The sequence below is a fragment of the Microbispora oryzae genome, assembly GCF_017896165.1.
Taxonomy (GTDB): domain Bacteria; phylum Actinomycetota; class Actinomycetes; order Streptosporangiales; family Streptosporangiaceae; genus Microbispora; species Microbispora oryzae.
In genome coordinates, this window is the sequence record NZ_JAFCNB010000001.1 from 568444 (window position 1) to 626114 (window position 57671).

Here is a 57671-nt window from a genome sequence, read left to right on the forward strand (position 1 = left end):
CGGCGAGATGACCCCGATCTCCAGCAGCTCGTGCTGGGCGCCGGTGGACATCATGAGCACGCGCTCGCGCTTGGACAGGTGCCCGTCGACGACCCGGACGTACGTCACCACGCCCCGGTAGGTGTCGTACACGGAGTCGAAGATCAGGGCGCGGGCGGGCACGTCGGCGTTCCCGACCGGCGGCGGCACGTGTGCCACGACGTGGTCGAGCAACTCGCGGACACCCACGCCGGTCTTGCCCGAGACGCGCAGCACGTCGCCGGGGTCGCAGCCGATCAGGCCGGCGATCTCCTCGGCGTACTTGTCGGGCTGCGCCGCGGGCAGGTCGATCTTGTTGAGGACCGGGATGATGTGCAGGTCCGCGTTCATGGCCAGGTAGAGGTTGGCCAGCGTCTGCGCCTCGATCCCCTGGGCCGCGTCGACGAGCAGGATCGCGCCCTCGCACGCCTCCAGCGACCGGGACACCTCGTAGGTGAAGTCGACGTGTCCCGGGGTGTCGATCATGTTGAGGACGTGGCCGTCCCACGGGAGGCGGACCGCCTGGGACTTGATGGTGATGCCGCGTTCCCGCTCGATGTCCATGCGGTCGAGGTACTGCGCGCGCATGGACCTCTCGTCCACCACGCCCGTGAGCTGGAGCATCCGGTCGGCGAGGGTGGACTTGCCATGGTCGATGTGCGCGATGATGCAGAAGTTGCGGATCAACGCGGGGTCGGTCTGGCCAGGCTGGGTACGCACCGAGGTCCGTTTCGACAAAGAGTGGGAAAGCTGCCGGTCGGTCGGGCCGCCTCGCCGCCGCTCGGCGGGCCCTCCCGTCAAGGGCTGGCGGACCAGCCACCCTCCATGGTGGCATGCCCGGGTGCTTGCCATGACCACCCGCCGCCTTCTGCGGCGGACCTGCCTGATCGCTGCCGTGATCGCGGCCGTCCCGGTCCTGCTCCTGCTGGCCGCCGGCGTCGCCCTGCGGGCGCAGTACGCCGGCACTCCGGCGCCCTGGACGGGGACCACCGGCCACGACGCCCTCTGGATGGGCCACGCCTGGGTCGACGGCCGTCAAACGGCCGCCGACGTCGACGCGCTCGCCGCACGGATCCGGTCGGGCGGCATCCGGGACGTCTACGTGCACAGCGGGCCCTTCAAGTACGACGGGACACTGCCGCCCGATCGCTACCCCAACGCCGGAAATTTCCTGAAATGGTGGCGTGAGCGGCTGCCGGGCGTACGAGTGTCGGCCTGGCTGGGCCAGACGGTGAACGACAACGGGCGACATCACCTCGACCTGTCCGATCCGGCGGTCCGGGCGAGGATCGTGGCGGGCGCCAGGGCCCTGACCGGCCTGGGGTTCGACGGCATCCACTACGACTTCGAGCCCGTCCCCGACGGCGACCCGGCGCTGCCGTCCGTGCTCCGCGAGACGAGGCGGGCCATCGGCGGGCGGCTGCTGTCGGTGTCCACCCAGCAGATCGAGCCGATCTCCGGCGCCCGTTTCCCGCTGCGTCTGGCCATCGGCCACGACAAATACTGGACCCCGGCGTACTTCCGTCAGATCACCGACCTCACCGACCAGGTCGCGATCATGACGTACGACTCGCTGACCCCGCTCGGATCCCTGTACGGCGGCCATGTGGCCCGGCAGGCGGAACTCGGGCTGGGCCTCGTACCGGAGAACAAGACCCTGCTCGTCGGCGCCCCCGCCTATCACGATCACAGCGTGCCCTTCAGCGACCGCGCCGAGAGCGTCGCGGCCGCCGCCGAGGGCACCCGGCTCGCCCTCACCCGTCACGGCCCCAGGACCAACGTCGGTCTCGCCCTGTACGTCGACTTCGCCGCCACGGAGGAGGACTGGAAGGAGTATGAGACGAGCTGGGTGCGTCCGGAGAGGAATGCGGGCTCGCCCGACGGTTCCGGGGTAACATGAGCTGCACGGGCGACAGCCTGCCGGTTTGCGATTTGAGCGACGCCGCCGGCTGTTGGTATCCTGTTCAACTGCGTGTGGCGCGCCCTCTCACCAGCCCGCGCGCCCCATCCGACCAAGACGTAACTGAGGCTTCTTCGTGGCGAACATCAAGTCCCAGATCAAGCGGAACCGGCAGAACGAGAAGCGCCGGCTGCGTAACAAGGCCGTCAAGTCGTCCCTGAAGACCGCTGTCCGCAAGTTCCGCGAGGCGGCCGACCAGGGCAATGTCGACGAGACGCTCGCGGCGCTGAAGGCCGCGTCCCGGCAGCTCGACAAGGCTGTCAGCAAGGGCGTGATTCACAAGAACCAGGCCGCCAACCGGAAGTCGGCGATCGCCAAGCGCGCCGCCGCCCTCCAGACCGCAGGCAAGTAAGTCCCGCGGGGGCTTTCCACGCCGCATCTCCCCAACGGGAGGTGCGGCGTTTTTCACGCGTATGGACGCATCTTTACGCGTATGGACCCATCGGGGTCGCATCGGTCCGGGCTCGCGATAGTGCGGCCCGCCGCCGGGCCGACAGGCGCACGGAGTGAAGCCGGCTGGGGCGGGCCACCCGTTCGACGTCAGCGGCCGGTCCGGCTGGCCACGATGACCTGGACGGCCCGCTCCATGGCGTAGGCGGGATCGGCGCCGCCGCCCTTCACCTGTTCGTCGGCGGTGGCGACCGCCTGCACCGCAGCGGAGATCCCCTCCGGTCCCCATCCGGCGAGCTGGCGCCTGACCCGGTCGACCTTCCACGGCGGCAGGCCGACATGGGCGGCGAGCTGCCCCCCGCGCAGGCTTCGCGGAGCGCCGCCGACCTTGGCGAGCGAGCGCAGGCCACCGGCCAGGGCGCTCACGATCAGCACCGGCGCGACCCCGGTGGCCAGGGCCCAGCGGAGCTGTTCGAGCGCCTCCCCCAGCTTCCCCTCGATCGCGAGGTCGGCGATCGTGAAGCCGCTCACCTCGGCCCGCCCCCGGTAGTAGCGGGCCACGGCGGCCTCGTCGACCGTCTTGCCCGTCGTGTCGAAGGCGAGCTGGCCGCACGCGGCGGCCAGTTCACGCAGGTCGCTTCCCACGGCCTCGAGCAGCGCCTGGGCCGCGGCGGGTGAGATCGTGCGGCCCTCGCGCCTGAACTCGGCCCTGATGAAATCGAGCCGCTCCCCCGCCTTCGTCGGCTTGGTGATTGTGATCACCTCGGCCCCGGCCTTCTTCACCCCTTCGACCAGCGCCTTCCCCTTCACGCCGCCCGGGTGGGAGAGCACGAGGACGGCGTCGTCCGCCGGGTGGGCCGCATAGGCCAGCACCTCGGCGACGACGTCCTTCGGCAGGTCCTGCGCCGACCGGACCACGATGACGGAACGGTCGCCGAAGAGCGACGGCGACGTCAGCCGCGTCAGCTCGCCCGGCTCGACCTTGCCTCCCACCAGATCGTGGCGCTCGGCCTCGGGATCGACCTCCCGGACGGCCGACACGACGGACGAAACGGCCCGGTCCGCCAGGAACTCCTCGTCGCCGACGACCAGGGTCACGGGTGCTGGGTTCGCCATGTCACGCAGCATGCCACGCCGCCGCGCAGGTGGCATCCCGTGCCCGGCGGTCACGGCGGGCGGGCGGTCCGGGAGACCTCCCGGGGAGTGGCTCGCGGGGCACCGCTAGAGACACCGGCGGAGACACGGCCGGAAACATGGCCGGAGACGCGGCCGGAGACACGGCCGGAAACACCGGCGGAGACACCGCGGGGCACGACGGCGAGGTGGCCGCCGGCGGATACGACGGCGAGGTCTCCCGACTGGTCGGTGCGGTAGGCCCGCATGCCGAGCCAGGCCAGGCGCCGTAGCGTCAGTGGGGCCGGGTGACCGTAGTCGTTGACCGCGCCGACGCTGATCAGGGCGGCCCGGGCGTGGGTGGCGGCGAGGAAGGCCGGATCCTGCCGGGACGAGCCGTGGTGCGGCACCTTGAGCACGTCGACCTGCGGCACGCCGCGCCGGAGCAGGTCGGCCTGTGCTTCGTTCTCAAGGTCGCCGGCCAGGAGGACGGACCCCAGGAGCCGGCCGTCGCCGGAGAGCCACCGGGCGAGCAGCACGACGCTGCCGTTGTTGGCCATGGCCCCCTCGCTGCCTCCTTCAGGCCGGGCGTCCACGGGCGGGGCGAGCACCGTGAGCTCCAGCGGGCCGAAACGCCAGCTCGCGCCGGGCGGCGTCACCCACTCGGGGACGCCGCGGGCCCGGAGTTCGCGGGAGACCCGGGCCGCCTCGTCCAGGGGCACCCGTTCGGGGCTCACGACGACCGCGCCGGCGGTCCGTCCGCGCAGCACGCCCGTCAGTCCGCCGACGTGGTCGAGGTGCGGGTGGGTCAGCACCACCAGGGGCACCTGCCGCACGCCAAGGTCACGGAGGCAGCGGTCGGTGGGGCCGGGCTCGGGGCCGGCGTCGACTACGACCGCCCGGCCGGGCCCCGCCGCCATCGCGAGCGCGTCTCCCTGACCGACGTCGCAGGCCACCAGCACCCAGCCGGGTGGCGGCCAGGGTGCGGCGACCCGGCTGGTGACGAGGAACGCGACCAGCGCGCCGATCGCCAGCGCCCCCGCCACGCGACGCCCGCCCCGGGTCCGCAGCACCATCCAGGTCACTGCCGCCGTCCCGGCCAGGAGGGCGATCCCAGCCGCCCCACCGGGCCAGGCGACCGCCGCGAAGGGCAGGCCCGCGGCGCGTTCCGCGACGCCGATGATCCATCCGACCGCCAGCCCCGCCGGCCGTACGATCATCTGGGCCAGCGCCGAGCTCACCGGAGCGACAACGGCGGCTATGAAGCCGAGAACGGTCGCGGGGGCCACCGCCGGCTCCGCCAGCAGGTTGGCCGGGATGGCCACCAGGTCGAGACGTCCGGACATCGTCAGCAGCAGCGGGGTGACCGCGATCTGGGCGGCGGCGGGGACCGCCAGCGCCTCGGCGAGCAGCCGGGGCATCCGTCTCGCCAGCCGGTCGCGCCAGCGGGGGGCGAGCAGCAGGATCCCGCCCGTCGCGAACACCGACAGCGCGAAGCCGTACTGCCGGGCCAGTCCCGGATCGAAGAGCAGCAGCCCGAGAACGGCGGCCGCCAGGGCGGCGAGGCCGTCGCGGGACCGGCCGGTTCCGAGAGCGAGGGCGGCCACCGTCCCCATGACCAGCGCGCGAAGCACGCTCGGCGACGGCCTCGCGACGACGGCGAACGCGACCATGGCCGCTATCATCACGATGGCCCGCAGGCGCAGGGACAGCCCCGTGAGGCGGGCCAGCACGAGCGCCGCCGCGGCGACGACGCTGAGATTGGTCCCGGAGACCGCCGTCAAATGGCTCAGCCCGGCCGTGGTGAAGTCGCGGGCGAGGTCTCGGTCCATCCTCGACACGTCGCCGACGACCAGGCCGGGCAGCAGCCCTCGCTGGTCCGGCGGCAGGACGTCGCAGGCCGCGCGCAGCCCCGCCCGGAGGATGCCCGCCACCCGTTGCGCGGGTGACGGCCCGGACAGTCGTCCGGGAGGCCCGCGCACGAACATGACGGCCGCCAGCAGCTCCCCCGGATCGCCTTCGGCCAGCCGCCCGCTGACGCGTATTCGCTCGCTGGGCAGCAGATCGGCCCACCCGTCGCCTGAGCCGAGCAACAGGACCGGGACGTCCACGGTGAGGCGGGCCTGCCCTGTGGTGACCGCGACCATCCGGGCCGGCACGACGGCGGTGTCAGCGCGGGCGGCGCCGCCGCGGTGCGGGCGGATCTTGGGATCGTCCGTCACGACCGCCTCCGCCGTCACCACCGCCCCACGGGCGGCCAGTCCGGGCACGGGGCCGGCCGTCACGCCGTACACCTTCACCGCCGTGACCGCCGCTGTGCCGGCCACGGCGACCAGCGCGGCGGTCACCACTGTGGTGGCCGGGGCGGAACCGAGGCGGCGGCGAACCACCAGGGCGGCGAGCCCGGCGGCGACCGCGATTGCCGCCCCCGCCGTCGCTGGACACCCGAGCAGCACCAGTGCGGCCAGCCACGCCGCCACGGCCGGAGCCACCAGCGCCGGAGAGAATCCCCCGGATGCCACGTCATCAGCCGCCGCGGTATCGCCCCCCTGCTCCACCGAACGTGACGCGCCCGAACCCGACGCGGCCAAACGTGACGCGCCCGAACCCGACGCGGCCGTACCCGACGCGGCCGAACGTGAGCCGGCCGAACGTGAGCCGGCCGAACGTGAGCCGGCCGAACGTGAGCCGGCCGGACGTGAGCCGGCCGGACGTGGCGACGCCGTCATACGACGACCTTGTCGCGGAGCTCTTCCAGCCTTCTGGCCCCGATGCCGGAGACATCGCCGAGCTGGTCGACGCTGGCGAACCCGCCGTGCGCGTCCCGATACCCGACGATCCGCTGCGCGAGCACCTCACCCACCCCCGGAAGGGTGTCGAGCTGCTCGACCGTGGCCGTGTTGAGGTTCAGCGGCTCACCCGCGCCAGGCACGGCGGCGCCGCCCTGCGCCCCCACGGTAGCCTGCCCCCGCCCGCCCACGGCGATCTGCTCGCCGTCGACCAGGCGGCGCGCCAGGTTGACGCCGCCTGGATCGGCGCCCGCCCGCACGCCTCCCGCCGCCTGGATCGCGTCGACGACACGTGACCCGGCGGCCAGGGTGAGCACCCCCGGCCGTCTCACCTTGCCGGACACGTACACGACCACCCGGGAGACCGCGGACGGCGGCGACGAGGGCCCGGCCGGAGTGAGCGGGGAGGCCGGGGAGACCAGGGAAGGAGCCACCCCGGCCGGGATGGGAGGCGCGGCGACCGGTTCCGCCTCCGGCCGCGACCGCCAGGCGAGGAATCCCGCCGCCGATGCGGCGAGGAGCCCGGCGACGACCAGCACCCGCAGTCCTGGCCCACCCGGATCGAGCCGGGGCAGCGTCCGGTCCGCTGCCGCCCGCACGAGATCCACTCGCACCCCCGCGAGATCCGCGGCCTTCTCCGCCCACGCCCGCGGCGAGGCCGCGACGCCCGGCCGGTCAGGATCCGCCGCCGGTTCCGCCAGGGCGCCGAACGACGGCGGCGGACCCGGCGAAACCGGCGTGGAACGCAGCCGGGCCGCGGGCGGCAGTTCCGCCGGGCACAACAGGCGGCGCAGCCGCTCCTGCGTCGTCGCCTGCCAGGTTTGCCGTTCCTTGCTTCGCACCCCGCAGACGCTAGGCGCCGCCCGTGCGGCCGGTGCCAGCCGAATGGCGTTCTGTGGAAACAGCGCGAGAAGCAGAGGAAGGAGTCATGCATCCCTGGAATCCGATGGCCCGGCCTTGTACTGTGCGGCCGGTCGTCCAGGGTTCTACGCCGGGCCGAATCCTTGGCCAATCATTGCCCAGGACCCCGAACTGGTTGGAGCTCTAGTTGAGGGTTTCCCTGGCCTCTGCCGGTCACAGTCGGTAACGTATCGAACACATGATCGGACCGATGGCGGAGAGGAGGTGCCTCTGTGACGGCGGCTCACAACTCCGGCGTGGTCGGCTCGAGTGCTGATGTGGACGGCGGCGCGATGCCCGCGGCCCCCGAGGCCGGGTGTGATGCCGAATTCCTTGGCGCGCCTGACCCGGCTACTCGTGTACCGGATGCTCGCCTGCCGGATGCACGTGTCCCGGCGGACGGGGTGCCGTCCCTGATCGCGGGCACCTGCCTGGATCCTCGCCTCCCCTCCCAGAAACGGCCGGCCGGGGCGCCGGGCGCAGAGCGGGGCGGGGACGAGCCGGATGCGGACGACCCACATCAGGGTGACGCCGGGACCGGCGCAGGACCGGCTCCGGGCACCGGGACGCAGCCGACCGGAGATGCAGCAGCCACGGAACCCGGCCTTGTTACCCATCACGCTGAAGACGATGTCGCGGACATCTTGGTGGAACTGGCCGCACGGTTGGCGCGTGCCGGGCGACCGGACAGCGCGGCGGTGTGCTTGGAACGGGCCGAGAAGGTGATCCAAGCGATAGACCTGTTGGGTTCGGTATTCGCGGCGCTGTTGCATCAGGTGCATATCACCGGTGAGGCAAAGGCGTACGGGCACGCCTCCACCGCCTCATGGCTCCGCTCGGACAGACCGAGCACTCCCCCACCGAGAACCCCTGCACCGGGCGCGTCTGCGCTGGACACTCCCGCACCCGGCGCGTCTGCCCCGGACGCGACCGCACCGGGGGCAAACACGTCGGGGGCGGCGGAGAGCGGCGCGGAGGCGCCGGGAACGCCTGCCGTGCATGGGCCGCCGGTGGTGGTGCGGCGTGGTCCGGGGATGACGGGTGCGCAGGCGGCCCGGTGGTTGCGGATCTCCGGCGAGGTGGCCCGCCTCCCGCAGGTGAAGGCCCGCTACCGGGCCGGATCACTGTCCGGCGGAGCCGTGGACGCCATCACCACGGTGACGACCAAACTGACCGACACGCAGGCGACCGAAGCCGAACCGATCCTGGTGCAGTTGTCCGACAGCGCGTCGTGTGCGGAGGTGGCCAAGGCGGGCCGCTACATCCGGGAGATCCTCGACCCCGGCGCGCTGGTCGAGGAGTGCGAGGACGACTACGCGTCCCGGTTCCTGCTGGTCCGCCCCTCCAGCACCGGTGGCATGGAAGGCGAGTTCCGCCTGCCACGAGAGGCCGCGGCTCGGCTGCGGGCGTTCCTGACCTCTTACGCCCGCCCGAAGGACAAGGACGACGACCGGCCGCTACGGGTCCGGCAGGCAGACGCCTTCTCGGCCCTGCTGAGCGAGAAGGTCTCCACCGAACTCATCGTCATGGTCCGCGCCGAGTCCATCCCCGACGACATCCTCGCCCCCACCGGCGCACAGAATGCCCCGCAGACCGGCACACAGAACACAGCGTCGACTGGCACCGACCAGGACACCACGAGCGGTACCACCGATACGACGTCCAACCAGGGCGCGGGGTCTGACCACGGCGCGGGGCCTGGCGGTGGGGACGACGGCATGCCCGCTGCCGGTGCCGTCGCCGTAGACGCTGCCACCGCCGCCGCTGCAACCGGGGACGCTACTCCTACAGCAGGCGCAGGCGCGCAGGGATGGGCGCATGGGCGGATGGAGACGCGGGCGGAGACGCGGGCGGAGACGCGGGCGGAGACGCGGGCGGAGACGGCCGGAGCGCGGGCTGACGCGTGTCGCACGTGCGGGCATGCTCCCGACCGGTTGGCCCCCGGGCTGCTGGTCGCCACTGGGCACCTGCTGCCCGTCAGTGACGTCCACCGCCTGGCGCGGACCTCACGCCTGACCCGGATGGTGATGGACGCCAAGGGACAGGTTCTGGACATGGGGCGTTCGGTGCGGCTGGCCACCCCCGCCCAGCGCAAAGCCCTGCTCGCCCAATACGCCACCTGCTACTGCCAGGGCTGCCCCATCCCCGCCACCATGGCCGAAGTCGACCACGTCTACAGCTGGATCGACGACGGCGTCACCAACCTCGACCTGCTGGCCCCCGCCTGCACCTTCCACAACCGCGACAAATTCACCCCACCCCGACCGCTACACCACCCACCGCAACCCTGACGGCACCTGGATTCTGCTCTACCACCCCAAAAGAGGCCCGACCCGCCAACCCCGACCCGACCGGGTCACCCACCCACCGGGATAAGGCACCCGGTGTAGCGCCGTGGAGCAGAGCGACCCGGTTCATGAACCGGCTGAACCGGCCACTGACCTGGCTACTGACCTGGCTACTGACCTGGCTACTGACGATCCGTATCCGCGTCGGACGGCCGGATCGGGGAGATCGTGACGCCGAGCATGCCGGGGCCGGTGTGCGCGCCGAGCACCGGCCCCACCTCGCCCACCACCACGCGTTCGAGGCCCGGCAGCCGCGCGGCCAGTGCCTCAGCGACCTGGTGGGCTCGGGGGGCGGCGGCCAGGTGCTGCACCGCCGCCTCTACCGGGCCGTCGCCCGCCGCGCGCACCGCGAGTTCCTCCAGCCTGGCGATGGCGCGACCCGCGGTCCGTACCTTTTCCAGCAGGGTGATCGTCCCATCGCCCAGGTGCATCAGCGGTTTGATCGACAAAGCTGTGCCGACGAGGTTGGTCACCGTGCCGATCCGGCCGCCACGTCGGAGGTAGTCGAGAGTGTCGACGTAGAAGAACGTACGTGAGGCCCGCGCCCTGCGCTCGGCGGTGAGCGCGACGTCCCGGATGGACGCGCCCGTCGCGGCCACCCGGGCGGCGGCCAGGACGGCGAAGCCGAGGCCCATCGCGATCGACCTGCTGTCGATCACCTCGACGGGCACGGGAGCGTCCTGAGCGGCGAGGCGGGCGGAGTCGGCCGTCCCCGACATCTCGCCGGACAGATGGACGGAGACGACGCCCGTCGCACCCCTTCCGGCGGCGGTCCGGTATGCCTCCGCGAAGGCCGCGGGGGCGGGGCGCGACGTGGTTACCGGCGAACGTTCCCGGAGCGTGCGGGCCAGGTCGGCGCCGTCCGGGGGCACCACGTCGTCGAGTTCGTCGCCGCCCGCGCTCACCCGTAGGGGCACCACGATGACACCGTGCTTCGCGGCCTCCTCCGCGTTCAGGTAGGCGGTGGAGTCGGTGACGACGGCGACGGACGGCGGCATACGACGAGGCTCCCACCACGATCTCGGACGGCCCGGCCCCCGCCGCGGCGGCCTTGGACTTACTGGACGGGGACGCCGCCCCGCCACACCCGGCGGGGCTTGAGGCCGAACGACCAGGCGAAGGCGCCCTCGTGGTCGGCGTCCCACTGGACGATGTCGGCCAGCCGGCCCGGGGCGAGCATGCCGCGGTCGGGGGCGCCGAGCACCTGCGCCCCACCCAGCGTGGCCGCCCGCAGGGCGTCGCCCACGCTCATGCCGAACGCCGCGACGGCGAGGCTGATCACGAGGGACATCGAGGTGATGCCGCAGTGGCCGGGGTTGTGGTCGCTCCCCAGCGCCACGGGGACGCCCTGGGCGAGCATCCTGCGGACCGGCGGGAGGTGGCCCACCTGCAGGGCCGTGCCGGGGCAGACCACCGCGGGCACTCCGTACCGGGCCATCATCGCGATGTCCTCGTCGGAGGCGTGGTGCAGCAGGTCGGCGGAGGCGCAACCCATCTCGGCGGCGAGCTGGACGCCACCACGACGGTTGTACGCCCCGGCGTGCACGCGGGGCAGGAGCCCGACGTTGCGGCCGGCGGCGAGGACCCAGCGGCCCTCCTCGGCGGTGAAGTGACCGTCGTCGCAGTAGACGTCCACACTGTCGGCGCCCGCCGCGGCGGCGTCGGCGCACCAGGAGGCGACCGCCTCGACATAGTCGCGCTGGCGGCCGAAGTATTCGGGAGGCACCACGTGCGCCGCGAGGAAGGTGACGTGCACCCGCGGCATCATGGGCTCCTTCTCGAGCTCCCGGAGCAGCCGGACGTCGGCGAGCTCCCCGTCGCGGGTGAGGTGGTAGCCGGTCTTGGCCTCGACGGTGGTGGTGCCGGCGAGCAGCCATTCACGCAGGCGCTCGCGCACACCGTTGCACAGCGTCCAGGGGTCGGTGCCGCGGGTCACTGTGATGGTCGAGCCGATGCCGCCGCCCGCCGCGGCGATGGCCGACGAGCTGGACCCGCCGGACCGCATGGCCATCTCGGCATACCGGTTGCCCGCGTAGACGGGGTGGGTGTGCGCGTCGATCAGCCCGGGCGTGACGAGCGCGCCGCCCAGGTTTTCGACGTGGTCGACGTCGACGATGTCGTCGACGACCCCGGGAACGCTCTGTGGCAGGTCAGCGGCCCGCCCAACCCAGGCGATCCGGTCGTTGTGCACCAGGATCGCGGCGTTGCTGCAGACGTCGTGGCCGGTCCACAGGCGGCCGATGTTGGTGAGCAGCCGGACGCTCATCCCACCACCTGCCTGGCTTCCACGGACGTCGAGACGATTCGGCTCATGGACGTCACGCCCGCCGAATTCGCTTCGTGTCCGGACGTCATTGGGGGTCTCCTGCCTGATCGCAGTTGTGCGATGACCCTACCGCCAGGATCTCGAACCCGGGCGATTCAGTTCAGTTACGTTATTTCACAGGTGGGCTTGGTGTACAGGGCTATTGAGAAGAACACCGCGTCGCATCAGCGGAACCGCAGGTGACACCTACACCTACGACACCGGAAGCCCCAGATCGGACGGGCGGGCCGAGATCAGTCGAATTCATGACCGCGCTGACAGGTGTCATGTCGCCACCCACCTAGGGTCTCGACGAGTTTCGCCGATCGTAGCAAGTGCGATCCCCGCAGGCCACCGCCTGCGGGGATCGTGTTAAGACGATGTTCACCGGAGCTGAGCCGGGATGTGAGCCCCGATCGGCCCAGCGCGACTACAACCAGCACGAATCCGACACGAATCCGGCAGGAGCCCGGCCCGAATCCGGCCCAAATCCGGCCCGAATCCGGTCAGAATCCCGCGCGGATGCGGCACGAATCCCGACACCACCCTGGGACGAATCCGGCGCGACCCCGGAACGAATCCGGTACGCCCCGGCGCGAATCCGGCACGCTCCGGCGCGAGTCCAGTTCCAATTCGAGCCGGAATCGAGCGTGAATCCGCCGGTCAGACGGATCAATCAGGCCGAATCAGGCCGGCTCAGGCCGACTCAGACCGGCTCAGACCGATCAGGCTGTCCGACGCGATTCAGACCGTCAGGCCGTCAGGCCGTCAGGCCGTCAGACCGTCTCGACCGGCTTGGCCGCCCGATCCAGCTCGGCGTACAGGGCCGCGAGGACCCGCGCGTGCAGGATCGTCCCGTCGCCGGTGTGCTCCAGCGACAGCACCTCGCCCTCGTTGTGCGCCCGCGCCACCAGATCGGACCTGTCATACGGCACGAGCAGCCGCACCTCGTGGTCGAGGCGGGGCAGCCTCTCCTCGATGAGCGCCATCAGCTCGGGGATGCCGGAGCCCGTCCGGGCGGACACCACCACGCTGTCGCGCTCCGTCATCGTCAGCCGGGCCAGCACGACCGGGTCGGCGGCGTCGGCCTTGTTGACGACGATGATCTCCGGGATGTCGTGCGCCCCCTCGATCTCGGCCAGCACTTCGCGGACCGCCGCGATCTGCGACTCGGGGTCGGGGTGCGACCCGTCCACGACGTGCAGGATCAGGTCGGCGTCGCCGACCTCCTCCAGCGTCGAGCGGAACGCCTCGACGAGCTGGTGGGGCAGGTGACGCACGAACCCGACGGTGTCGGCCAGCGTGAACAGCCGCCCCTCGGCCGTACGCGCCTGCCGGACGGTGGGGTCGAGGGTCGCGAACAGCGCGTCCTCCACCAGCACGCCCGCGCCGGTCAGCCGGTTGAGCAGCGACGACTTCCCGGCGTTGGTGTAACCGGCGATGGCCACGGCCGGCACCTCGCGGGCCTGCCTGCGGTGCCGTTTGGTCCGCCGGGTCGTCGACATCTCCTTGATCTGCCGGCGGAGCTTGGCCATCCGCTCGCGGATCCGGCGACGGTCCAGCTCGATCTTGGTCTCACCGGGTCCACGGCCGCCGATGCCGACGCCGCCGGCGGCGCGGCCGCCGACCTGCCGGGACAGGTTGCCACCCCAGCCGCGCAGGCGCGGCAGCAGGTACTGGAGCTGGGCCAGCTCGACCTGGGCCTTGCCCTCGCGGCTCTTGGCGTGCTGGGCGAAGATGTCCAGGATCAGCGCGGTCCGGTCGATGACCTTGACCTTGACGATCTCCTCCAGCTGCCGCAGTTGGCCGGGGGTGAGCTCGCCGTCGCAGATCACGGTGTCCGCGCCACTCGAGGCCACGATGTCGCGCAGCTCCCCGGCCTTGCCCGATCCGATGTACGTCGCGGGGTCGGGCCGGTCACGGCGCTGGATGAGTCCGTCCAGGACCTGCGAACCGGCGGTTTCCGCCAGCAGCTTGAGCTCCTGGAGGGAGAGCTCGGCGTCGATGACGGTGCCGGAGGTCCATACGCCTACGAGGACCACCCGCTCCAGGCGAAGCTGACGGTATTCGACCTCGGTGATGTCTTCGAGCTCTGTCGACAGACCCGCTACGCGGCGGAGCGCCTGGCGCTCTTCAAGTTCGTAATCGCCCACTGCGTGGTCTTCGGGCTCGTATCGCATATATGCCATCTCTACTAGACGAACACTCCGACACCCTGGTGTCTTCCCCTCGATGGTGACACGACGCCCACGGAAGACGCACGTCCTTATCCATCCGCATCCATCCGTCCCCCGGCAGCCGGGCGGAGTCAGGACGCGAGCACCTTCGCGTCGCCGGAACCGGTCTTGACGACGACGGTCCGGGGGGCCGCCGAGTCCTGGGCGACGTTCACGGTGCGGGTTCCCGAGCCGGTCTCGGCCGTGACGTTGTAGGCGCCCTGCGGTAGCCGGACGACGCCGTCCCCCGAACCGCTCTTCACCTCCACCCGGTCGGGCGGGGCGGCGAAGCGCAGCTCGATCTGCCCGGAGCCGGTCGACGCCGTCACCGACCGCCCGCGCAGGCCGCCGCCGTCGATGTCACCCGATCCCGTGGAGGCGTTCACGGCGCCGGTCAGCGCGCGCAGCGTGATCGTCCCGGAGCCGCTGTCCACCTTCACGCCCAGCCCGCGCGGGATGTCGATGCGGTAGTCGACGGAGCAGGCGTCGCAGCGATACTCCATGCGGAGCCGGTCGCCCTCCACCGCGTGCCCGTCACGCGGCTGGTCACCCCGCCAGTGCAGCGTCTCGGTGACGTGGATCCCGGTCCGCTCGGACTCGTTCACCTCGATCTCCCCCGACCCCGTCCGGGTCTCGATCGACGTCACTCCGTCGGTGACGTCGTACGACCGGGTGGCCTGCTGCTGTCCGAAGCCCACCGTCACGCCGCAGCCGGCGACGGTCAGCCCCAGGGCCACGGCCGCCGCCACCGCGAACGTCGTCTGCTGTCTCATGACCCCGATTCTTCTGGCCCGGCCGCGCCCGGGCATCCGGGAAGCCCCCGAGCACTCCCCGGCCGCTCCCTGAGCGGGCCCCCACGTTGACCCTGCCGGAAGGCGTGGAGTAGCGTCGATTCCACGTCATAGAAGCTTTTTTCCGGATGGTGGAAGGAAGGACCCGAATGGATGGCGTTGAGATCAGGGGCCCCCTCCTCGACGGCTTCGGCGAGATCCTCACCCCCGAAGCCCTGGACCTCGTGGCCACCCTGCACCGGGAGTTCGACGGGACCCGCCGCCGGCTGCTGCGGGCGCGTCAGGACCGGCAGGAACGGCTCTCCGCGGGCGGCACACTCGACTTCCTGCCGGAGACGGCGGAGATCCGGAGCTCCGACTGGCGGGTCGCTCCCCCGGCCCCCGGCCTGGAGGACCGCCGGGTGGAGATCACCGGGCCGGTGGACCAGAAGATGACGATCAACGCGCTCAACTCCGGCGCCAAGGTCTGGCTCGCGGACTTCGAGGACGCTAACGCCCCGACCTGGGAAAACACCATCCGCGGCCAGCTTAACCTGCGCAACGCGCTGGACCGCGCCATCGACTTCTCCTCGGGCGGCAAGCAGTACGCACTGCGTCCCGACGAGGAGCTCGCCACGATCGTGGTCCGGCCGCGTGGCTGGCACCTGCCGGAGAAGCACATCCTCGTCGACGGGGAACAGGTCGCCGGGGCGCTGCTCGACTTCGGGCTCTACTTCTTCCACTGCGCACGCCGTCAGCTGGCCAAGGGGCGGGGACCGTACTTCTATCTGCCAAAGCTGGAGTCACACCTGGAGGCCCGGCTCTGGAACGACGTGTTCGTCCGGGCGCAGGAGCTGCTCGGCGTCCCCCGGGGCACGATCAGGGCGACCGTCCTGATCGAGACGATCCCGGCGGCGTTCGAGATGGAGGAGATCCTCTACGAGCTGCGCGAGCACTCGGCCGGGCTGAACGCGGGCCGCTGGGACTACCTGTTCAGCGTCATCAAGAAGTTCCGCACCCGGGGCCGGGAGTTCCTCCTGCCGGAGCGGAACGCGGTGACGATGACGGCGCCGTTCATGCGCGCCTACACCGAGCTCCTGGTCCGCAGCTGTCACAAGCGCGGCGCGCACGCGATCGGCGGCATGGCGGCGTTCATCCCGTCGCGCCGCGACCCCGAGGTCAACGAGCTCGCACTGGAGAAGGTACGGGCCGACAAGACACGGGAGTCGGGCGACGGGTTCGACGGCTCGTGGGTGGCCCACCCCGACCTCGTGCCGATCTGCCGTGAGGTCTTCGACGGCGTCCTCGGCGACCGGCCCAACCAGCTCGGCCGCCTGCGCGAGGACGTCAACGTGACGGCGGAAGACCTGCTGGCGGTGTCGAAGACCCCCGGGCGGATCACCGAGGCGGGCCTCCGTAACAACGTCGACGTGGCGCTGCGTTACCTCGCCGCCTGGATGGGCGGACTCGGCGCGGTCGCCATCCACAACCTCATGGAGGACGCGGCCACCGCGGAGATCTCCCGTTCGCAGATCTGGCAGTGGGTCCACAACGACATCGAGCTGGCCGACACCGGGGAGGTCGTGACCACCGAGCTGGTCGAACGGATCATCGGCGAGGAGATGGCGAAGATCGCCTCGGAGCCCGGCTACGACGAGCGGCTCTTCGGCCAGGCCAGGGCGCTGTTCACCGAGGTGGCGCTCGACGACGACTTCGCGGAGTTCCTCACGCTCCCCGCGTATGCCCGGATGCGGTAACCGGATGCGGTAACCGGATGCAGTGAGACATGCCGGAGAGGTGCAGTAATGAGGTGCCGGGAGGGACGGCGTGAGAGATGATTCGAGGGGAGATGTCGCTTCCTGGTGGGTTCGCCCGCCGGGAGCGGGGAGGAGCGATGAGCCCATGTCCGCCCTCGAATCGCTGACCGCGCGGCTGCGCGACGCGCTCCCGCCGGACGCGCTGATCACCGACCCGGTCCGGCTCCGCACGTACGAGTGCGACGGGCTGACCGTCCACCGCGCCACGCCGGGCGTGGTCGTCCTGCCCGACTCGGCGGAACAGGTCGCCGCGGTGGTCGGCCTGTGCGCGGAGCACGGCGTGCCGTTCGTGGCGAGAGGCTCGGGGACCGGCCTGTCCGGCGGCGCGCTGCCCAGGACCGACGGCGTCCTGATCGTCACCTCGCGGATGCGGCGGATCCTGGAGGTCGACGTCCCCGGCCGGCGGGCGGTGGTCGAGCCCGGCGTGACCAACCTCGCCATCACCGAGGCCGTCCGCGACCAGGGGCTTTACTACGCGCCCGACCCCTCCAGCCAGCAGATCTGCTCCATCGGCGGCAACGTGGCGGAGAACTCGGGCGGGGCCCACTGCCTGAAGTACGGCTTCACCGTCAACCACGTGCTCGCGGTGGAGATCGTCACACCGGACGGCGAGATCGTCGAGCTGTCCGAGCAGGACGCCGGCTACGACCTGCTGGGCGCGTTCATCGGCTCGGAGGGCACGCTCGGCATCGCCACGAAGATCACCGTACGGCTGTCGCGGGCGCCGGAGGCCGTCACGACGCTGCTGGCCGCCTTCACCGGCATCGAGGCCGGTGGGCGGGCCGTCTCCGCCGTCATCGCCGCGGGCGTCGTGCCGGCGGCGATCGAGATGATGGACGCCCTGGCGATCGAGGCCGCCGAGGCGGCCGTCCGCTGTGAATACCCCGAGGGCGCGGGAGCGGTGCTTGTGGTGGAGCTCGACGGGCCAAAGGCGGCGGTCGACCGCGAGTTCGCCGAGGTCGAGCGGCTCTGCCGGGAGAGCGGCGCCTTCGAGATCAGGATCGCGGCGTCCGCCGAGGAGCGTGCCGCGATCTGGAAGGGCCGCAAGTCCGCCTTCGCCGCGGTGGGCCGGATCAGCCCGGCGTACATCGTGCAGGACGGCGTGGTGCCGCGCACGGCCCTGCCCGGGGTGCTCGCCGGGATCGACCGGCTCCAGGAGGAGTACGGCATCAGGGTGGCCAACGTGTTCCACGCCGGCGACGGCAACCTGCACCCGCTCGTGCTGTTCGACGACGCCGTCCCCGGAGAGGAGGAGCGCGCCGAGGCGGTCAGCGGGCTGATCCTCGACCTGTGCATCGAGCACGGGGGCTCCATCACCGGGGAGCACGGCGTGGGGGTCGACAAGTCGCGCTACATGCCCCGCATGTTCAGCGCCGACGACCTCGACGCGATGCAGCTCGTCCGCTGCGCCTTCGATCCGCGCGGGCTGTCCAACCCGGGCAAGGTCTTCCCGACGCCCCGCCTGTGCGGGGAGGTCCCCGGCGTGCGCAGGGGGGTCCACCCGCTGGTCGAGGCCGGGCTGGCGGAGCAGTTCTGATGGGAAACGCGCTGATGGGAAACGCGCTGATGGGAACGCTCTGATGGGAACGCTCTGATGGGAACGCGGGCGGTCGAGGACGCCGGCCGGGACGAGCGGGCGGGCAAGGCGCTGGCCGCGACCGGGGTGACGGTGCGCCCCGCCGTACCCGGCGACGCGGTGGGACGCGTGCGGCCCCGGTGGGTCGTCCTCCCGGAGACGGCCGGGGAGATCGCGGCCGTCATGCGGGTGAGCGCCGAGCACGACCTCGCCGTCGTCCCGGCGGGAGGCGGGACGAAGCTGCACTGGGGCGCCCCGCCCTCGCGCTGCGACATCCTGCTCGACACGTGCTGCCTCAACGCGGTGATCGAGCACGTGGCGGGCGATCTGGTGGTCCGGGCGCAGGCCGGGCTGACGCTGGAGGCGCTGCGCGAGGCGCTGGCCGCGGCGGGCCAGGAGCTGGCCCTGGACGTCCCCGTCCCCGGCACCACCGTCGGCGGCCTGGTCGCGACGGCGCTCGCGGGGCCGCGCAGGTTCAGGTACGGCACGGCCCGCGATCTGCTGATCGGCATCACGGTCGTGCTGCCCGACGGGACCGTCGCCCGGTCGGGCGGCAAGGTGGTCAAGAACGTCGCCGGCTACGACGTCGGCAAGCTTTTCACCGGTTCGTACGGCACGCTCGGCGTCGTCGTGGACGCCACGTTCCGGCTTCATCCGCTGCCCGCCGACAGGGCCTGGGTCACCGCCGGGTTCGAGCCTCCCGGGCCTCTCGGAGACGCGGACCGGGCCGCCGGCCTGGGCGCGGCGCTGGCCGCCGTGTCGGGCTCGCAGGCGGAGCCGAGCGCGGTGGAGCTCGACTGGCCGGACCCGGACGGGCCGTGTGTCATGGCCGTCCTCCTGGAGGGGACCGCGGCGGACACGCGGGCGGCGGCCGTGCGCGGGCTGCTGGGCCCGGACTCCGATCTGCGGCCCACGCCGCCCCCGTGGTGGGGCCGCCTGCCGGAGCCGCCCGCCGCCCAGAAGGGCGAGGCGCCGGAGTCCCGTGGCCGGGAGGACGAGGTGTTGCTGGAGCTCAGGATCACTCCGCCGCGGGTGCCCGGCGTCCTCGCGGAGGTGCGGCGGGCCGCCGGAGACCTCGGCGTCCGCGCCGCCGTCCGGGGAGCCGCCGCGTCCGGGGTGCTACACATCGCGCTGCACGCCGGGACCGACGCGGGCACAGTCCCCGGAACCGACGCCGGAACCGACGCCGGAACGGACGCGGGCACAGACCGCGGGACGGACGGCGGCACGGACGCCGGCGCGGCGGCCCGGTTCGTCGCTCGCCTCCGCGCGGAGGCGGAGGACGGCGGCGGGCGGCTGCTGGTCGTCGCCGCGCCCGAGGAGGTCGCCCGCCGGGCCGGCCGGTGGGGCCGGGTCGGCGCGCTCACGCTGATGCGGCGGATCAAGGAGCGTTTCGACCCCGATGGCCGGATGTCCCCCGGCCGGTCCGTGGGAGGGACCTGATGGACCCCGAGCTGATCAAAGACTGCGTACACTGCGGCTTCTGCCTGACGACCTGTCCCACGTACGTGCTGTGGGGCGAGGAGATGGACTCCCCCCGCGGCCGGATCCACCTGATGGGCCAGCACGTCGGCGGCACGCCCATGACCGGCGAGATGGCGGGCCACTTCGACGCCTGCCTCGGCTGCATGGCCTGCGTCACCGCCTGCCCCTCCGGGGTGCGGTACGACCGGCTGATCGAGGAGACGCGGGCGGTCGTCGAGCGCGAGCACGAGCGGACGCCCGACGAGCGGGCGGTCCGCGCGATGGTCTTCGCGCTGTTCCCCTACCGTCGCCGGCTGCGTGCGATGCGGCTGCCCATGGCCATGAGCAAGCGGCTCCAGCCGTTCCTCGAACGGGTGAATCCCTCGCTCGGCGCCATGGCGGAGCTCGCGCCCCCGGCGGCCCGGCCCGTGCGGCTCCCTCCCCTGGTGCGGGCGCGCCGCCGGGCGAGGGCGCGGGTGGGCCTGCTCACCGGATGTGTGCAGGGCGAGTTCTTCCCGCAGGTCAACGCGGCGACCGCGCGGGTGCTCGCGCTGGAGGGCTGCGACGTCGTCATCCCGCCGCGCCAGGGGTGCTGCGGGGCGCTGTCGGTTCACTCCGGGCGGCCGGAGGAGGCGAGGCGGTTCGCCCGCCGCACGATCGCCGCGTTCGAGCGGGCCGGTGTGGACGCGGTCGTGGTCAACGCGGCCGGCTGCGGGTCGAGCATGAAGGAGTACGCCGACCTGCTGGCCGCCGACCCCGCGTGGCGTGAGCGGGCGGAACGCCTGCGTACGCTCGACCTGGCCGAGTTCCTCGTGCGTCTCGGCCCGGTGGCCGAGCGGCACCCGCTCCCCGTGTCCGTCGCCTATCACGACGCCTGCCACCTCGCCCACGCCCAGGGAATCCGCGCCGAGCCGCGCGAGCTGCTGCGCGGTGTGCCCGGCCTGGAGCTGCGGGAGATCGCCGAGTCGGCGATCTGCTGCGGGTCGGCGGGCACCTACAACCTGTTCCGGCCGGAACCGGCCAGGGAGCTGGGCGATCGCAAGGCCGAACGGGTGCTCGCCACCGGGGCCGACCTGCTGGTCTCGGCCAACCCCGGGTGCACCATGCAGATCGCCGCCGCCGTACGGAGGGCGGGCAAGGGCGAGATCCGGGTCGCGCACACCGCGGAGGTGCTCGACGCCTCCCTGCGCGGCCTCGATCCCGGGGCGCTCGGACGGGCCCCACGGACGGGGCGGGCGAAGGCGAGGGCCGTGTGAGCGTGCAGAGCGTCGACCGGGCCCTCGACGTGCTCGAGGCCCTGTCGGAGCGCGGCGGCCAGGCCGGTCTGTCGGAGATCGCGGCCAGGACGGGCCTGCCGTACGGGACCATCCACCGGCTGCTCCAGACCCTGCTGGCCCGCGGCTACGTGCGCCAGGAGTCCGACCGCAGGTACGCCCTCGGCGGCGCGCTGGTGCGGATCGGCGGCGTGGCCGAGCGCATGCTCGCCGTGTGGGCGGAGCCCTATCTGGCGCGGCTGGTCGAGCTGTCGGGCGAGACCGCCAACCTGGCCGTGCTGGAGGGCGACTTCGTGGTGTACGTCGCCCAGGTGCCCTCGCCGCGCCGGCTGCGGATGTTCGCCGAGGTGGGCCGCCGGGTGCTGCCGCACAGCACGGCCGTCGGCAAGGTGCTGCTGGCCGAGCGGGCCGACGCCGCCGCCGTGTTCGAGCGCACCGGGCTGCCCCGCCGTACCGACCGGACGATCACCGTGATCGACGACATGCTGGCCGAGCTCGACCGGGTGCGCGCCCGCGGGTACGCCCTCGACCTGGGCGAGGAGGAGAACGGCGTGCACTGCATGGCCGTCCCGGTGCACGACCGCGACCGGACCTTCGCCGCGATGTCGGTCTCCGGACCGGCCGAGCGCATCGGCGCGATCGACCGGGAGGAGCTGGCCGCGACCCTGCGCAAGATCGCCGACGACTTCGGGACCGCCGTCTTCCGCGTCTGACGAATCATGTCCGGATGAAGCATGTCCGGATGAAGCATGATGGAGCCATGTGCAGAAGCATCAAGACTCTGCGGCCGCCGTTCACCGACGAGGTGACGGGCGAGGACATCCACGCCGCGGCCCTGCAGTACGTCCGGAAGATCTCGGGCTTCCGCGCCCCCGCCGCGCACAACGCCGAGGCGTTCGAGCGCGCCGTGGCGGCGGTCACCGAGGCGAGCACCGCCCTGCTGGCGTCCCTGCAGGTCCGGGGCTCCCGTCCGCCCGCGGACGCCTGACCGCGGCCCGGCTCAGGCGCACTGGTCGAGCATCACCGTCTTGTCGGCCGTCGTCACGGGCAGGTCGTACTTGAGCGCCACCTGGGCGAACCGCACCGCGTAGGAGCAGCGGACCGCCCGGCGCGGCGGCAGCCACGTCGCCGGGCCGGAGTCGCCCTTCGCGGAGTTCTGCGGCCCGTCGACCGGGATCAGGTTGAGCGGGTCGTTGGCGATCTGCTTGCGCTTGGCGTCGCTCCAGCGGGAGGCGCCCATCTGCCAGTCGTACGAGAGCGGCATGACGTGGTCGATCTGCACCGAGGCGGCCTTCTGCTTGGTCCAGTCGATCGTCTTGCCCGTGTACGGGTCGTACAGGGTCATGGAGACGATCACGCAGTCGGAGCCGTCGCGGTACTGGATGTCCTGACCGTCCCTCTTGAGCAGGTCGTTGCGGGTGTCGCAGCCGTTGTGGGCCCACGGGACACCGTCGGCGTTGTCGGCCCAGGCGTACCCGAACTCGTCGCGGTCGTAGCCGGTCTTGGGCCCCCGGCCCTTGGTCTCCACCCGGTCGATCAGCTTGCGGGCCTCCGCCCGGTCGCCGTCGGAGCTGATCGCGGCCAGCCCCGGCCCGGTGCCATCGGGGTTCTCCAGGGGGCTGGTCCCCCGGCCGCCGTCGCCGCCGCCCTGTGCCCCGCCCTTGACGGCGCCGTCACCGGTCTGGCCCGCGTCCAGGCCGGTCGCCGCCGGGTCGCACCCGGCGAGCAGGGCGACGGCGACCGACACGCCGACGATCATCCGCGAAGCACGCCCGCTCACAGTCACCCCTCAGGTAATAAAGATCCCCCTCAGGTATAGCAAAGTGCCAAGTAATGGCAAAGAAGCCTCGCGAGTCGGCAAGTCACAGCAAAAGGGGCGTGCCGCCCGTGCGGCATCGCCCCTTGAAATAGCCCCTTACAGTCGCCCCGTGGTAGCGACGGCGGATCAGGCCGGGATCCAGTCCTGCCAGACGATCTTGTTGGCCTCGACCCACTTCTTGGCGGCGTCGTCGTCCGACATCTTGTTGACCGCGATGTCGTAGGCCACCGAGTTCTGGTCGTCGTTGGTCCACACGAAGTTCTTGATGAACTCGTACGCCCGGCCGCCGTCCTTCGCGAACTTCGTGCTGACGATCTTGTCGAGCAGGTACGGCGGGTAGTCGCACTTGATCCGCCGCGGGTCGGTGTCGCATCCGATGGCGTACGGCGGGAGGTTGATCTTGACGAGCTTGAGCTGATTGAACAGCCACTGGGGCTCGTAGAAGTACATGAGCAGCGGCGTCTTGTTCTTGGTCGCCTGCTGGGCCGCGGCGATCAGCGCGTCCTCACTGCCGGAGTAGACCACCTTGTACGGCAGGCCCAGGTTCTTGATCAGGGCCTCGTCGTTGGTGACGAAGGACGGGTCGCCGGCGAGGAACTGCCCGAGGCCGCCGCTCTTGTCGGTCTTGAACAGGGTCTCGTACTTGGCCAGGTTCCGGTAGTCGGTGATGTCGGGATACTTCTCGACCATCCACTCCGGGACGTACCAGCCGATGACGCCCTTGTTGCCGTTCTCCCCCGCCGTGAGGGCGACCTTCTTCTGGTCGATGTACTCCTTCTTCAGCTCCGGGTGGGCCCAGTTTTCCAGGACGACGTCGACCGAGCCGTCCTCGAAGCCCTTCCAGGAGTCGGCCTCGTCCCGCTTCACCAGATCGACCTTGTAGCCCATCTGGTGCTCCAGCAGGTAGGCGATGACCGCGGAGCTCGCCTCGTATCCCACCCAGGGGTTGACGGCCACGTGGACCGTCCCGGCCTTCGCCGCGCTCTGCCCGGTGGCCTGACCCGAGTCGTCGCCGCCGCTGCTACAGGCGGTCAGCGCCGCGGTGATCGCCAGCACACCGGCAAGGAGGCGGACCCTCATCATCTGACCTCATCTGATGTCGAACGGGTGGCGGTGCGACCGGCGGGGGGCGCGCCGACACCGGCTGAGTATTCCACAACGGGACCCCCGGGTCGGCCGCGGTTCGAGACCGCGCCCGACCCGATGGATCACTTCGGCATCCAGGCCTGCCACTTGGCGGTGTTGGCCTCCACCCACTTCTTGGCGGCGTCCTCGGCCGACATGCCGTTGTTGGTGATGTCGTCGGCCACCGAGTTCTGGTCGTCGTTCGTCCACTGGAAGTTCTTGACCAGGTCGTAGCCCTTGCCGCCGGTGTCCGCGAACTTCTTGCTCACGATCTTGTCCAGCGGGTACGGCGGGTAGTCGCAGGCGACCTTCTTGGGGTCGGCGTCGCAGCCCGCGGTGTAGGCGGGCAGGTTCACCTTGACCAGCTTGAGCTGGTTGAACAGCCACTGCGGCTCGTAGAAGTACATGAGCAGCGGCTTCTTCTGCTCGGTCGCCTGCTTGGCGGCCTTGATCAGCGCCGCCTCGCTGCCCGCGTAGACGACCTTGTAGTCGAGCTTCAGGTTCTTGACGAGGGCCTCGTCGTTGGTGACGAAGGACGGGTCGCCGTCGAGCACCTGGCCCTTGCCGTCCGACTCGGAGGTCTTGAACAGGTCGGCGTACTTGTTCAGGTTCTTCCAGTCGGTGATGTCCGGGTACTTCTGCGTCATCCACTCGGGGACGTACCACCCGATGACGCCGTTGTTGCCGTTCAGCCCGGCGTCGACGGCGACCTTCTTCTCGTCGATGTACTTCTTCTTGAGGTCGTCGTGGCCCCAGTTCTCGATGATGACGTCGACGTCGCCGGACTCGATGCCCTGCCAGGACGGCTCCTCGGCGAGCGTCACGTTCTTCACGGTGTAGCCGAGCTCGTGCTGCAGGAGATAGGACACCACGGCGGCGCTGGCCTCGTAGCCCACCCAGCCGTTGATGGCCATCTTGACCGTGCCCGCGGGCGCCGCCGCGGCGGAGGCGCCACCCGCGTTCGCGCTCGGGGCGCTCGCGGCGTCGTCCTCGACCTTGGCCCCGCCGCACGCGGCGGCGCTCAGCCCAAGGACGAGAACACCCGCGACAAGACTTATCTTCTTCATGCGTTCCTCTTCTTGTGGGGATTGCGGCGCCCGTGGGCGCCCTGCGTGATCCGGTCCAGCATGATTCCGAGCAGGACGAGGGCCACTCCGGCCGCGAGGCCCTTGCCGTAGTCCTCCTGCTGGGAGATTCCGGCCACGACGTCATATCCGAGGGCGCCCGCGCCCACCAGGGCGCCGATCACCACCATCGCCAGTGTCATCACGATGCCCTGGTTGGCCGCGAGGAGCAGCGAGCTCCTGGCCATGGGCAGCCGCACCTTCCACAGCAGCTGCCGTTCGGTCGAGCCCGCCGACCTGGCCGCCTCCACGACTGTGGGCGGCACCGCCCGCAGCCCGTCCTCCACCAGGCGGGCGACCACGGGCACCGCGTAGACGAACGACGCCACGATGGCGGTGAACCGCCCGTTGGCGAACAGCGCGACGGCGGGCAGCAGGTAGGAGAACGACGGCATCGTCTGCGCCGCGTCGAGGAAGGGCCGCAGGACGGCCGCGAAGCGGTCCGAGCGGGCCGCCCAGACGCCCAGGACCAGCCCGGCGGCGATCGTGATCAGCGCGGCGACCAGGACGATCGTGAGGGTCTCCATGCCGTGCTGCCACAGGCCGAGCACGGCGACGCCCACCAGGCACGCCCCGGCGACCAGGGCGGGCCGCGGGCCGCTCACCCGCCAGGCGAGCGCGAGCACGGCGAGCGTGACCAGCCACCAGGGAGCGCTGGTCAGCGTGTTCTGCAACGGGTTGAGCAGGCCGTACGCCACGGTGTCGTTGAGGAATCCGGTGACCGGGTACCAGTGCGCCTCGATCCAGTCGACCACGTCGTTGATCGGGCGGACGATCTGGATCTCCCACTGCTCGGGAAACTCCGGTGCGAGCGCCGGCGTGAGCGCGAGGCCGGCCGCGGTCAGGGCCGCGAACCCGCTCCACCTGACCCTGCGGGAACGGGCCCGGCCTGCGGCGGCGGCCCTGCTGATCCGGTCGAGGACGATGGCGATCAGCACGATCGCGAGGCCGGGCACCAGCGCCGCTCCGACGTTGACCCGGGCCAGCGCCTGGATGAGGTCGACACCGAGGCCGGGCGCGGCGATGAGCGCGACCAGCGGGACCATCGACAGCGCCGCCGCGATGGTCTGGTTCACCCCGAGCATGATCGTGTTGAGGGCCATCGGCAGCCGCACCTTGCGCATCGTCTGCCATCCCGTGGCGCCGAGCGACTCCGACGCCTCGACCACGGTCGCCGGCACCCGCTGCACGGCCAGCGCCGTTATCCTGATGGCCGGGGGCATCGCGTAGATCATCGTGGCGACGGTCGCGGACGCCGGCCCGATCAGGAACAGCAGGATGATCGGCGACAGGTACGAGAAGGTCGGCATGATCTGCATGACGTCGAGCACGGGCGTCACGACCCGCCGGACACGGTCGGAGCGACCGGTCCAGACCCCGAGCGGGATGCCGGCCAGGAGCGACAACAGCACCGCGGTGAGGGCCAGGGCCAGCGTGTCGACGCTCGCGTCCCACTTGCCCAGCACGCCGATGCCGCCGAAGCCGGCGAGCGCGACGAGCGCCACGCGCCAGCCGCCGGCCAGCCAGCCGAGGCCCCCCATCAGGCCGATCAGCCCGGGCCAGCCGAGCGCGTCCAGCGCCCCCTGGAGGCCCGTGTAGAGCTCGGCCACGAACAGGCGGACGTAGTTGACGACGAACAGGAAGATCGGGCTGCTGTTGCGGTTCTCGTCCACCCAGTCGCGGGCGTCGTTGAGCCAGTGGAACAGCGTGGCGTCGTCGTCGTGGGGCAGGACGGCCGTGTTCCGGAACGCCGCGTAGAGCACAACGAAGGCGGCGACGGCGACCGCCACGGGTGCCCACCGGACGAGCCTGCGGGCGCGCGGCGGGGCGGAGACGGGCGGAGCCGCCTGGACGGGCGCGGACACCACTACGCCTCCCCCGCGGACGCGGTGAGGGCCGGACCGCCGTCGCGCCGGACGGCGCCGAGCAGGTCGACCCGGTCGACGACGCCGACGAGCTCGCCGCCGGAGACCACCCTGATGGGCCGGGCGGAGCTCATGGCGGCGGGCACCGCGTCGTGGATGACGGTGTCGGCCGGCAGCTCGGGACCGTCCAGCGGCTCACCCGGCTCGGGCGCGCGGCAGATCCACCGCAGCGACAGAACGGTCGACTTGGGCACGTCGCGGACGAAGTCGGCGACGTAGTCGTTCGCGGGGGCGCCCACCAGCTCCTCCGGGGAGCCGACCTGCACGATCTCCCCGTCCCGCATGATCGCGATGCGCTCGCCCAGTTTGAGCGCCTCGGACAGGTCGTGGGTGATGAACACCATGGTCTTGCCGACCTCGCGGTGCAGGCGGATGACCTCGGCCTGCATGTCCCGCCTGATCAGCGGGTCGAGCGCGCTGAACGGCTCGTCGAACAGCAGCACCTCGGGGTCGACCGCCAGGGCCCGTGCGAGGCCGACCCGCTGCTGCATGCCACCCGAGAGCTGCTCGGGATAGGAGTCCTCGTGGCCCTGCAGCCCGACCAGGGAGAGGATCCGGCGGGCCTTCTCGTGCCGCTCGGCCCTGCCGATCCCCTGGATCTCCAGGCCGTACGCCACGTTGTCGACCACCCGGCGGTGCGGCAGCAGCCCGAAGTGCTGGAACACCATGCTGACTCGGTGCCGGCGCAGCTCCCGCAGCTGGGACGACGACATCCGCCGCACGTCCTGGCCGCCGATGGCGATCTCTCCGGCGGTCGGCTCGATCAGCCGCGTGAGGCATCGGACGAGCGTCGACTTGCCGCTGCCGGACAGTCCCATCACGACGAAGACCTCGCCGGGACGCACCTCGAAGCTCACGTTTCTGACGGCGGCCGTGCAGCCGGTCTTCGCCCGGAGCTCCGCGGGCTCAAGACCGGCGTCGGGGCTGTCGATGATCCTCTCCGCCTTGGGGCCGAAGATCTTCCAGAGCCCGCGAACCTCGATCGCGGCTGTGCCCACGCTGATTCCCCTCACTTGGCGGTCGCCCGTGAGGCCGTGTGGACTCCCGGAAACGCCGCAGCACGACGCCGGGAGGCGACCCGAACGCCGTGGATGAAGAGCTGGGGGGCCAACGACTCCTCATTGGGCACACACGCACTGCGTTGCGTATGGCGCAACACTTGGCTTGCTTGACAACATCAATGAGGCTAGGGCCGCGCTGCCCAGTTGTGGGGGAAAAAACCGCCTAAAGGCCATATCGTGACCGTCTGGTGATCTTTGTAACCTGACGGACTTCTGGTGATCGTTAGTACGCCACCCGGACGTGCGGGACGAGACCACCGGGCGACCGCCGCCGGACGCCGCGCAGGCGGGAACGGGTGCGGCCGGGCGGCGTACGACGCCGGCGACTCGACCGGCCGCCGGGCCCGGATCGGCGCCCGCGCCCGGCGGCGCCTCGGCGTTGTCCGGATGCTGGACGGCCGGGGCCCGTCATACGGGATGAGCCACACCGGCCGCGCCCGAAAGGCCCCGGTGAGACAGATCAGCCCCGCCGGGAAGGACGGGGCCGATCGAGAAGGTGGGCGAAAGCCCCAGTGAGCCCTAGGCAGCGCGGCTCAGGCAGCGCGGCTCAGGAGGGGCGGCTCACAGGCCGTACTCCTTGGAGATGCGCTCGTGGCGCTCGGCCTCGATGCCGACCTCGCGGGCCAGGTCGAGCCAGGCGAGCGGGTGGGACCACTGCTCGGTGACGTCGTCGAGCACGGCGTCGAGATCGGCCGGCCGCGCGGCCGGCGGGAGCGCGATCCAGCCGAAGACCCCCGGCAGCTGCTCGCCGGTGGCGGGATGGGTGACGCGGTAGTTCTCGTCGCTGTAGACCCACATCGGCCAGCCGCGCTCCGCGAGCACCTCGTTGAACTCGGCCCACTCCTCCTCGGAGGGCGCGGCGCCGTCGAAGAACCAGCTGGTGTAGCCGCCCGGCCTGAGCATCGTCACCGCGCCGAACGGGACGACGAAGCTCTCCCGCTCCTCCTCGTCCTCGGGGACGGGCTCCAGCGGCCGGGGGTCGATCACGACCACGTCGCCCGCGTTGTAGTCGATGCCGCGCGGCTGCGGGATCGCCAGCCGGGCGGTCGCCGGGCCGGTCCGGACGGCGAGGACCTCACGGCGGCTGCCGTCGGGGGCCGGGAGGATGACCCGCACGAGGTGCCACTCCTCCTCGATGGGGCCCTCACCCGGCTGCACCGGCATGCCCAGCTTGGCGGCGGCGGCGCGGACGGTCGGCCAGTCCTCGACGGCCGTCGACAGGACGATGAGCCGCCAGACGTCCTCCTCCTCGCCCTCCTCTCCGTCGAGCAGCGGGCGGAGGATCTCGGCGGCCTTGGCGTTGTCGCCGAGCTGCTGGACGGCTCCGGACCACAGCCGCCGGCCGTCCAGGGTCGGCTCCGCGGCAACCGCGGCCTCGGCCTCGGCCGCCGTCTCCTCCCAGCGCTCGCGGGCGCGGTGGAGGCGGGCCAGCGCGAGGTGGGACCGCGTCTCGGGCAGCCGGGCGGCGAGCCGCTCGACCCGCTCGTCCTGACCGGCCTCGATGAGCAGGCCGGTGAGGTAGTTGACGTCCTCGTCGCCGGCGTTCGACGGGTCGCCGTCCTCGGCGATGGTCTTCCAGTAGACGTCGGCGCCGGCCTCCGGGAAGCCGAGGAAGCCGAGCGTGGTCGTGTGGCGGCGGGTGGCCTCAAGGTCGGTGCCCGACAGCGGCCACAACCAGCCCACCCAGCGCTCGGGGTCGGCGGTCCGGCCGTCGGCGGCGTCGAAGTAGGCGACCAGCTCGTCGCGCGGCCCCGGCGGCGGCAGTTCGGGGGCGGCGTCGACGGCGGCCCGCAGCTCCGCGACCCGCTCCGGCAGGCTCTCGGTGGAGGTGAGGTCGGCGAGCACGGCCTCGGCGTAGTCGGCGAGCAGGCGGGCCTGCCACAGACCCTGCCGGGCGACGGCGAGGTGACCCGCGGTCAGGGCGATCTCGAACCGGGCGCGGTGGCCGCCGACCGTCTCGAAGTAGGCGATCCACTGCCGCAGGATGCGGCCGAGCTGCCAGGTGTTGGCGATGGAGCCGCTGCCGGTGAGCAGCCTGACGGTGCGCGCCCACTCCACCCACTCGCGGGGGTGATCGCCCACCACGTCGAGGTCGGGCAGCGCGTCGACCGCCTCCTCGGCGCGGCCGAGGATGATCAGGGCGTGCGACTTCAGCAGGGCCTCGCGGCGGTCCTTCGCGACCGGGTCGTCCGCCTTGAGCCCGGTGGCAGCGTCCAGGGCGGCAAGCGCGTCCTCCGTCCGGCCGGAGGCCAGCAGCGCGCGGGCGGACGCCGCGCCCAGCTCCCAGCTCGCCTCACGCTCGGCGCCGCGCAGCCGCTCCACCGCCGCCTCGGCGTACGTGACGGCCTCTCCGGCCTGGCCGGCGTCGAGCAGGGCGAGGACGTACTGCGTGGCGAGACCGGAGAAGGCGAGCGAGTCGGGTCCGATGCCGTCGAGGGCGGCGCCGAGCGCGGCCAGCCGGGTGCTCGCGTAGCCGGGGCCGTCGGTGTTGGCCTGGGCCATCGCCAGCGTCTCGACCGCGGCGGGCGCGGACGGACAGTCCTGGACGTCGGCCCGCCGGGCGAACTCGGCCAGCGCGGCGGCGTCCTCGATCGCGACCGCGCCGTTGGCCCGGTCGCCCACCCGCCCGAGCAGGTGCCAGTAGCGGGCGAAGAGCTCCAGCCAGGGCCGGCCCATGGCCTCGGCGTTCTGCGCGACGGCCGGCGCGACGACGTCGAGCTGGGCGAACCTGCCCTCAAGCGTCTGCCCGGGCACGTCGCCCACCGCCATGGCCAGCCCGGTGTTGCCCGCCTCGTGCAGTTCACGCTGGGTGCCGCCGACCCAGGCCCAGATGTCCACGTCCATGGGCAGTCAGTCTGCCAGTTGCGCGACCATGACCCAAACAGCGCGGGCCCGCGCCGGGTAAGGCGGGGCCCGCGAGAGTGCCAGGTGGCTCCGGGGACACCCGGGGGCACCCGGGGACGGCGACTAGGGCGGCGACCGGCGTGGCGTCAGAGAACGGCGGGGAACTCGCCGGAGACGACCAGCACGGCGGGCCCGGACAGACAGCTGGTCCCGCCGTCCAGGGTGACGGTGACCGTGCCGCCCCGCACGCGCACGGCCCAGACGCCCTCCGTCTCCCCCGCCGCGCGGGCGGCGGCGACGGCCGTGGCGACCGCGCCGGTGCCGCAGGACAGGGTCTCCCCTGACCCCCGCTCGTGCACGCGCATCGCGACCGTCCGGTCGCCGATCAGGTTGATCAGCTCGACGTTGACGCCGTCCGGATAGGTCGCGCGGTCGTAGCCGGGCTCGGTCGTGAGATCGAGCCCGGCCACCGGGTCGTCGATCACGCAGGCGAGGTGGGGGTTGCCCATGTTGACGTTGAGACCCCGGTAGGCGCGGCCTGAGACGACCGCCGCGCTGTCGCCGAGCACCTTCGGCCGGCCCATGTCCACGGTGACGTCGCCCTCGGCGCCGAGCCGTACCCGCTTGACGCCGGAACGGGTGGCGACGCCGAACTCGCCGGGCGCGGCGAGACCCGCGTCGACGAGATAACGGGCGAAGACCCGCACACCGTTGCCGCACATCTCGGCGACGCTGCCGTCGGCGTTGCGGTAGTCCATGAACCACTCCGCCTCCCCCGCCAGGGCGTCCACCTCGGGGCAGAGCTTGGTCCGCACGACCCGCAGGACGCCGTCGGCGCCGATGCCCTCCCGGCGGTCGCACAGGACGGCGACATCCCGCGGGGACAGGTCCAGTCGCGCATCGGGATCAGGGACTACGACGAAGTCGTTGCCCGTGCCGTGGCCCTTGACGAATCGCATGTCACCCAAGTTTAGGGTCATGCTCCTCGATCACCGCGATCGCCCGCCCGGCCAGGTCGGGGGCGTCGAACGGCAGCCAGACCACGCGGGGGTCGCGGCGGAACCAGGACTCCTGCCGCCGGGCGAACCTCCGGGTGGCCCGGACCGTCTCCTCCCTGGCCTGTTCCTCCGTCCACTCGCCGCCGAGGAAGCGCAGCACCTGGGCGTAGCCGAGCGCCCGGCTCGCCGTCCGCCCGTCGGCCAGGCCCTGCTCGGCGAGCGCGCGCACCTCGTCCACCAGGCCCGCCTCCCACATGCGGGCCACGCGCAGCTCGATCCGCCGGTCCAGCTCCGGCCGCGGGACGCCGACGCCGATCTGGACGCTGTCGTCCATCGCGTCGTACGTCGGCATCGTGGCGGAGAAGGGACGGCCGGTCAGCTCGATCACCTCAAGCGCCCGGACGATCCTGCGGCCGTTGCTGGACAGGATGTTCTCCGCGGCCACCGGGTCGAGGCCGCTGAGACGCAGGTGCAGCGGCGCCGGGCCCGCGTCGGCCAGCTCCTTCTCCAGGCGCTCGCGGATCCGCGGGTCCGTGCCGGGGAACTCCAGGTCGTCGAGGAGGGCCCGCACGTACAGCCCGGATCCCCCGGCCAGGATCGCGGCCCGGCCGCGGGCGCGCAGGTCGTCCACGAGGGGACGGGCCAGGCGCTGGTACTCCGCGACGCTGGCCGTCCGCGTCACCGGCCAGATGTCGAGCAGGTGATGCGGGACGCCCCGGCGCTCACCCGGGGACAGCTTGGCCGTCCCGATGTCCATGCCGCGGTAGAGCTGCATGGAATCGGTGTTGATCACCTCGCCGTCCAGCCGGAGCGCGAGCTCCACGGCCAGGTCGGACTTGCCCGCCGCGGTGGCGCCCACGACGGCGATCACTGGTAGCTGTCCCACCTGTCCAGTCTCCCAGCGCCGGGAGGTCACATGTCCCAGTCGAGAGTGGGCGGGAGGTATCCCTCGTGCGTCAGGAGCCAGCGCTTGGACTCCACGCCCTCGCCCCCGCTGAAACCGCCGAGGCCGTCGCTCGCCACGACCCGGTGGCAGGGCACGATGATCGGGATCGGGTTGCCGCCCATGATCGAGCCGATCCCGCGCGCCGGGACGCGGCCGCCGCTCCTCGCGGCCAGCTCGCCATACGTGACAACCCGCCCGTACGGGACGGTGGAGTGGAGCGTGCGGAGCACCTCGCGCCGGGCCCCCGTCATGATCCGCCAGTCGACGGCGACGCCGAACTCGCGCAGCTCGCCCCGGAAGTAGGCGGTCAGCTCGGCGACGGTTTCGGCCGTACGGGCCGGGTCGTCGGCGACGGGCAGCCCGAGCCGGTCGGCGATCCTCGCCCGGGTGTCCGGATCGTCGCCCCACATGGTGGCCGCCACCCCGTCTTCGGTGACCGCGGCCAGGATGTCCCCGATCCTCGTCGGCACGCTCGCGAACGCCACGGTTTCCGCCATGTCCCCATTCTTCACCCCTCGGCGGCCCGGAGGGACCCGAGCGTGTCAGCCCGCGGGCACCCGCCCGGGCACGGGGACGCGCATGAGGTCACGGGCGACGACCAGGTCGCCGTCGTACGCCTTGCGGACCTCCTCCGCGAACCGGGGCTCGTCGGCGAACGTGTACCGCTCGGAGAAGTGCGCCAGCACCAGCCGGCGGACCCCGCAGGCCGCCGCCACCTCACCGGCCTGCTCGGCCGTGAGATGCCCGTACTCGGCGGCGAGCCGCGCCTCACCCGACAGGAAGGTCGACTCGATCACCAGCAGGTCGGTGTCGCGGGCCAGTTCGAACACCGCGTCGCACAGCCGGGTGTCCATGACGAAGGCCGCGGACTGTCCGGGCCGGGGGGCGCTGCACTCGTCGAGCGTCACCACGGTGCCGTCGCCGAGCGTGAGCGCGCCCTCGCGTGCCAGCCTGCCGACCATGGGCCCCTGGATGCCCCGCCGGGCCAGCTCCGCGGGGAGCATGCGCCGCCCGTCCGGCTCGTCCAGGCGGTAGCCGTACGTCTCGATCCGGTGGGACAGCCGGCGCGCGGTCAGCCTCACCGGCCCGGCGGGCATCCGTACGACCTCCCCGGACACCGGCACCGGCGTGATCACGGAGGTGTCGCCGAAGGCGGTGGCGTGGCGCAGCCGCTCCCAGTACGCCGCGCCGTCGGCGGGGAAGACGGCGCGGACCTCGTGCGCCACCCGGTCGTGCGCGATGCGCTGCACCACCCCCGGCAGACCCAGGCAGTGGTCGCCGTGGAAGTGGGTGACGCACAGCCACGTCAGGCCGGCGGCGCTGACGCCCGCGTGGAGCATCTGCCGCTGGGTGCCCTCCCCGGGGTCGAACAGGAACCCCTCGCCGTCCCACAGCAGCAGGTAACCGTTGTGGTTGCGGTGCCGGGTCGGCACCGCGCTCGATGTGCCGAGGACGACGAGTTCGCGGACCATGCGCGTCAAGCTACCGCCCGCGCGGGCCGGTGCTCACGGCCCCGGGTGGATTCTTCGCGGAGGGCTGTCACATCCGGGGAGGTCGTCTTGTCCTCAGTGTGAACACTCGCTTTTTGGAGGAACGCATGAACGCTGAGCAGTCGCACCTGCCCCCGGGCGTCGAGGTGATCGCCTCCCTGCCGGAGGCGGCGGCCGGGATCCCGGCGGGCGCCGAGGCCAGGACCATCCGGGTCACCCTGGCGCCCGGCGACCCCGGCGCGCCGCCGCACCGGCACCCCGGGCCGCTCTTCGGCTACGTGACCCAGGGCGAGATCCTCTTCGAGCTGGAGGGGCAGCCGCCCCGGGTGATCAAGGCCGGTGACGCCCTGTTCGAGCCCGGCGGCGACGTGATCCACTACCAGGGCGCCAACAACCTTCCGGACGCGCAGTCGCAGCTGGTCGTGACCATGCTCGCGCCGCCGGGCACACCGGTTCTGACCGTGGTCGGCCCGGAGGAGCTGGCCGAACGACGACACCTGCGGGTCACCCAGCCATGACGGCAGTCGGTGTCCGGGACCTCTCTTCGGAGGTCCCAGAGGGCCGCCACGCGCTCCGCCGCTGCGTGGAAACCGCAAATCAGCCAAGTGCCTCCGGCAGAAGCGCGAACGTTGGCACAGGCCGAGGCCGGATCAGCGCGATGTCACGTCGGTCGAGCGTCGCGATCTGGGTGACATTCAGCCGTTCCGCGCCTCATGCGCATGCTCGGCGCTCATAACCATGAGTGTACGCAGGCGATTCCGGCGACGTCAGTGACTCGGCCGCCGGCGCCGGGCGACAGACAGTCCGGCACGAGCTGGAGTTCCTGTTAGCACCTGATCACGGAAAGCGACTCCGCGACGGTGGGCGCGTCGGCACACTGAACGAGACGTAGCGCCGCCGGCGAACGGCGCGACGGGCCGTCTCCAGAAAGAGTGACCACGTTGCCGGACATCTCCCCCCACGCGCGGGATCGAGCCCGCGGCCGTACGGCGCTCGCGGCGGCGGGCGTGACCGCGACTGTGACGATCGCCGGGCTCGGGATCGTGCTGGCCTGCCGCGCCGGCGCCCATGACCTGACGGCCGGGCGGCCGGTGCGGCCGGCGGGCCCCCTCGGCGTCGCGGCCGCCGATCCCGCGACCGCGGCCCTTCCCGAACGCGCCCTTTCCGAACACGCTCAGCCCCAACACGCTCAGCCCCAACACGCTCAGCCCGAACACGCCGGCTGGGAGCGCGCCCAGCCCGCGCGTTCCCAGCCGGGACTGGCTCCCCCGGCGGCGGCCCTCGCGGACGGGCCGCTCCCGGCCCCTGCTCCGGCCGCTCCCTCCACCGCCCCTCCCACGGCATCCGTGCCTACGCCCGCCGCGCCCGCACCAGCCGCCCGTACGCCAGCCTCCTCCACATCAGCGGCTCCGGCACTCGCCGCCACGGCCCGGACCGGGCGAGGCGACGTGGACAACCGGCCGCACACCGTGTCATCGCCGCCGCCGCCGTTGTCACAGTCGCGGTCGGCGCCGTCGACTCGGTCGGCGCCGTCGACGCGGTCGGCGCCGTCGACGCACGCGACCGCAGGATCACCGGAGAGCCGGGCGACGGCGCGGCACCGCCCGGCGGAGGCGGATCGGGCTCGGGTGACGCCCACGGCCAAACCGGACCCGCCGCGACGAACGTCCGCGGAGCCGCAGGGTCCGCCGGGCCCTTCGGGCGATCCCTGCGCGCGCTTCCACGACCTGCGCCGGGACTACTGCTACCAGGTGCTCGACCGGCTCACCGGCAACTGACCGGGCTCACGTAGGAGCCGGCTCCGGAGTGGGACCCGGGCACGCGGGCCTCCGAGGCCGGAGCGCTCAGCCGGCCGAGCAGGCGGACGGCTCGGCGGGCGCGGGAGCCGGCCGGCCGATGGCCGGCATGCCGAGGCTGACGGCCCGGCCGCGCTCAGGCGCGCCCTGCCGGGCCTCCCACGCGTCGCCCGCCCGGGTCCGCCGTACGGACATGACCTTGTCGGCGACCAGGTGGTGCGGGGCGGCGTAGGTCACCTCGACCGTCACCATGTCGCCCGGACGGGCGTCCGCGGCGGCGAGGTGGACGAGGCGGTTGTCGGCGGCCCGTCCCGACAGCCGCCGGGTCGCGTCGTCCTTGCGGCCCTCGCCCTCGGCGACCAGCACCTCCAGGACGCGCCCGACCTGGGACCTGTTCTCCGCCCAGGAGATCTCCTCCTGGAGGGCGACCAGCCGCTCGTACCGCTCCTGGACGACCGCCTTGGGCACCTGGCCGTCCATCGTGGCGGCGGGGGTGCCGGGACGGATCGAGTACTGGAACGTGAAGGCGTTGGCGAAGCGGGCCTGCCGTACGACGTCGAGGGTCTGCTGGAAGTCGTCCTCGGTCTCCCCGGGGAAGCCCACGATGATGTCGGTCGAGATGGCCGCGTCGGGCATGGCGGCGCGGACCCGCTCGATGATCCCGAGGTAGCGGTCGGACCGGTACGACCGGCGCATCGCCCGCAGGACCCGGTCCGAGCCCGACTGGAGCGGCATGTGGAGCTGGTGCATGACGTTCGGCGTCTCGGCCATGGCCGCGATCACGTCGTCGGTGAAGGCCGCCGGATGCGGCGAGGTGAAGCGGACCCGCTCCAGCCCCTCGACGTCGCCGCAGGCCCGCAGCAGCTTGCCGAAGGCCAGCCGGTCGCCGAACTCCACGCCGTAGGTGTTGACGTTCTGGCCCAGCAGCGTGATCTCCAGGACGCCCTGGTCGACCAGCGTCCGGACCTCGCTGAGGATGTCGCCGGGACGGCGGTCCTTCTCCTTGCCGCGCAGCGACGGGACGATGCAGAACGTGCAGGTGTTGTTGCATCCGACCGAGATCGCCACCCAGGCCGCGTAGGCGGACTCGCGCCTGCTCGGCAGCGTGGAGGGGAAGGTCTCCAGGGACTCCCTGATCTCGACCTGCGCCTCTTCGGCGACCCGGGCCCGCTCCAGCAGCACCGGCAGCGAGCCGATGTTGTGCGTGCCGAAGACCACGTCGACCCACGGTGCCTTGCGGACGATCTCGCCCTGGTCCTTCTGCGCCAGGCAGCCGCCGACCGCGATCTGCATGCCCCGGCGCGCCATCTTGATCGGGCGCAGGTGGCCCAGGTTGCCGTAGAGCCGGTTGTCCGCGTTCTCCCGCACCGCGCAGGTGTTGAACACGACGACGTCCGCCGTGTCTCCCTCGGCGGCGCGGACATAGCCCGCGTCCTCCAGCAGCCCCGACAGGCGCTCGGAGTCGTGCACGTTCATCTGGCAGCCGTAGGTCCGCACCTCGTAGGTCCGGGTCACGTCCTCGGCGCCCTGAGTGGTCGCAGTCATGGCACTACAAGCGTAGGCGCTCCCCCACCCGCTTCCGCACGGGATCAGGGGTTGTCCACAGGTCCGCGGACGTCCGCGTTCCCGCCGACGCCGGGCCGTAATGTGATCGGTACCGACCGAATAGTGACGAGTCGTTATTGACGCCCCTACGTTGTTGACCATGACGGAGACAGATGGATCCGCCCCGCTAGTCAGACTTGAGGGAGTCAACAAGCATTTCGGACCGCTGCACGTCCTCAAGGACATCGATCTGAGCGTGCGGCGCGGTGAGGTGGTCGTCGTCATCGGCCCCTCCGGCGGCGGCAAGTCCACGCTGTGCAGACTGATCAACAGGCTGGAGACGGCCGACTCCGGGACCATCACCTTCGACGGCCGGGAGCTCCCGGCGGAGGGCCGGGCGCTCGCCCAGCTCCGTTCCGAGGTCGGCATGGTCTTCCAGTCGTTCAACCTCTTCGCGCACAAGACGATCCTGGAGAACGTCACTCTCGGGCCGATCAAGGTCCGCGGGATTCCCCGGCAGCAGGCCGAGCAGCGCGGCAGGGAGCTGCTCGAACGGGTCGGCATCGCGTCGCAGGCGGCCAAGTATCCGGCCCAGCTCTCCGGCGGCCAGCAGCAGCGGACGGCGATCGCCCGCGCCCTGGCCATGGACCCGAAGATGATCCTCTTCGACGAGCCGACCTCGGCCCTCGATCCCGAGATGGTCCAGGAGGTGCTCGACGTCATGATCGGCCTGGCCCGCGACGGCATGACGATGATGGTCGTCACCCACGAGATGGGTTTCGCCCGCCGGGCCGCCGACCGGGTGGTCTTCATGGCCGACGGCCAGATCGTCGAGGAGGGCGAGCCGTCGGAGTTCTTCAGCCGGCCCGGCACCGAGCGGGCCCGCGACTTCCTCTCCAAGATCCTTACGCACTGACCAGATCCCCACGCACCGAACCGCTCAGCCCGACAGCTGATCCCCCCACCATCGAAAGGTGACGCAGATGCGATTCGGCACCTGCATGCTCGTGCTCGCGGCCATGGCCACAAGCCTCACCGCCTGCGCCAACTCGGGAGCCAGTTCCATCGTCGACAAGGCGAAGGACGACAAGAAGCTGACCATCGGCATCAAGATCGACCAGCCCGGGTGGGGCCTGAAGAAACCCGACGGCACCTACGAGGGCATGGACGTCGACGTCGCGCGCTACATCGCCAAGGAGCTCGGGGTGCCCGAGAGCGGCATCACGTTCAAGGAGGCCCAGTCGGCCAACCGTGAGCCGTTCATCCAGCAGGGCCAGGTCGACATGGTCCTGGCGACCTACTCGATCACCGATGAGCGCAAGAAGAAGATCTCCTTCGCCGGGCCGTACCTGGTGACGGGGCAGGACATCCTCGTCCGCGCGGACGACACCTCGATCACCGGCGAGGACTCGCTTAAGGACAAGAAGGTCTGTGGCGCGCAGGGCTCGTCCTCGCCCAAGCGGCTCGCGGACAAGTTCGGCCCCGACTGGGAGTCCAAGAACCTCACCCAGCAGCAGGGGTACGGCGCCTGCCTGCCGCTGTTGCAGAACAAGCAGGTCGACGCCATCTCCACCGACGCGACCATCCTGGCCGGCTTCGCCAAGCAGTTGCCCGGTCAGTTCAAGCTGGTCGGCCAGCCGTTCTCGACCGAGAAGTACGGCGTCGGGCTGAAGATGGACGACAAGGCCGGGCGCGACGCGATCAACAACGCGCTGGATAAGATGTTCAAGGACGGAACCTGGCGGAAGATCGTCGACGCCAACCTCGGCGAGTTCGGCAAGTTCTTCGCCACCCCGCCTCCTCTGGAGCGCTACTGACGCCCGGCGGGCTGAGAGGAGGTCGCGGTGGAGGCCGTCGTCGATGAGCTTCCCGTCATCCTGCACGCCTTCTGGCTGACGGTGCGGCTCACGGTCATCAGCGGGCTGATCGCGCTGGCCTGGGGGACCGTGCTCGCGGCCATGCGGGTCAGCCCCCTGCCCGTCCTGCGGGCGGCCGCCGCGATCTACGTCAACGTCCTGCGCAACACCCCGCTGACCCTGATCATCGTCTTCTGCGGCCTCGGCCTCGGCACGGTGATGGACGTCCAGTTCTCCCGGGACGACCTGTCGGTCAACAACTTCTGGTTGTCCACGATCGGGCTGTCCGCGTACACCGCCGCTTTCGTCTGCGAGGTGATCCGCTCCGGCGTCAACACGGTGCCGATGGGGCAGGCGGAGGCGGCCAGGTCGATCGGGCTGACGTTCCTGCAGACGCTCCGCCTGGTGATCCTCCCCCAGGCGGTGCGGGCGGTCATCGCGCCGCTCGGCAGCCTGCTGATCGCGCTGACCAAGAACACCACGGTCGCCGCGGCCATCGGCGTCGCCGAGGCGGCGCTGCGCATGAAGAACCTCTTCGACGCCCACGGAGACGCCGTGATCCCGCTGTTCCTGGGCTTCGCCGCCGGGTTCGTCGTGCTGACCCTCCCCGTCGGCCTGCTGTTCGGCTGGCTGTCCCGGCGCCTGGCGGTGGCCCGATGAGCGCGGCGACCGGGACGGGCCGGGCCACGGTCCTGTACGACGCGCCCGGCCCGCGCACCCGGCTCCGCAACAACGTCCTCACGCTGCTGTTCGGTGCGGCCCTGCTGCTCGTGGCCTATCTCGTCTGGGCCAAGTTCGACGAGAAGGGCCAGTGGAACGGCAAGCTCTGGCGGCCGTTCCTGGAGGCCGACACCTGGACCGAGCTGATCCTCCCCGGTCTGCGCAACACGCTGTCGGCGGCGGCCGTGGCCGCCGTGCTGGCCCTGGTCTTCGGCGCCGTGTTCGGCATCGGCCGCCTGTCTGAGCATCGATGGGTGCGGATCCCGGCGGGCGTGGTCGTCGAGGTCTTCCGGGCGATCCCGCTGCTCATGCTGATCTTCTTCGCGCAGTACGGCGGCAGCCTCGCCGGGCTGATCGTGACGGAGTTCACGGCCGTGGTCTTCGGGCTGATGCTCTACAACGGCTCGGTCCTGGCGGAGATCGTCAGGGCCGGGATCCTGGCGGTGCCCAAGGGCCAGGCCGAGGCGGGCTATGCCATGGGCCTGCGGAAGAACCAGGTCATGCGGCTGATCCTGCTGCCGCAGGCGGTGACGGCGATGATGCCGGCCATCGTCAGCCAGCTCGTCGTGCTGCTCAAGGACACCGCGCTCGGGTTCATCGTGGCCTACGCCGACCTGCTGAACGCCGGGGCCCGGGTGGTGCCGGCCAACTTCTCCAATCTGATCCCCTCGGTCATCGTCATCGCGGCCATCTACATCGCGATCAACCTCGCCCTGGGTTATCTGGCCACCTGGCTCGAACGGCGCTCCCGGCGCAGCCCCAGGTCCACCGCCGTTCCCGCCGTACCGGAGGGCGCGGCCGGGGACGAGGTGACCCTCGCCCGCTGAGATCCCCGCCCGCCGGGATCGGCCCCCTCCGGGCGGCCTGGCCGGCGGGGTCGTCCGGCCGGGTCAAGGGAACTTTGCCGTGTCGCTGGTGGCGGCGTCCCGTCCGCCCGCCCGATATTGGGCGGCGTGTGGCGTGTCGTTGCCGTGGTGTCGTGCCTGGCCGCCGCGTTCCTGACCACCTCGTGCGGGGACGACGGCGGCCTCGTCATCGCCGTGCAGCCGGGACGGCCCGGCCTCGTCACCCGCCTGCCCGACGGCTCGTTCGCCGGTTTCGACATCGCGGTGGCGCAGTACGTCGCCCGGGATCTGGGCTACCGCGACGACCAGCTCCACTACACGCTCGACCCGGCCGGAGCCGACCTGGTGCTCGGGGCCCCGATCGGCCGGGCGCCCGGCCCGGTGGCGGGCCCCTACCTCGTGACCAGCACCGAAGTGCTCGTACGGGCCGGTGATCTGTCCATCACCCGGATCCGCGACCTGGCGCGCAAACGGGTGTGCGGCACGGCGGGCTCCTCCCGGCGGCTCGTCGCGAGATTCGGCGACACCTGGAAGAAGCTGTTCCTCGCCCAGGCCAACGTGCCGGCGGCGTGCGCACCGCTGCTCACGGACGGCAGGACCGACGCCATCGTGGCCGAGGCGCCCGTGCTGGCCGGGCTGGAGGCACAGTATCCAGGGAGGTTCCGGTTCAGCGGCAGGCCGCTGGAGAGCGACCGGTACGGCATCCGCACGGCGTCCCCCGGGCTGCGCGACCAGGTGAACGAGGCGCTGCGGCACATGTTCGACGACGGGACCTGGAAGCGGGCCGTCATCGACCACCTCGGCGTGCTCGCCACCCGGTACGCCTCTCCCCCGGCCCTGGACGGGGCCGCGGCCCGCGACCCCGCCTGATCGGACCGGACGTCAGCGGGCGAACTCGGTGGCCCGCGACTCCCGGACGACCGTGATCCGGATCTGGCCGGGGTAGGTCAGCTCCTCCTCGACCTGCTTGGCCACGTCCCTGGCGATGACCTGGGCCTGGATGTCGTCGACCCCGTCGGGCCGGACCATGACCCTGATCTCCCGGCCGGCCTGCATGGCGAACACCTTCTCGACCCCGTCGTAGGACTGGGCGATCTCCTCCAGCCGCTCCAGCCGCTTGACGTACGCCTCCAGCGACTCGCGCCGGGCACCGGGGCGGCTGCCGCTGATGGCGTCGGCCGCCTGGGTCAGGACGGCCTCGACCGTGCGGACCTCGACCTCGTTGTGATGGGCCTCGATGGCGTGGACGACGTCCTCAATCTCGCCGTAGCGCCGGGCGATCTCCGCGCCGATCATGGCGTGACTGCCCTCGACCTCGTGGGTCAGCGCCTTGCCGATGTCGTGAAGGAGGGCGCACCGCTTCACCAGGTCGCGGTCGAGCCGCAGCTCGGCGGCCATGATGCCGGCGATGTGGGCCGACTCGATCAGGTGCTTCAGCACGTTCTGCCCGTAGGACGTGCGGTAGCGCAGCTGGCCGAGCAGCGTGACCAGCTCGGGGTGCATCTCGGTGATGCCGAGCTCGACGAGGGCGTCCTCACCGGCGCGCACGCACAGGTCGCGCACCTCGGCCTTGCTGCGCTCGTGCGCCTCCTCGATGCGCTGGGGGTGGATGCGCCCGTCGAGGACGAGCTTCTCCAGCGTCAGCCGGGCCGTCTCCCGGCGCACCGGGTCGAAGCAGGACAGCAGCACGGCCTCGGGGGTGTCGTCGATGATCAGGTTGACGCCGGTGGTGGACTCGAAGGCCCGGATGTTGCGGCCCTCCCGGCCGATGATGCGGCCCTTCATCTCATCGCCGGGCAGGTGCAGCACGCTCACCACCGACTCGGCGGTCTGCTCGGTCGCCACCCGCTGAACCGCCAGCGTCACGATCTTGCAGGCGCGCTTCTCGCCCTCCTTGCGGGCCTCGCTCTCGATCTCCCGGACGATCAGCGCCGCCTCGCGCTTGGCCTGGTTCTCGATCTCCTTGACCAGCTCGCCCTTGGCCTGGTCGGCGGTGAGGCCGGCGACCCGCTCCAAGATCTCCCTGCGCCGTTCCCCGACCCGCTCCAGGTCCTCACGGCGATCCGCCAGCTCGGTCTCGGTCTCGGCGAGCTTGCGCGCCCGCTCGGCCTGCCGCCGGGCCTCCTCGTCGAGGCGCTGCTCCCGCTCGGCCAGCCGGCTCTCCCGGCGTTCGAGATCGGACCTGAGCTCCTTGAGCTCGCTCTTGAGGAGGCGGGACTCGTCCTCGACCTCCTTGCGCATGGAGGCCGCGTTTTCGGCCAGGCCCTCCGACCTGCGGAGGATCTCTCCCGCCTCCTGCTCCGCCTTGCTGCGGATCTGCTCGGCGTCGCGCCGCGCCTGCTCAAGCTCCTCGTTGACCATGGACTTGACCTCGGCCAGCTGCTCCGGGGTCGGACCGGCGGCCGGAGCCATGCCGCTGGTGCGGCGGACCACTATGACAAGGGCGGCGATCACAACGAGAGCCAACAACACCACCGCAACCGCCAGAATGATCACGATCGCGTTCATGCTCGCTCACCCCTCTCGCCTCACTAAGAGTCTCCCGACGAGGGGTCACACGCGCAGCACGGCCAGACCCGGTGGCGTCACCAGGACAAATATCGTCGCGCTCCCACCGGCACCGGAAGGGGCGTCGCGGTATGGGCCCGAAGGCCCGTCAACTTGTCTCGTCCGTCGTGCACCGTTATTGGGAAACCGCGGCTGCGGGGTAACTCCTCACTCCGGTCGAGATTAAGCGTCAGAGAGGTAACGAGCAAGCAAAGGTGGCCTGTCAAGCGACATTCGACCGGTGTTCTCAGTCATATCGGGCCGTCAGGGAGATCTTCCGGCTCGACGCCCTCCGCTTCCAGCGCCTCACGGACGATCCGGAACGCCAGGCCCGGCGAGTAGCCCTTCCGCGCCAGCATCCCGGCCAGTCTCCGGATCCTGGCCTGGGGATCCGCGCCGCGGGTGGTGGCGAGCTTCCGGCGCACCAGAGCACGGGCGGTCTCGGCCTCCTGCTCCGGATCGAGCTGGTCGACCGCCTCCTTGACCGTCTCCTCGTCGACCCCGCGATGCCGCAGCTCCTGCGCGAGCGCGCGGCGGGCCAGGCCGCGGCCGGCGTGACGGGAGCTGACCCAGGCCGCCGCGAACGCCTCGTCGTCGATGAGCCCGACCTCGGAGAACCGTTCGAGCACGGACTCCGCCGCCCACTCCGGCACCGCACGCCGGCGCAGGGCATCGGCGAGCTGGGCCCGGGTCCGCGGCGCCATGGTCAGCAGCCTGAGACAGATCGCCCTCGCCACCGACTCCGGATCGGCGTCCGGCTCCTCGGAGACCCGCTTTCTGGAAGCCTGCTTTCTGGAGTCGGGCTCCCTGAAGTCGGGCTCCCTGAAGTCGGGCTCCCTGAAGTCGGGCTCCCTGAAGTCCGGCTCCTCGGCGGGCGGCGGATACTCCGCCGGTCCGTCCGGAAACCACCCCGAGCGCTCGCGCCGGCGGCCCCGCCCCGGCTCGGCGCCGTGAGGCTCCACCGGGCTCCACGGGCCGGAGGTCCAGTCCCCCGGCCGGGGCTCGCCCGGCCGGGGAATCTCATCCCGCCGCATGGCCGCGATCAGACGTCACCGGGCTTGGGCGCGGCAGCGCTCTTCGACCCCCGCCCGGAGGGCGCGGCGGCGGGAGCCGGCGGAGCGGGCGGGGTGTCGCCGGGGACGTCGAGACGCGGCCCGACCCCCAGCTTCTCCTTGATCTTCTTCTCGATCTCGTTGGCGATGTCCGGGTTGTTCTTCAGGAAGTTACGGGCGTTCTCCTTGCCCTGGCCCAGCTGGTCGCCCTCGTACGTGTACCAGGCGCCGGCCTTGCGCACGAACCCGTGCTCGACGCCCATGTCGATCAGGCCGCCCTCACGGGAGATGCCGGCTCCGTAGAGGATGTCGAAATCGGCCTGCCGGAAGGGCGGGGCCATCTTGTTCTTGACCACCTTCACCCGGGTGCGGTTGCCGACCGGCTCGGTGCCGTCCTTGAGGGTCTCGATCCGCCGGACGTCGAGGCGGACGGAGGCGTAGAACTTCAGCGCCTTGCCACCGGTGGTGGTCTCGGGCGAGCCGAACATCACGCCGATCTTCTCGCGCAGCTGGTTGATGAAGATCGCAGTCGTCCGGGTCTGGTTGAGCGCGCCCGCGATCTTACGCAGGGCCTGGGACATCAGGCGGGCCTGCAGGCCGACGTGACTGTCGCCCATCTCGCCCTCGATCTCGGCCTTGGGCACCAGCGCGGCCACCGAGTCGATGACGATGATGTCCACCGCGCCCGAGCGGATCAGCATGTCGGCGATCTCGAGGGCCTGCTCACCGGTGTCGGGCTGGGAGACCAGGAGGGCGTCGACGTCGACGCCCAGCTTCTTCGCGTACTCGGGGTCGAGCGCGTGCTCGGCGTCGATGAAGGCCGCGATCCCGCCGCCCCGCTGGGCGTTGGCGACGGCGTGCAGCGAGACCGTGGTCTTTCCGGAGGACTCCGGCCCGTAGACCTCGACGATCCGGCCCCGGGGATAACCGCCGATGCCGAGGGCGACGTCGAGGGAGATCGAGCCGGTGGGGATGACCTCGACCGGGGCCCGCGCGTCGTCACCGAGGCGCATGACGGAGCCCTTGCCGAACTGCCGCTCGATCTGTGCGAGGGCGGTCTCAAGGGCCTTCTCGCGGTCAGTGATTGCCATTGGGTGCCCCCTGGGGGTGTCGTCTAGCCGGTCACCGAAAAACTACGGGGTGCCACTGACATTTTCCCGGCTTCCCGCATCACGCATGGGCGAGAGCGACCGGCCTGCCGCACCCCTGCGGCGACGCGTCCCACTATAGCCGAACGGCTGTTCGATCACAGCGGAAACGCGCCGCCTCGCGGAGCGTCAGCCGAGCGCCTCGCGCAACCTCACCCGGGCGCCGGTGCGGAGCACCGCCCCCTCGTAGACGCGGGCCCCGCCGAACAGGACCGCGACCGTCGCCACCAGCATCAGCGCGACGGCCAGGGCGACCTCCCCGAACGGCACGACACTGGCCGCGGAGCGGACCGGCATGACCATCGAGGAGAACGGCGGGATGAGGGACAGGATCCGGGCGACCGATCCGGCCGGCTCGATGGCCGCGAAGTAGGCCACCAGGTAGGTGATCGTCATGAGCATGGTCATCGGCGACAGCACGCTGCCGACCTCCTCCTGACGGGAGACCAGCGAGCCGAAGGCCGCGGCCATCGCGGCGAAGAAGGCGTACCCGAGCACGAACCAGACGACCGTGCCCGCCACGATCCCGGCCATCCCCGGAGGGAGGTCCGGGGCGAGACCGGCCGGGACGGACGCGGCGAGCCCCACGCCTATGACGACCCCCAGGTTGATCAGCCCGAGCACGCCCAGCCCGATGATCTTCCCGCCCAGAAGCTGCCAGGGACGCAGGGACGTGAGGAGGATCTCGACGATCCGGCTGCCCTTCTCCTCGACCACGCCCATGGCGACGAACATCGCCGAGTAGATGTTCAGGAAGAAGAGCACCATGACCAGCAGCATGGCGATACCGGTGCGCACCTGCCGATACCGGGCGTCCGCCGCGAGCGACTCGACGGTGAGCGGGGTGATCGTCACGCCGCTCGCGCGCAGCCGGGCCTCGCGGTGGGCGTTCTCCAGCAGCAGGCCGAGCCGGGTGTCCAGCTGCCCCTCGGCCAGGACCTTCCGGTCGTCGACGAGCGCCGCGTCGACGTCCCCGCCGGTCACCGCCTTCCGCGCGGCCGCCTCGTCCGGATACTGATGGAACTTGACCTGGGCGACCGCAGCGGGAGCGGTCCCGACGACGCCCACGTCGTAGTCGTCGTGACCGTCGAAGAACTTCGGGACGAAGGGAAGGACGGCCACGATCACCACGGTGATCGCGAGGCTGACCAGGAACGACCCGGTCCTGACGCGGGTACGGATCTCCCGCCGCGCCACCAGCCACATCGCGTTCACGCCACCGCCTCCCTGAAGATCTCCGTGAGCGTCGGGCGCTGCCAGCCGAAGTGCTCCACCCGGCCGGCCCGTACGGCGGCGTGGAGGATCTCCTGGTCGTCGCCGCCCTCGCTGAGCAGCACCTGGCGCTCGCCGTCCTGAGTGACCCGGCCCGGCAGGCCGTCGGCCCAGCCGGGCGGCGCGCCCCGGACGACCACCTTGAGCAGCCGGCGGCCCTCCCGCTCTCTCAGCTCCTCCACGGGGCCGGACGCGACCACGCGCCCGGCGGAGATTATCCCCACCGAGTCGCAGAGCCGTTCGACCAGATCGAGCTGGTGACTGGAGAAGATCACCGGCACGCCCGCGGCGGCGCGGTCCTTCAGCGCCTCGGCCAGCGCGTCGACGGCGAGGGGGTCGAGCCCGGAGAACGGCTCGTCGAGCACGAGGACGGCCGGATCGTGCACCAGCGCCACCGCGAGCTGGACCCGCTGCTGGTTTCCCAGGGACAGCGCCTGGACGGCCTCGTCACGCCGGTCGGCGAGGCCGAGCCGCTCCAGCAGGCCCGACGCCGCCGTCCTGGCCGCGGCCGGCGTGAGGCCGTGGAGCCTGCCGAAGTATTCCACCTGCTCGGCGGCCCGCATCTTCTGGTAGAGCCCGCGCTCCTCCGGCATGTAGCCGAACGCGCGGCGATCCTCGTACGTGACCGGGCGGCCGGACAGGCGCACCTCGCCCGAGTCGGCCCGCAGCACGCCCATGATGATGCGCATCGTGGTCGTCTTGCCGGCGCCGTTCGCCCCGACGAAGCCGAAAAGCTCGCCTGGCCGTACGGTGAAGCCGACGCCGTCGAGCGCGACGGTGTCGCCGTATCGTTTGCGCAGGTCGTCGATCTCAAGCACGGGGGGTCCCTTCAGTGATCCGCCGGAGCACACCGACATAGGTGTCGAAGGCGGCCCGTCCGCGCTCGGTCAGGGAGAGCCAGGTGCGCCCTCGCTTTCCGACGAAGGTCTTGTCCACGCGGACGTATCCCGCCTCTTCGAGGGTGAGGATGTGTTTGCTGAGCAGGGAGTCGCTGACCTCGATGGCATCTCGCAGGAAGCGGAAGTCCGCCTTCTCCGAGGCCGCGAGCGCCGCCATGATCGACAGCCGGACGGGCGCGTGGATGAGGTCGTCCAGCTCGTGCCGCGGATGGGCGCTCATCGCGTCCTCATCAGACGCCAGGCCGCGTAGAGCGGCGGCACCCCCGTGATCACGGCCAGCCCGACGATGAGGGCGGCCCAGCCGGTCGTCGGCCGCTCGGGCATCAGGAACGCGCCGGCCGCGAAGGTGACCAGGCTGGCGGCCACATAGGCGACCGTGATCTGCCGGTTGACCTTCATCAGGCGGTGGGAGTAGACGTCCTGACGCCACCAGTAGACGGACGTCGCGATCGTGAGGACGACCCACCCCCCGCCCGCGACGAGCGGCATGGGGCCGCTTCCGAGGAACATCGCCGGCCAGTAGACGACCGTGGCGAGCCCCAGGATCAGGAACATCCGGCCCGGCCCTCGGGACGCCTCACCGACCCGCCGGTCGACCCGTCCGATCTCCCGTACCGCCTGGTCCGGCGACAGCCCGTCGTCTCCGCTCATGGTTTTCCTCCGCTCATCCGTTCAACACGGTAACAACCACTCAACTGACGTTCAAGTGGTTGCCCGGCATTCACTGAAGGCGGTTCTGGAGCGATTCTGGGGATATGAGCGGCGGTTCTGGGGCGGGTCAGCGGAGCCTGGGCTCGACCTCGACCTCCTGGCACACGGCCTGCCAGACCTGCTTGGCCGACAGGCCCTCCGCGAGGGCCTGCTCCACCGTCCGCCCGCCGAGCCCGGCGAGGACGTAGTCCTTGGCCCACGACTCCGCGTACGCCTCCCCGAAGTGGCGGTACATCCGGTTCCAGAAGTCGGTGAGACGCATACGTCAAGTATCGCCCGCCCCGGAGGCGTCCGGCCCCCCAACGCCGGTCACGCGGCTCGCCCGGGGGGCGGCGGCCCCGGCGCGAGCCCGGACGGCGTCACATCACGCGCGTGCCGTACATCTCTCCGAGCGGGTCGGCGAGCAGTTCCAGACGCGCTCCGTCCGGGTCCCTGAAGTAGAGGGAGCTCCCGCTCTCCTCCTGGTACGGCACGCCCGCGGCGTCGAGCTTGCCGCGCAGCCGTTCCCAGGTCGGCCGGTCGACCGAGATGGCGATGTGGTGCAGCCCGCCGAGCACCTCCTGGTAGGGCCCGAGGTCGAGGCCGGGCAGGTCGAAGAACGCCAGCAGGTTGCCGTTGCCGATGTCGAAGAAGAAGTGGTTGGAGCCCTGGTAGTCGCGGTTCTCGAAGATCTCGGTGAGCGGGAACTCGAGGAGTTCGTGATAGAAGCGGATCGTCCGCCCGACGTCCGACGAGATCAGTGCGAAGTGATGCAGGCCCCGCGCGCTGCTCGCGGCACGATCTTCGCTGAGGTAGCGCTCGCGGATGCGCGCGCGCTCGGCCTCGATGCCCGCGTAATCGATGTCCATACGTCGCATTGTCGTATTCGAGCGGGATCCGGACCAGGACGCCCCCGCCGTACCGGCGGATCGCGCCCGCACCACACGGGGAGTGGCGTTTTCTGTCGGTGGCCGGATGCATGATGGGCGAGTGAGCGCGCTCGACGACTTCAGCACGGTGACGCGGCAGTGGTTCACCGGCGCCTTCGCCGCGCCCACCGCCGCCCAGGAGGGCGCCTGGTCGTCCATCGCCCGCGGGGACAACACGCTGGTCGTGGCGCCCACCGGGTCCGGAAAGACGCTGGCCGCGTTCCTCTGGGCGATCGACCGCCTGGCGGTCGAGCACGCCGAGGGGGCCGAGCAGCCGGCCCGGCCGCCCGCCGACGGCCCCGCGGGCGGGCGACCCGGCCGGCCGGCCGGGCGGAGCGGCGGCGCGGAGCCCGGGCGGCTGTGCCGGGTGGTGTACGTCTCGCCGCTCAAGGCGCTCGCCGTCGACGTGGAGCGCAACCTCCGGGCCCCCCTGACGGGCATCCGGCAGACGGCTCTGCGGTTAGGGCTCCCCGCGCCGGAGATCTCCGTGGCCATCCGGTCGGGAGACACCGCCGCGGACGAGCGCCGCCGCTTCGCGGCCCGGCCCTCGGACATCCTCATCACGACGCCCGAGTCGCTGTTCCTGATCCTCACCTCGCAGGCCCGCGAGGCGCTGCGCGGCGTCGAGACGGTGATCGTCGACGAGGTCCACGCCGTCGCGGCCACGAAGCGGGGCGCCCACCTCGCGCTGACCCTGGAGCGGCTCGACGCCCTGCTGCCCCGGCCTGCGCAGCGGATCGGGCTGTCCGCGACGGTACGTCCGGTGACCGAGGTGGCGGCCTTCCTCGGCGGCGCACGCCCGGCCACGGTGGTGCAGCCGCCCTCGGAGAAGGTCATCGAGGTCGACGTGGTCGTCCCCGTCGAGGACATGACGGAGCTCGCCCCGCCGCCGCCCGGCTCGGACGGCGAGCCGTCCGAGCACCGGCGGAGCATCTGGCCCCACGTCGAGCAGCACCTGCTCGATCTGATCGAGGCACACCGGTCCACCATCGTCTTCGCGAACTCCAGGCGGCTGTCGGAGCGGCTGTGCACCCGGCTCAACGAGCTCGCCTGGGAGCGGCGTGCCGCCGCGGAGCGACCGCCGGAGGGCGACCCGGAGCACTGGTCGGCCGCATTCGGCGAGCTCCATGAGCAGTGGTCCGCCGGGCGCGGCCCGGACACCCCGGACGGCCCGGGCGGCCTGGTCGGGCCTCCCGCGATGCCGGCGGAGCTGATGGCCCAGGCGGGGGCGTCGGCGGGGGTCGTCCCCGAGGTGGTCCGGGCACACCACGGATCGGTGTCGAAGGAGGAGCGCGCCCAGATCGAGGAGGCGCTGAAATCCGGCCGCCTGCCCGCCGTCGTGGCGACCTCCAGCCTGGAGCTCGGCATCGACATGGGCTCGGTCGACCTGGTCGCCTGCGTCGAGGCGCCGCCCAGTGTGGCGAGCGGGCTGCAGCGCATCGGCCGGGCGGGACACCAGGTGGGGGCCGTCTCCCGAGGGGTCATCTTCCCCAAGTATCGGGGCGACCTGGTCCAGACGGCGGTGGTGGCCGAACGCATGCGCGACGGGCGGATCGAGGAGCTCCGTTATCCCCGCAACCCGCTCGACGTGCTGGCTCAGCAGATCGTCGCGATGACGGCGCTGGACGAGTGGACCGTCGACGAGCTGGAGGCCGTGGTCCGCCGTGCCGCGCCCTACGCCACGCTGCCCCGCGGCGCCCTTGAGGCGACCCTCGACATGCTGGCCGGGCGCTATCCCAGTGAGGAGTTCGCCGAGCTCCGGCCGCGGATCGTCTGGGACCGCGTGACCGGGACGCTGCGGGGCCGCCCGGGCGCCCAGCGGCTCGCGGTGACCAACGGCGGGACGATTCCCGATCGCGGCCTGTTCGGCGTCTTCCTCGTGGGTGAGAAGTCCTCCCGGGTGGGCGAACTGGACGAGGAGATGGTCTACGAGTCCCGCGTGGGCGACGTCTTCGTGCTGGGGGCCACCTCCTGGCGCATCGAGGACATCACGGCCGACCGGGTGCTCGTGTCCCCCGCGGCCGGTCAGCCCGGCAAGCTCCCGTTCTGGCACGGCGACAGCCCGGGACGGCCCGCCGAGCTCGGCCGGGCCATCGGCGCATTCCTGCGGGAGCTGTCCGCCACACGTGGCCGCCCGGTCGCGAATACGGGGGCGAATACGGCGGCGGACACGGCGCACGGACGGGTGCGGGCGGCCGGGCTCGACGACTTCGCCGCGGCCAATCTGCTCTCCTACCTCGACGAGCAGCGGGAGGCGACCGGATACGTCCCGGACGACCGGACGCTGGTCGTGGAGCGTTTCCACGACGAGCTGGGCGACTGGCGGGTGGTGATCCACTCCCCGTACGGCGCGCGGGTCCACGCCCCCTGGGCGCTCGCGCTCGGGCGCCGGCTGCGCGAGCGGTACGGCGTCAACGTGCAGGCGATCCACTCCGACGACGGGATCGTGCTGCGCGTGCCCGACACCCTCGACGAGGCGCCGACCGACCTGGCCGCGTTCGACGCCGAGGAGATCGAGCAGATCGTGACCGAGGAGCTGGGCGGGTCGGCCCTGTTCGCGGCCCGGTTCCGGGAGTGCGCCGGCCGCGCCCTGCTGCTGCCGCGCCGCACCCCCGGCAGGCGGACGCCGCTGTGGCAGCAGCGCCGGCGCGCGGCCCACCTGCTGGGCGTCGCCAGCCGGTACGCCGGGTTCCCGATCGTGCTGGAGACCATGCGCGAGTGTCTGCAGGACGTGTTCGACCTGCCGGGACTGCTCGGGCTGATGCGCGACATCGCGGCCCGGCGGGTGCGGGTGGTCGAGGTGGAGACCGCCCAGCCGTCCCCGTTCGCGGCGTCGCTGCTGTTCAGCTACATCGGCGCGTTCATGTACGAGGGCGACGCCCCGCTGGCCGAGCGCCGGGCCCAGGCCCTGGCCCTCGACACCGCGCTCCTCGCCGAGCTGCTCGGCCAGGCCGACCTGCGCGAGCTGCTCGACCCCGACGTGACGGCGGAGGCCGAGCGGGAGCTGGCCCGGCTGGACCGGCCCCTGCGTGACGTGGAGGACCTGGCGGATCTGCTGCGGTCTCACGGCCCGCTGCTGCCCGAGGACGTGTCCGTGCGCGAGGGCGACCCCGCCTGGCTGGTCGCGCTGGAAAGCGCCCGCCGGGCGATCCGGGTCAGGATCGGGGGCGCCGAGCAGTGGGCGGCCGTCGAGGACGCCTGGCGGCTGCGCGACGCCCTCGGAACCCCGCTGCCCGTGGGCGTGCCCCACGAGTTCCTGGAGCCTCCCCCGCAGAGCGGCTCCGGCCGGCACGCCCCCGCTCCCGATCCGCTCGGCGACCTGGTGGCTCGGCACGCCCGCACGCGGGGCCCGTTCACCGCCGAGACCGCCGCCGCCCGCTACGGCCTGGGCGTCGCCGTGGCCGAGGGGGCGCTGCGACGCCTCGCGGCGGCGGGCCGGGTGGTCTCCGGCGAGTTCCGTCCGGGCGGCCGGGGGGAGGAGTGGTGCGACGCCGGGGTGCTGCGGCTGCTGCGGCGCAGGTCGCTGGCCCGGCTCCGCAAGGAGGTGGAGCCGGTGCCGCCCGAGGCGCTCGCCGCGTTCCTCCCGGCGTGGCATGGCGTCGCTCCCACCATCACAACCACCGGCACAACCACCGGCACAACCACCGGCACAACCGGCAGCCCGACCGGCGGCCCGACCGGCGGCACGGGCACCCCGTGGCAGACCGGCACCGGCCTGTCCGGCACCGGACTCTCGGGCACCGGGCGGGACGACGCCGGACCGGGAGCGCGGCCGCGATCCGCCCTCGCGTCGGGCGCCCGGTCGATGGACGCGCTGATCAGCGCGATCGAGCGGCTCCAGGGCTCCGCCGTGCCCGCCTCGGCGCTGGAGTCACTGGTCCTGCCGGGCCGGGTGCCCGGCTACTCCCCCGCCCTGCTCGACGAGCTCACCTCCTCGGGGGAGGTGCTCTGGGTGGGACAGGGCTCGCTGCCCGGCGGGGACGGCTGGGTGTCGCTGCTCTTCGCGGACACCGCTCCCCTCCTGATGCCGGCGCCCGCCGAGATCACCATGACCCCCGTGCACGAGCGGGTGATGGAGATCCTCTCCGGCGGCGGGGCACTGTTCTTCCGCGAGCTGTCCAACCGGATGGCGTCGACGCCGCCGGGCGTCGCACCCACCGGACCCGTGCCCACCAAGGCCGTGTCAACCAAGGCCGTGTCAACCAAGGCCGTGTCAACCAAGGCCGCGTCCCCTGAGCCCGTGTCCGCTGAACCCGTGTCCACCGCACGCGCGTCCACTGCTTCCGGGCTCGCCGTACCGGACGACGCGACGCTCGCCGCGGCGCTGTGGGATCTCGTCTGGGCGGGCCGCGTCACCGGTGACACGCTCGCCCCTCTCCGCTCGACGCTGGGCACCGGCAGGCCCGCGCACCGGCCCGCTCCGACGCGCCGACGGCGAGCGGTGCTGCCGACGAGGAGCGGCCCGCCGACGGTCAGCGGCCGCTGGTGGCTGCTCCCATCGCCGTCGCCGGACGCCACGCAGCGGGCGCACGCGCAGGCCGAGGTGCTGCTGGAGCGGCACGGCGTGCTGACCCGCGGGGGGATCACCGCGGAGCGGCTGCCCGGCGGCTTCTCCTCCGTCTACCCGGTGTTGCGGGCCTTCGAGGAGAGCGGCCGGTGCCGGCGGGGATACTTCGTCGAGGGCCTCGGCGGCGCCCAGTTCGCCCTGCCGGGCGCGGTCGACCGCATGCGTGCGACGGCCGGCGCCGCCGCCGGTCCCGATGCGGGTCCCGATGCCGGTCTCACCACCGCGTTCACCGCCGCCGTCCCGGACGACCCGTGGGCGGCCCCGCCGCGGGCGGTCCCCCGCCGGGTGATCGTGCTGGCCGCGACCGACCCGGCCAACCCCTACGGCGCCGCCCTGCCGTGGCCGGATCGGGGTGACGACGTGACCCACAAGCCCGGCCGTAAGGCGGGGGCCCTGGTGGTGCTGGTGGAGGGCCGGCTCGTGCTCTACGTCGAGCGCGGCGGGAAGACCCTGCTCTCCTTCGGGGCCGACGATGATCTGCGCCCCGCCGTACAGGCCCTGGCCGTCTCCGTGCGGGAGGGCGCGCTGGGCAAGCTCACCGTCGAGAGGGCGGACGGCGCTGCCATCACGGAGTCGCCACTCGCCGCCGCCCTGGAGGCGGCCGGGTTCCATCCCACCCCCCGGGGGCTGCGCATCCGCGGCTGACCCGGCACGGCGAAGAAGGCGGCCGGGCGAGGCGTCCTGACAGCGAGTCCGGCGCGGAGGGGTGACCCGGCGGCGTGGTGCGGCCGGGTGGAGAGGGGCTGCGCGGTCAGAGGGTGACGGGGCCGTAGATCGCGGCGTCCGCGCCCGTCGTCATGGCCCAGTAGCGGTCGCCGTACGACCAGTGCCACCACTCGGTGGGGTAGTTCACCAGCCCGGCCGGCTCCAGGGCCGCGCGCATCGTCTCGCGGTTGCGCCGGGCCTCGGCGCCGATCAGCGGCGACGCCGTGTAGCAGGCGCCGTCACTCTGCTCGGGCGTCGCGTTGACGGCGGTGCCCATGTCGAGCTCCACCCCGTCGTCGTCGCAGAGCGTGAGGTCCACGGCCGCTCCCGCGGTGTGCGGCGCCACCTCGATGGGCGACACGTATCTGCTCGCCGCGGTGTGCAACTGCTGCGCCGACATCTCCGGGAACAGCCCGCGAAGCTCGTCCTTGTACTCCTCGAAGTAGCGGGTCTGCAGGACCGGGGGCCGGTAACCCTCGACCACCACGAGATGGACTCCGGAGGGCAGGCGACGGTCTGCCTCGCCCAGCCGTTCCAGCAACCCTTCCCGCAGGTGGGCGAAGGCGCCGTCGGGATCGGCCAGCCGCCGGTCCACCCGCAGCACCTCCCGGACGTCGCGCAGTGGCTCACCACACTCGGCCACGGGGATCGCGGTGACGCGGACGTCGGAGATCAGCACCACGGGGCCTGGCCCATCGACGTCGATTACCGGCATGATGGAGCATTCGCGCAAAGAATCAGGCATGACCAGCAACCTACCGTCACACGGTGTCCGAGAAGACCTCGTCCCTGGCGCGGTCCAGCGCCGCGACGATCGCGCCGCGGAGCACCGTGTTCCCCTCGACCTCGGTCACCACGACCGCCGTCCGGCTCGGGCACACGCGGGCCACGGCCTCCTCGACCCGAGCGGCCAGCTCCGGGCCACCGGCCCGCCCGATGTCGCCGCCGAGCACGACGAGACCCGGATCGAGCACCACGGACACCGCGGCGACGCCGACGGCCAGGCGGGCCGCGAGGTCGTCGACGAATCCGTCGTTGCCGGTGGCGAACGCGGCCCGGACCAGGCCGGCCATCTCGTCCCCGCCGGGGAGGCCGTGCAGCCGGGCGAGCCTCCGCAGCGCGTCTCCTCCGACGAGGCGCTGGAAGGAGCCGCTCTGCGGCACGGTGACGTCGCTGGGCAGCGGCTGGCCCGGCACCGGGAGCCAGCCGATCTCGCCCGCGCCTCCGGTGATGCCGCGGTGCAGCCGCCCGCCGAGCATGACGCCGAGCCCCTGGCCGACGCCGGTCCACAGGATGGCGAAGTCGTCCACTCCGCGCGCCGCGCCGTGCCGCTGCTCCGCGAGCGCGGCGAGGTTGACGTCGTTCTCGATGATCACGCAGTCGCCGAACAGGCGGCGCAGCCCGGCCAGGACGCCGACGTGCCAGGCCGGCAGGTCGACGGAGTAGCGGACGTCGCCGGTGGCCGGGTCGACCACGCCACGGGTGCCGATCACGAAGTAGCGCAGCCGCGAGACCTCGACGTCCGCCGTCTCGCACGCGCGCAGGACCGCCTGATGGACCACGTGGACCGGGTCGCCCGCGTCACTGGGGTCGACGGTGACCTCGGCGATGACGTTGCCCGTTATGTCGGCGACCCCGGCGGTCACGCTGCCGGGGAGCACCTCCAGCCCGGCGACGTAGGCGCTCGCCGGGTTCACGCCGTACAGGGCGGCGTTGGGACCGCGCCCGCCGGGGCGCTCGCCCGCCGGCGCGACCAGGCCGCGGGTCTCGAGTCTGGACAGCAGCTGGCCGGACGTCACCTTGGACAGCCCGGTCAGTTGGCCCAGCTCCGACCTGGTCAGCGGCCCCCTGGAGAGGAGCAGCTCCAGTGCCGCCCGGTCGTTGATCTGGCGTAGGAGCCGAGGTGTTCCCGGTCGTTGAGGCACCGGCTGGTTCCCCTCTCGTCACGATCCGCTAACGCTGGTTTCTTTAAAGAAAGTTTCTTGTTAGTTTAACGGCAGCCACCCCGGAGGCAACCGAACCAGCCTCGGGACGCCACGAGCGCCGACCGAAAGGAGAGCGCCTTCGATCAGGTGCGCGGCCTGCCGGCACCCCCCACCGAGGCGCACCCCCGACGCGAAGCCGGGAAGGGAGAGACCCACCGTGAAGATCGTGAAGATCGCGGTCGCGACCACCGCCACCGCCGCCCTGGCCCTGGGACTCGCCGCGTGCGGAGGCGACGACTCCGGCTCGACGAAGCCGTCCGCCGCCGCGTCGTCGGGCGGTCCCAAGTACGCCGGCCAGACCCTCACCGTGTGGCGTCTCGGCGCCCCCACGGATGTGTTCAACAAGTACATGGACGAGCTCAACGCCGCCTTCAAGCAGAAGACGGGAGCGGACGTCAAGGTCCAGTGGATCCCCTGGCCCGACGCGCAGAAGAAGTGGACGGCCGCGCTCGCCGGCGGCGAGGGGCCGGACGTCACCGAGTTCGGTAACGACCAGGTGTCCGCGTGGGTCTCCCAGGACGCCCTGCAGGACATCACCGACGTCGTCAAGGGCGACCCGGAGCTCCAGGAGATCCCGCAGAACCTGTGGAGCTACGAGACGATCGACGGCAAGGTCTACGCGGCCCCGTGGGGCGGCGGCACCCGCGCCGTCCTCTACCGCAAGGACTGGTTCGACAAGCTCGGCATCGAGATCCCGAAGACCTGGGACGACCTGGTCGCGGCGGCGAAGAAGATCGTCGGCAAGGAGGGCAAGGACGTGGACGGGTTCGCCTTCAACGGCGGCTCCGACGCGAACATGTCCCTGTCGCCCTTCGTCTGGTCGGCCGGCGGCGACTTCGCGGC

The 57671-nt window shown here is 71.9% G+C and carries 48 protein-coding genes and 2 pseudogenes (2 of these 50 only partly in view); 18 read left to right on the forward strand and 32 right to left on the reverse strand.

Annotated elements, in window-relative coordinates; all coding sequences use genetic code 11:
- Window positions 1-738, reverse strand: the start of a protein-coding gene (lepA, locus tag JOL79_RS02635; RefSeq protein WP_307848266.1) for a translation elongation factor 4. It extends 1092 nt beyond the left edge of the window; only the first 738 of its 1830 coding nucleotides appear in the window; the start codon lies at window positions 736-738; its stop codon lies beyond the left edge, outside the window.
- A 130-nt stretch (window positions 739-868) separates the two neighbouring features.
- Here lepA and JOL79_RS02640 point away from each other — a divergent pair, with 130 nt between their 5' ends.
- Both JOL79_RS02640 and rpsT read left to right on the forward strand, forming a co-directional pair.
- Window positions 869-1918, forward strand: coding sequence for a glycoside hydrolase family 18 protein (locus JOL79_RS02640; protein ID WP_210153959.1), 1050 nt, complete (start codon window positions 869-871; stop codon window positions 1916-1918).
- A 136-nt stretch (window positions 1919-2054) separates the two neighbouring features.
- Complete coding sequence (gene rpsT / locus JOL79_RS02645) at window positions 2055-2330, forward strand: 30S ribosomal protein S20 (protein WP_210153960.1); 276 nt, start codon at window positions 2055-2057, stop codon at window positions 2328-2330.
- A 188-nt stretch (window positions 2331-2518) separates the two neighbouring features.
- Here the strand turns inward: rpsT and holA are convergent, their stop codons facing one another.
- The 3 genes from holA to JOL79_RS02660 all read right to left on the reverse strand — a co-directional run bounded on the left by holA (window position 2519) and on the right by JOL79_RS02660 (window position 7112).
- Entirely contained in the window at window positions 2519-3484 is a 966-nt protein-coding gene (gene holA / locus JOL79_RS02650; RefSeq protein ID WP_230984025.1) for a DNA polymerase III subunit delta, read from the reverse strand.
- A 50-nt stretch (window positions 3485-3534) separates the two neighbouring features.
- Window positions 3535-6003 (reverse strand): ComEC/Rec2 family competence protein, encoded by a 2469-nt coding sequence (locus JOL79_RS02655; RefSeq protein ID WP_307848267.1) that lies wholly within the window; start codon window positions 6001-6003, stop codon window positions 3535-3537.
- 203 nt (window positions 6004-6206) lie between these two features.
- Entirely contained in the window at window positions 6207-7112 is a 906-nt protein-coding gene (locus tag JOL79_RS02660; protein WP_307848268.1) for a ComEA family DNA-binding protein, read from the reverse strand.
- Window positions 7113-8204: 1092 nt separating this feature from the next.
- Here JOL79_RS02660 and JOL79_RS02665 point away from each other — a divergent pair.
- Window positions 8205-9461 carry an HNH endonuclease signature motif containing protein gene (locus JOL79_RS02665; protein WP_210153962.1) on the forward strand — a complete coding sequence of 419 codons (1257 nt, stop codon included), beginning with the start codon at window positions 8205-8207 and terminating at the stop codon, window positions 9459-9461.
- Between the two features lie 179 nt (window positions 9462-9640).
- Here the strand turns inward: JOL79_RS02665 and JOL79_RS02670 are convergent, their stop codons facing one another.
- The 4 genes from JOL79_RS02670 to JOL79_RS02685 form a co-directional block, all read right to left on the reverse strand.
- Window positions 9641-10516 carry a DegV family protein gene (locus JOL79_RS02670; RefSeq protein ID WP_210153963.1) on the reverse strand — a complete coding sequence of 292 codons (876 nt, stop codon included), beginning with the start codon at window positions 10514-10516 and terminating at the stop codon, window positions 9641-9643.
- Window positions 10517-10575: 59 nt separating this feature from the next.
- Window positions 10576-11784 carry an imidazolonepropionase gene (gene hutI, locus JOL79_RS02675; RefSeq protein WP_210153964.1) on the reverse strand — a complete coding sequence of 403 codons (1209 nt, stop codon included), beginning with the start codon at window positions 11782-11784 and terminating at the stop codon, window positions 10576-10578.
- A gap of 815 nt (window positions 11785-12599) precedes the next feature.
- Window positions 12600-14012, reverse strand: a complete 1413-nt coding sequence (gene hflX / locus JOL79_RS02680; protein ID WP_210153965.1) for a GTPase HflX — start codon at window positions 14010-14012, stop codon at window positions 12600-12602.
- 119 nt (window positions 14013-14131) lie between these two features.
- A complete protein-coding gene (locus JOL79_RS02685) occupies window positions 14132-14812 on the reverse strand; it encodes a DUF4097 family beta strand repeat-containing protein (protein ID WP_210153966.1) in 681 nt (226 codons plus the stop codon).
- A 167-nt stretch (window positions 14813-14979) separates the two neighbouring features.
- Between JOL79_RS02685 and aceB the strand changes: the two genes are divergently transcribed.
- From aceB to JOL79_RS02715, 6 genes are all read left to right on the forward strand, one after another.
- Window positions 14980-16566, forward strand: coding sequence for a malate synthase A (gene aceB, locus JOL79_RS02690; protein WP_210153967.1), 1587 nt, complete (start codon window positions 14980-14982; stop codon window positions 16564-16566).
- A gap of 145 nt (window positions 16567-16711) precedes the next feature.
- A complete protein-coding gene (locus JOL79_RS02695) occupies window positions 16712-18163 on the forward strand; it encodes an FAD-linked oxidase C-terminal domain-containing protein (protein ID WP_210153968.1) in 1452 nt (483 codons plus the stop codon).
- Between the two features lie 57 nt (window positions 18164-18220).
- The gene (locus JOL79_RS02700; RefSeq protein ID WP_210153969.1) at window positions 18221-19645 is read left to right on the forward strand and encodes an FAD-binding oxidoreductase; all 1425 of its coding nucleotides are present in this window, start codon (window positions 18221-18223) and stop codon (window positions 19643-19645) included.
- Complete coding sequence (locus JOL79_RS02705) at window positions 19645-20922, forward strand: (Fe-S)-binding protein (protein ID WP_210153970.1); 1278 nt, start codon at window positions 19645-19647, stop codon at window positions 20920-20922. Before JOL79_RS02700 ends, JOL79_RS02705 begins: the two co-directional genes overlap by 1 nt.
- Window positions 20919-21653 carry an IclR family transcriptional regulator gene (locus JOL79_RS35305; RefSeq protein ID WP_210153971.1) on the forward strand — a complete coding sequence of 245 codons (735 nt, stop codon included), beginning with the start codon at window positions 20919-20921 and terminating at the stop codon, window positions 21651-21653. The genes JOL79_RS02705 and JOL79_RS35305 overlap by 4 nt, the downstream gene beginning before the upstream one ends.
- Window positions 21654-21700: 47 nt before the next feature.
- Window positions 21701-21928 carry a DUF2277 domain-containing protein gene (locus JOL79_RS02715; protein WP_210153972.1) on the forward strand — a complete coding sequence of 76 codons (228 nt, stop codon included), beginning with the start codon at window positions 21701-21703 and terminating at the stop codon, window positions 21926-21928.
- Window positions 21929-21940: 12 nt separating this feature from the next.
- Here the strand turns inward: JOL79_RS02715 and JOL79_RS02720 are convergent, their stop codons facing one another.
- From JOL79_RS02720 to JOL79_RS02765, 10 genes are all read right to left on the reverse strand, one after another.
- Window positions 21941-22720 carry an HNH endonuclease family protein gene (locus tag JOL79_RS02720; protein WP_307848270.1) on the reverse strand — a complete coding sequence of 260 codons (780 nt, stop codon included), beginning with the start codon at window positions 22718-22720 and terminating at the stop codon, window positions 21941-21943.
- Window positions 22721-22885: 165 nt separating this feature from the next.
- Window positions 22886-23842: an ABC transporter substrate-binding protein gene (locus JOL79_RS02725; protein ID WP_230984026.1), complete on the reverse strand. Its 957-nt coding sequence runs from the start codon at window positions 23840-23842 to the stop codon at window positions 22886-22888.
- A 125-nt stretch (window positions 23843-23967) separates the two neighbouring features.
- A complete protein-coding gene (locus JOL79_RS02730; RefSeq protein ID WP_210153973.1) occupies window positions 23968-24951 on the reverse strand; it encodes an ABC transporter substrate-binding protein in 984 nt (327 codons plus the stop codon).
- Window positions 24948-26873: an ABC transporter permease gene (locus tag JOL79_RS02735; protein WP_307848271.1), complete on the reverse strand. Its 1926-nt coding sequence runs from the start codon at window positions 26871-26873 to the stop codon at window positions 24948-24950. Before JOL79_RS02735 ends, JOL79_RS02730 begins: the two co-directional genes overlap by 4 nt.
- 2 nt (window positions 26874-26875) lie before the next feature.
- Complete coding sequence (locus JOL79_RS02740; RefSeq protein ID WP_307848272.1) at window positions 26876-27931, reverse strand: quaternary amine ABC transporter ATP-binding protein; 1056 nt, start codon at window positions 27929-27931, stop codon at window positions 26876-26878.
- Between the two features lie 624 nt (window positions 27932-28555).
- On the reverse strand, window positions 28556-30838 hold the full coding sequence (locus JOL79_RS02745; RefSeq protein ID WP_210153975.1) for a tetratricopeptide repeat protein: 2283 nt from the start codon (window positions 30836-30838) through the stop codon (window positions 28556-28558).
- Window positions 30839-30984: 146 nt separating this feature from the next.
- Window positions 30985-31797 carry a diaminopimelate epimerase gene (gene dapF, locus JOL79_RS02750; RefSeq protein WP_210153976.1) on the reverse strand — a complete coding sequence of 271 codons (813 nt, stop codon included), beginning with the start codon at window positions 31795-31797 and terminating at the stop codon, window positions 30985-30987.
- A gap of 1 nt (window position 31798) precedes the next feature.
- The gene (gene miaA, locus JOL79_RS02755) at window positions 31799-32722 is read right to left on the reverse strand and encodes a tRNA (adenosine(37)-N6)-dimethylallyltransferase MiaA (protein WP_210153977.1); all 924 of its coding nucleotides are present in this window, start codon (window positions 32720-32722) and stop codon (window positions 31799-31801) included.
- A gap of 26 nt (window positions 32723-32748) precedes the next feature.
- On the reverse strand, window positions 32749-33279 hold the full coding sequence (locus JOL79_RS02760; protein ID WP_210153978.1) for a methylated-DNA--[protein]-cysteine S-methyltransferase: 531 nt from the start codon (window positions 33277-33279) through the stop codon (window positions 32749-32751).
- A gap of 45 nt (window positions 33280-33324) precedes the next feature.
- A complete protein-coding gene (locus tag JOL79_RS02765) occupies window positions 33325-34254 on the reverse strand; it encodes a ribonuclease Z (protein ID WP_210153979.1) in 930 nt (309 codons plus the stop codon).
- Window positions 34255-34379: 125 nt separating this feature from the next.
- Between JOL79_RS02765 and JOL79_RS02770 the strand changes: the two genes are divergently transcribed.
- Window positions 34380-34790, forward strand: coding sequence for a cupin domain-containing protein (locus JOL79_RS02770; protein ID WP_210153980.1), 411 nt, complete (start codon window positions 34380-34382; stop codon window positions 34788-34790).
- A 686-nt stretch (window positions 34791-35476) separates the two neighbouring features.
- On the opposite strand, the gene JOL79_RS02775 is transcribed toward JOL79_RS02770, so the two are convergent.
- A complete protein-coding gene (locus JOL79_RS02775) occupies window positions 35477-35911 on the reverse strand; it encodes a hypothetical protein (protein ID WP_210153981.1) in 435 nt (144 codons plus the stop codon).
- Here JOL79_RS02775 and JOL79_RS02780 point away from each other — a divergent pair.
- Window positions 35901-36050, forward strand: coding sequence for a hypothetical protein (locus JOL79_RS02780; RefSeq protein WP_210153982.1), 150 nt, complete (start codon window positions 35901-35903; stop codon window positions 36048-36050). The two genes, JOL79_RS02775 and JOL79_RS02780, sit on opposite strands and share 11 nt — an antisense overlap.
- Before the next feature lie 66 nt (window positions 36051-36116).
- On the opposite strand, the gene miaB is transcribed toward JOL79_RS02780, so the two are convergent.
- Window positions 36117-37613, reverse strand: a complete 1497-nt coding sequence (gene miaB / locus JOL79_RS02785) for a tRNA (N6-isopentenyl adenosine(37)-C2)-methylthiotransferase MiaB (RefSeq protein WP_210153983.1) — start codon at window positions 37611-37613, stop codon at window positions 36117-36119.
- A gap of 160 nt (window positions 37614-37773) precedes the next feature.
- Here miaB and JOL79_RS02790 point away from each other — a divergent pair, with 160 nt between their 5' ends.
- The 5 genes from JOL79_RS02790 to JOL79_RS02810 all read left to right on the forward strand — a co-directional run bounded on the left by JOL79_RS02790 (window position 37774) and on the right by JOL79_RS02810 (window position 41904).
- Complete coding sequence (locus tag JOL79_RS02790) at window positions 37774-38529, forward strand: amino acid ABC transporter ATP-binding protein (RefSeq protein ID WP_210153984.1); 756 nt, start codon at window positions 37774-37776, stop codon at window positions 38527-38529.
- Window positions 38530-38587: 58 nt separating this feature from the next.
- Window positions 38588-39430, forward strand: coding sequence for a glutamate ABC transporter substrate-binding protein (locus tag JOL79_RS02795; protein ID WP_504739981.1), 843 nt, complete (start codon window positions 38588-38590; stop codon window positions 39428-39430).
- Between the two features lie 27 nt (window positions 39431-39457).
- Window positions 39458-40129: an amino acid ABC transporter permease gene (locus tag JOL79_RS02800; RefSeq protein ID WP_210153985.1), complete on the forward strand. Its 672-nt coding sequence runs from the start codon at window positions 39458-39460 to the stop codon at window positions 40127-40129.
- Complete coding sequence (locus JOL79_RS02805; protein ID WP_210153986.1) at window positions 40126-41016, forward strand: amino acid ABC transporter permease; 891 nt, start codon at window positions 40126-40128, stop codon at window positions 41014-41016. The genes JOL79_RS02800 and JOL79_RS02805 overlap by 4 nt, the downstream gene beginning before the upstream one ends.
- Before the next feature lie 126 nt (window positions 41017-41142).
- A complete protein-coding gene (locus tag JOL79_RS02810; protein ID WP_210153987.1) occupies window positions 41143-41904 on the forward strand; it encodes a type 2 periplasmic-binding domain-containing protein in 762 nt (253 codons plus the stop codon).
- 12 nt (window positions 41905-41916) lie between these two features.
- Here JOL79_RS02810 and rny read toward each other — a convergent pair whose 3' ends face one another.
- The 10 genes and pseudogenes from rny to JOL79_RS02855 all read right to left on the reverse strand — a co-directional run bounded on the left by rny (window position 41917) and on the right by JOL79_RS02855 (window position 49511).
- Window positions 41917-43542, reverse strand: a complete 1626-nt coding sequence (gene rny / locus JOL79_RS02815) for a ribonuclease Y (RefSeq protein ID WP_210153988.1) — start codon at window positions 43540-43542, stop codon at window positions 41917-41919.
- A gap of 290 nt (window positions 43543-43832) precedes the next feature.
- Window positions 43833-44384: pseudogene (gene recX, locus JOL79_RS33680) on the reverse strand (recombination regulator RecX); the annotation flags it as partial.
- 1 nt (window position 44385) lies between these two features.
- Window positions 44386-44553: pseudogene (locus tag JOL79_RS33685) on the reverse strand (hypothetical protein); the annotation flags it as partial.
- A 70-nt stretch (window positions 44554-44623) separates the two neighbouring features.
- Window positions 44624-45724 carry a recombinase RecA gene (gene recA, locus JOL79_RS02825; RefSeq protein ID WP_210153990.1) on the reverse strand — a complete coding sequence of 367 codons (1101 nt, stop codon included), beginning with the start codon at window positions 45722-45724 and terminating at the stop codon, window positions 44624-44626.
- Window positions 45725-45910: 186 nt separating this feature from the next.
- Window positions 45911-46987, reverse strand: a complete 1077-nt coding sequence (locus tag JOL79_RS02830; RefSeq protein WP_230984175.1) for an ABC transporter permease — start codon at window positions 46985-46987, stop codon at window positions 45911-45913.
- Between the two features lie 5 nt (window positions 46988-46992).
- Complete coding sequence (locus tag JOL79_RS02835) at window positions 46993-47871, reverse strand: ABC transporter ATP-binding protein (protein ID WP_210153992.1); 879 nt, start codon at window positions 47869-47871, stop codon at window positions 46993-46995.
- Window positions 47864-48172 (reverse strand): winged helix-turn-helix domain-containing protein, encoded by a 309-nt coding sequence (locus JOL79_RS02840; RefSeq protein WP_210153993.1) that lies wholly within the window; start codon window positions 48170-48172, stop codon window positions 47864-47866. The genes JOL79_RS02835 and JOL79_RS02840 overlap by 8 nt, the downstream gene beginning before the upstream one ends.
- The gene (locus tag JOL79_RS02845; protein ID WP_210153994.1) at window positions 48169-48603 is read right to left on the reverse strand and encodes a hypothetical protein; all 435 of its coding nucleotides are present in this window, start codon (window positions 48601-48603) and stop codon (window positions 48169-48171) included. The genes JOL79_RS02840 and JOL79_RS02845 overlap by 4 nt, the downstream gene beginning before the upstream one ends.
- A gap of 127 nt (window positions 48604-48730) precedes the next feature.
- Entirely contained in the window at window positions 48731-48925 is a 195-nt protein-coding gene (locus JOL79_RS02850) for a DUF3046 domain-containing protein (RefSeq protein ID WP_210153995.1), read from the reverse strand.
- A 97-nt stretch (window positions 48926-49022) separates the two neighbouring features.
- Window positions 49023-49511: a VOC family protein gene (locus JOL79_RS02855; protein WP_210153996.1), complete on the reverse strand. Its 489-nt coding sequence runs from the start codon at window positions 49509-49511 to the stop codon at window positions 49023-49025.
- A 106-nt stretch (window positions 49512-49617) separates the two neighbouring features.
- On the opposite strand from JOL79_RS02855, the gene JOL79_RS02860 reads away from it, so the two are divergent.
- Window positions 49618-54783, forward strand: a complete 5166-nt coding sequence (locus tag JOL79_RS02860) for an Lhr family helicase (protein ID WP_230984028.1) — start codon at window positions 49618-49620, stop codon at window positions 54781-54783.
- 106 nt (window positions 54784-54889) lie between these two features.
- Here JOL79_RS02860 and JOL79_RS02865 read toward each other — a convergent pair whose 3' ends face one another.
- Window positions 54890-55588 (reverse strand): M15 family metallopeptidase, encoded by a 699-nt coding sequence (locus JOL79_RS02865; protein ID WP_230984029.1) that lies wholly within the window; start codon window positions 55586-55588, stop codon window positions 54890-54892.
- A gap of 16 nt (window positions 55589-55604) precedes the next feature.
- A complete protein-coding gene (locus JOL79_RS02870) occupies window positions 55605-56768 on the reverse strand; it encodes an ROK family transcriptional regulator (RefSeq protein ID WP_210153998.1) in 1164 nt (387 codons plus the stop codon).
- A 217-nt stretch (window positions 56769-56985) separates the two neighbouring features.
- Here JOL79_RS02870 and JOL79_RS02875 point away from each other — a divergent pair, with 217 nt between their 5' ends.
- Window positions 56986-57671, forward strand: partial view of a sugar ABC transporter substrate-binding protein gene (locus tag JOL79_RS02875; RefSeq protein ID WP_210153999.1) — the 5' portion only. It continues 643 nt past the right edge of the window; 686 of the gene's 1329 nt are visible here — the first part of the coding sequence; it begins with the start codon at window positions 56986-56988; the stop codon falls past the right edge of the window.

What these genes read in the sequence shown, in the direction of transcription:
- JOL79_RS02640 (WP_210153959.1), top strand. Translation starts at nt 869, where the DNA reads ATGACCACCCGCCGCCTTCTGCGGCGGACCTGCCTGATCGCTGCCGTG.
- holA (WP_230984025.1), bottom strand. Translation starts at nt 3,484, where the DNA reads ATGGCGAACCCAGCACCCGTGACCCTGGTCGTCGGCGACGAGGAGTTC.
- JOL79_RS02665 (WP_210153962.1), top strand. Translation starts at nt 8,205, where the DNA reads ATGACGGGTGCGCAGGCGGCCCGGTGGTTGCGGATCTCCGGCGAGGTG.
- JOL79_RS02670 (WP_210153963.1), bottom strand. Translation starts at nt 10,516, where the DNA reads ATGCCGCCGTCCGTCGCCGTCGTCACCGACTCCACCGCCTACCTGAAC.
- hutI (WP_210153964.1), bottom strand. Translation starts at nt 11,784, where the DNA reads ATGAGCGTCCGGCTGCTCACCAACATCGGCCGCCTGTGGACCGGCCAC.
- hflX (WP_210153965.1), bottom strand. Translation starts at nt 14,012, where the DNA reads ATGGCATATATGCGATACGAGCCCGAAGACCACGCAGTGGGCGATTAC.
- JOL79_RS02685 (WP_210153966.1), bottom strand. Translation starts at nt 14,812, where the DNA reads ATGAGACAGCAGACGACGTTCGCGGTGGCGGCGGCCGTGGCCCTGGGG.
- aceB (WP_210153967.1), top strand. Translation starts at nt 14,980, where the DNA reads ATGGATGGCGTTGAGATCAGGGGCCCCCTCCTCGACGGCTTCGGCGAG.
- JOL79_RS02695 (WP_210153968.1), top strand. Translation starts at nt 16,712, where the DNA reads ATGTCCGCCCTCGAATCGCTGACCGCGCGGCTGCGCGACGCGCTCCCG.
- JOL79_RS02700 (WP_210153969.1), top strand. Translation starts at nt 18,221, where the DNA reads ATGGGAACGCGGGCGGTCGAGGACGCCGGCCGGGACGAGCGGGCGGGC.
- JOL79_RS02705 (WP_210153970.1), top strand. Translation starts at nt 19,645, where the DNA reads ATGGACCCCGAGCTGATCAAAGACTGCGTACACTGCGGCTTCTGCCTG.
- JOL79_RS02715 (WP_210153972.1), top strand. Translation starts at nt 21,701, where the DNA reads ATGTGCAGAAGCATCAAGACTCTGCGGCCGCCGTTCACCGACGAGGTG.
- JOL79_RS02725 (WP_230984026.1), bottom strand. Translation starts at nt 23,842, where the DNA reads ATGATGAGGGTCCGCCTCCTTGCCGGTGTGCTGGCGATCACCGCGGCG.
- JOL79_RS02730 (WP_210153973.1), bottom strand. Translation starts at nt 24,951, where the DNA reads ATGAAGAAGATAAGTCTTGTCGCGGGTGTTCTCGTCCTTGGGCTGAGC.
- JOL79_RS02745 (WP_210153975.1), bottom strand. Translation starts at nt 30,838, where the DNA reads ATGGACGTGGACATCTGGGCCTGGGTCGGCGGCACCCAGCGTGAACTG.
- dapF (WP_210153976.1), bottom strand. Translation starts at nt 31,797, where the DNA reads ATGCGATTCGTCAAGGGCCACGGCACGGGCAACGACTTCGTCGTAGTC.
- JOL79_RS02760 (WP_210153978.1), bottom strand. Translation starts at nt 33,279, where the DNA reads ATGGCGGAAACCGTGGCGTTCGCGAGCGTGCCGACGAGGATCGGGGAC.
- JOL79_RS02765 (WP_210153979.1), bottom strand. Translation starts at nt 34,254, where the DNA reads ATGGTCCGCGAACTCGTCGTCCTCGGCACATCGAGCGCGGTGCCGACC.
- JOL79_RS02770 (WP_210153980.1), top strand. Translation starts at nt 34,380, where the DNA reads ATGAACGCTGAGCAGTCGCACCTGCCCCCGGGCGTCGAGGTGATCGCC.
- miaB (WP_210153983.1), bottom strand. Translation starts at nt 37,613, where the DNA reads ATGACTGCGACCACTCAGGGCGCCGAGGACGTGACCCGGACCTACGAG.
- JOL79_RS02790 (WP_210153984.1), top strand. Translation starts at nt 37,774, where the DNA reads ATGACGGAGACAGATGGATCCGCCCCGCTAGTCAGACTTGAGGGAGTC.
- JOL79_RS02805 (WP_210153986.1), top strand. Translation starts at nt 40,126, where the DNA reads ATGAGCGCGGCGACCGGGACGGGCCGGGCCACGGTCCTGTACGACGCG.
- rny (WP_210153988.1), bottom strand. Translation starts at nt 43,542, where the DNA reads ATGAACGCGATCGTGATCATTCTGGCGGTTGCGGTGGTGTTGTTGGCT.
- recA (WP_210153990.1), bottom strand. Translation starts at nt 45,724, where the DNA reads ATGGCAATCACTGACCGCGAGAAGGCCCTTGAGACCGCCCTCGCACAG.
- JOL79_RS02830 (WP_230984175.1), bottom strand. Translation starts at nt 46,987, where the DNA reads ATGTGGCTGGTGGCGCGGCGGGAGATCCGTACCCGCGTCAGGACCGGG.
- JOL79_RS02840 (WP_210153993.1), bottom strand. Translation starts at nt 48,172, where the DNA reads ATGAGCGCCCATCCGCGGCACGAGCTGGACGACCTCATCCACGCGCCC.
- JOL79_RS02845 (WP_210153994.1), bottom strand. Translation starts at nt 48,603, where the DNA reads ATGAGCGGAGACGACGGGCTGTCGCCGGACCAGGCGGTACGGGAGATC.
- JOL79_RS02850 (WP_210153995.1), bottom strand. Translation starts at nt 48,925, where the DNA reads ATGCGTCTCACCGACTTCTGGAACCGGATGTACCGCCACTTCGGGGAG.
- JOL79_RS02855 (WP_210153996.1), bottom strand. Translation starts at nt 49,511, where the DNA reads ATGGACATCGATTACGCGGGCATCGAGGCCGAGCGCGCGCGCATCCGC.
- JOL79_RS02860 (WP_230984028.1), top strand. Translation starts at nt 49,618, where the DNA reads ATGCATGATGGGCGAGTGAGCGCGCTCGACGACTTCAGCACGGTGACG.
- JOL79_RS02865 (WP_230984029.1), bottom strand. Translation starts at nt 55,588, where the DNA reads ATGCCTGATTCTTTGCGCGAATGCTCCATCATGCCGGTAATCGACGTC.